Below are 57,671 nucleotides of genomic sequence, written 5' to 3' on the forward strand. Positions count from 1 at the left end.
TCCGCTGGTCATTTTCGGCAGCACGCTGATGATCAAGCTGATGGAGCGCTTTCCCGTCATCATTTTGCTGGGTGCGGGCTTGATCGGCTGGGTGGGCGGTGAAACCATCGCCAACGATGCCGCGCTGCACGGCTACGCCATCGCGCACCCGTGGCTGCATTACGTTGCGGCTGCGCTGGGTGCCTTGCTGGTGGTGGGGGGCGGCAAATTCATGCAGGCGCGTGCCCAACGCCGTGGTGCTGTCTCGGTTTGATTGCAAAAGCGGCGCCTTTTTTGCGCCGGCTGATCGCTCGGCTCTCAGTGCTGGCCTAACTGGCTGATCCACCCGGTTGGAGGCGATGCCGGGCCAACCTGTACAGGCTTTCACTATGGGGTGTGCCACGGTGCACCCCCTCGTCTATGATGCGTGCGCGACCCAACAAGGCACGATATGGCGGATTTTCACAACCTTTCAGCGGAACCGATCTGGTGTTCGCGCGCAACTCTTCTTTTGATCATTCGTGATGCGGCAGCCTGTGTGGAGCGGCGTTGCGCATGAGGCCTTTTCCCGCCGCCCGTTTGAGCTACGAGTTCTGTGCACTGTCAGATCGCGGGCGGGTACGCAGCAACAACGAAGACGCTGTGTCCGTGCTGGAAGACGCCCAGATTGTGGTGTTGGCCGACGGCATGGGTGGCTACAACGCGGGCGAGGTAGCCAGCAGCATGGCCACCGAATTCATCGGCACTGAAATGGCTCGCTGGCTGAGCGAAGTCGGCCCGGCCGCATCGGCCTCTGACGTGCGCCGGGCGCTAGAGATATGTGTCACCAACGCTAACTACGCCATTTTGAGCGCTGCACTCGCGCACTCTGAATATGCCGGAATGGGCACCACCCTGGTCGTAGGCGTGTTTCAGCAAGAGCGGCTCATTCTGGGCCACATCGGCGATTCGCGATGCTACCGCCTGCGCGATGGCGCATTGCAGCAAATCACCCGTGACCATTCCTGGCTGCAAGAGCAGATCGATGCTGGCTTGCTGTCGCCTGAAGAGGCCGCCGCATCGGGCTATCGGAACCTGGTCACCCGTGCTTTGGGCGTAGATGCTGCGGTACAGGTCGAGATCAACGAGTTTCCGGTGCAAGCCGGTGATCTGTTCATTCTGTGTTCAGACGGCCTGACCGACATGGTGGAAGACGATGCCCTGGCCGAGATGGCGTGCATGCCCCTTGCTTTACCCGACAAGGCTTCGCGGCTGGTCGAACTGGCGAACAACCTGGGTGGGCGAGACAACATCAGCGTGCTGCTGGTTCACAGCCATGCCGCTGCGGGCGGTTTGACCAGACGGCGGGGCCTGATGTCCCGCCTGCTGGGCGCTGCTGGTGCAGATTGAAAGAAGCGCCGGCAATGACCATGAATAACGACGACAACAACGACAGACCAATGAGGAGTAGTGGCCCATGCCCAAAATGATCGTCTCTATCGACGGCGTGGTGATCAAGGAGGTCCCGCTCACTAAGGACCGCACCACGATTGGCCGCCGCCCCTACAACGACGTGGTGATCGACAACCTGGCTATCAGTGGTGAACATGCGGTGCTGCACATGCCTGTGCCGGGTGGCGTGGTTGAGATCGAAGATCTCCAAAGCACCAACGGCACCTATATCAACGCCACGCCGGTCAAGCGCCAACCCTTGCGCAACGGGGACACGGTTGAGCTGGGCAAATACAAAATTCGCTTCGTGCACGAGGCAGAGCCTGCTGATAATTTTGAGCGGACGATGGTGTTCAAGCCGGGCATGGCTCCGCCGCGTCCGGCGGTGTCTCGTCCCGCGCCACTGTCCGGGTCAATGCCGCTGACGGCCACGCCACAAACCGCGTCGATACGCGTGCTGACGGGTCCGGCTGCCGGCCGTGAGGTGGTGCTGACGAAGGTGGTGACCACCATTGGTAAGCCTGGGGCGGCCGTTGCCTCCATCAATAAGCGGCACAACGAATTTGTGCTGGTACATGTGGAGGGGGAAGGTACGGCCCGAGTGAATGGAGTTGCTACCAGTTCACAAGCCACTGCTTTAAAAACAGGAGACCGAATCGAATTGGCTGGAACTGAAATGGAGTTCGTATTAACTTGATCTGCGTGACGGATCGTCTGACATGACAGAGTAGGGCTACAAATTTGTCACCAGACGCCCTCCGGACCCGTTGGTGTAACTTTTTGGTGACAATTGCCGACTTGAGTACCCTCGAGAAGACGTCAGCACGCTGGCATGCAACCTGCTGTAACCATGCCGAACCTGAAGAATCCTTCGGCAGGTTTCTTTTGAAATTGACTCTTTGGAGAATCTTATGAAACGCAATCTGCAAAAGGGTTTTACCCTGATCGAATTGATGATCGTAGTGGCGATTATCGGTATTTTGGCTGCTGTCGCCTTGCCAGCTTATCAAGACTACACAGTACGTGCTAAGGTATCTGAAGCGGTCATTGCGGCCAGCTCTCCAAAAAGTGCTTTGTCTGAAGCATTCCAGACAGATTCAATTAACGGCTTGACTGCTGCCGCTATCGCTATCAACTCGGCCTCTGCAAATACTAAGAGCTCTAAATATGTTTCGGGCTACACCATTGCTGAATCTACACCTTGGGCAATCACGGTGACTATCGCTGCAACTTCCGGTAATGGCATGCCAACTGGATTGAACGGAAACACCCTGGTGTTTTCTCCAAACGTGAATAGCGCAGCTCCTACGGCGTCCGCTCAAGGCGCTATCGACTGGGCCTGCGGCTCACAAACTAACAAATCGGCGGAAAATCGTAATTTGGGTAGCAGAACAGCCGGAACTTTGCCTGCAAAGTACGCGCCTTCTGAATGCCGTTAATACTGTGAGATCTAAAAGCGAGGCCTAGGCCTCGCTTTTTTTTACCTCAAATCTATGAAAATAAAAAATCTCAGCATTGTCCCGTATATTTTATTGCTGACGTTTGTCGTATGTATATACGGCCAATCCATTTTTTTTGGTTACGTTTGGGATGACAATACGCTCTTTGTTGAAAATACGCTCTTAAGAGAAGGCATATTTTCATGGCAGGCAGTTGCACGTCCTATATTGCCGGACTCTTCGTATTTTCGGCCACTGGTGCTATTTACGTGGCTTCTCGAGATGCGTTGGTTTGGCTTGAATCCAATATACTCACACGCAATAAATACTTTAATTCATGCGTGCAGTGTTTGCCTAATTTTTCATCTGACCATTCAGGTTTTCAATGGTGCTGCATATGTTAAAAGTCGTGGAATAATCGCGGCTTTTTTATATGCTGCGCATCCTTGCTTGGTGGAAAGTGTGGCATGGGTTTCCGGTCGGTTCGATCTAATGGCTACCATGTTAACTTTGTCAGCATGCGTAGTTGTCATGGCTTCAAAAGACCAAGTCACCAAAATCATCTCTGTACGCGTATTGGCAGTATTCATATTAACAATGCTTGCCATGGCATCGAAGGAAACAGGCATACTTTTTCCAGGGCTATGTCTATTGCTTGTTATGGCTAGTAATTCAACGAAGCCGGCGTTTTTCAAAGGAATTAAAAATTCAATTAATAAAACAAGCCCTTTTTTGGCGGCTTACCTCTGTGCGGCTGTAGTTTATTTCATAACAAGAAAAATAGCATTGGGATTCGCTTCTTACTCAGAATTTGGTGGACCAAATCTGCTGGAAATTTTCAATGATTCCATCAAGTGGGCTCGCACTCTTTCGTTTTATACTTTTTTGAGCGTTTTCCCCTTTGGATCAATTACGCCACGGCATGACTGGTCTTTAGAAATCAATTCTTGGCGACAAAATAGTTTTGTCGTAGTTACATCGATTCTAGTTTTTTTAGGTGTAATTTGGCAGGCATTTAAAGGTCAGTCGTGGGCCAAGCTGCTGTTGGGCTTTTATCTTGGATTACTTCCTGTTATGGGATTTGTTCCCATTATGAATGGGGAAACGATTGGTTCAGAAAGATTTTTGTCACTTCCTTTGGCGCCATTTAGTATTGCGGTGGCGACGTTGTTGATGGAGGGATGGGGGAAATTTAGTTCGCGGATGCGTTCTTCAGAAAAATTTTTGTGTGGAGCGTTGGCCGTTATTTGTCTCTCCGTTATGTCATTTGTGACTTACACGATAGCGTCGATGTGGGAAAGTAGCCTAAGGCTGTGGAGCTGGCAATACTCCATAAATCCAGACAACAACATTATCAGAACAAATTATCTGTATTCTTTGTCAAAGGAAAGTAATCCAGTCGCCAAACAGAAGTTTACCGCCGAAATTGAAGCTATACGTAGTAGATATGGGGGTCAATTACCGTTGGATGTACAAACCGTTTACGCTATATATCTGTTGCTGGAGCACGATCCCGAAGCATTGAAATATTATGAAGGGCTTGAGAAACATGCTGGGCAGATTTGGAAAAAGATTCATGGAGACGACCTTCGCTCAACATTTGCCTATACACATGTTGGTACATTAATGAATTATTCGCAGGCACTAATAATATTCAATGGAGACTTGGTCCAAGCGAGAAAAAAACTTGACGAGGCACAGTCCATCGCCCCGAAAGGTTCTGAATTTAATATAGCGCATCAAATGGTGGCATTGTTGTATCTTGAAGGTGATACTTATGCAGCAAGAAAGTATTACGTCGAATCTCGTCAACAGTTGAAGGCGTTCAATTTGGCTAAGTTACATGCATCTATGAAAACCTTGGTAGGTCAGTATTGTGTCGTAAAAAAACTTGGTCATTGCGAGAGCTATGTTGACGAGTTCGAAAACTTGGTGCTTCAGCCGTAAGGGACTAAGCCATGTCGATTTGTCTTGGTGATTAAAATGCGCCCAAAATGTATGTTCAGATTGATTGCACTGGCAATTTTGGCCTTCATACTCTATGCGCTGATTTTTTTCAAAATAGATTATAAAAGCACTTTAATTGCGCTAGGACGAGTTGATTTGACAAGTTGGCTGTTGATATTGGGCTTGTCCTTCGGAAATTATTTTCTGAGATATTTCCGGTGGAGTCGTACCATTGCGATAATGTCTGTTGAAGTTCCGTTCAAGATACATTTCCCAATTTATTTGGCAGGTTTTGCTATGACGGTTACGCCTGGGAAGGCCGGAGAATGGCTTAGAGCAGTTTTTTTGAAGCCTTTCGGTGTTGGATATGGAGTGTCAACCTGGGTATTCTTGTATGAGCACGTTTTAGATCTCTTTGTTATAACTATTTTTGCTTCGCTCATTCTTGTTAACTTTCCCACCTACATTCCGTGGGTTGCGATACTGGTTTTAGGAATGTTTTTAGCAGTAGTATTTCTTCGCACCAAACATATCAGGCAGTTGATAATTGATTTTGTAGAAGGGGCGGGTTGGAAACGGGCCCTTGCCGCGTTGCAGAAAATAGACCTGCAATTGCTCAAGGCAGAACCTATTTTCAGTATGAAAAGTTTGGCTTTTGGCGCAGGATTAGGAGTGACTGCTTGGGGTCTGGAGGTCATAGGTTTAACCCTTGTATTGGGGATAATGGACTTTTCCCAACCCCTTATCAATGTGGCAGGAATATATGGTGCAGCAATGTTGTTTGGTGCATTGTCTTTCGTACCAGGGGGAGTAGGAACTGCTGAAGCAGTAATGATTATCGGTCTAACCGCGTTAGGCTGTGATATGAGCACTGCCGTCGCCGCAACGCTGATCTGTAGAGCGTCGACTTTGTGGTTTGCCGTCGTTACAGGGGCGGTTTCTCTAGTAGTCCTGAGCGTTATGGGCTATCGAACTAAAAAGATTTAGTTTATGCCCTGGGCTCGAAAAGAAATTTATTACGACTGTAAAAATGAATATTAATTGGAAATCGCATGCCAATAAATGCATATTCTATTTTCTAAAGTCGGCTGTTGCGTATGCGTCCATATTCATTATTTTCGCTTGTTTAATGTATTCGTGGCCCCTGGCGCATATGTTAGGGATATTTGATTTTGTAGGATTGTTGATTGCTACCAGCTCTGTGATTAGCTGCTTGTTATACGGGGTTCTTATAAATCCGTCTAAGTCACGCACCGCATTGCGAATTGATTACACTCTTCTGTGGGGGGGGCAGATTTTTTTTGCGTTGTTTGGAGCGTCATCCCTAGCCGAAATGCGACCATTGGCAATAGTATTTGAGGTTGATCGTTTTCGAGTGGTCACTTACAACGATATTTATTTCCAAAAAGGAGAAGAAATTCCTAAATGGGTAAAGAAATGGGGACTTTATCAGGAGCGAATGTTGGCCGCAGAGCTTCATCCGCCGCCAGGCCAAAGCACGGATAGGATAGCGATGGTGCTGAGTGGTGTCGAGATTGGGCAAATGCCAAGTCGTTGGATAAACTATTCAATGGCGTCTAACGGTGTTAGGCAGAAGGCAAAAGATATCAGATCGCTGATGTTTAAATATCCCAAAGAATTTGTCTCCTGTAATACGGCGGGATATTTTTGTATGCGAAATAGTTTCGGCAAAGATCTCTCGCTAAAAGAAGATACCCTTTGGTTGCCGATCGTAAGTCGACACTCTTTAGAGTGGATCGCATTTATAGAACCTAAAGCTTATAAGATCACGGGATATATGAATGTGGATGGATTCTTTGATACTGAACTGCCATGAAAATCCTCCGCCTAAACTTAAGTTCTGCTTTTTTAGTTATTCTGGCTATTGCTTTTGCTTGTGCATTTTATCGGACGGCGTGGGTTGCGGAGGATGCGTTTATAACTTTTAGGGTTATAAATAACTGGATAGAGGGGTATGGACTTCGCTGGAATGTCAACGAGCGTGTACAAGCTTACACGCATCCTCTCTGGTTATTCCTATTGACTCCACTGGTAGTTGTGTTCGCTGATCCATATTGGTCGGCAATCATATTGAGCTTTGCACTTTTACTTATTTTATTAATATTGATGGTCGTGGCTATGGGCGGCCCGCATCCCGTGGCCCTAATTGCCATAGCTTCGCTCTTGTGGTGTCAGGCATTCGTTGATTACTCATCTTCTGGCTTGGAAAATCCACTTACTCATGTGCTTCTTGCGGCTTTTGTTATTGGTGCAACGAAGGCTGGAAGGCGCAGTGTTTTTATTTTAAGCCTTTTGCTATCGCTGGTTTATTTAACACGGCCGGATGCTGTGCTTATTTTGATACCTGCATTAATTGTCTCTATGTTGCAGTCGGAATCTCGGCTCTCGCGGAAGATTTTTGATTTGATAAACGGTTTCCTTCCGATCATCATTTGGTCAGTGTTTTCAATGTTTTATTATGGGGCGTTTGTTCCTAACACCGCGCTTGCAAAGCTGCAGAATGGATTGGGCATTGAACAATCTATTCTCCAAGGTTGGAATCTTATAGAATATTCTGTTGAAAATGATTTACCCACTGCATTAGTTATCTTGGCGGGATTGGCTGCTGGACTGGTTCGAAATGGCACCAGACCGATTGTATTTGGCTTGTTGTTTTGGTTTGCTTATTTATTCTATTCTGGCGGTGATTATATGGCGGGTCGGTTTCTTTCCGGCCCTTTAGTGGTTTGCGCAATTATTTTGGGTATATGTCTGTCGGGGCGTTTGATTGTTGGGGTAATTGTATTTATTTTGTCTTTAAATATTTATAGCCTAAATAAATCCATACTATCTCCAGTGTCGTATTTTAGCCCTGTGATAGGGTTGAATGGTATTGCTGATGAGCGCGCATTCTACTATCCATATCTTGGGGTTCGACCGGCTATTCAGTATGGTTGGAAGCGCCACCCCTGGCTAATCGAGGGCTATGCGTTAAACGGATCGGCAGGGGGGTACATCAAGTGTGTGATTGGTATGGTTGGTTATGGAGCCGGAGCTACAGTGAGAATTTTGGATCCGTTTGCACTGGCGGATCCATTTTTGGCAAGATTGCCTGCTCGGTCGCATGCACGAGTGGGACATTATGAAAGAGCGTTTCCAGAAGGGTTTTTGGAGAGTTACATTACTGGCGTCAACCACTTGAAAGATGAAAAGCTCGCTCGTCTTTGGAGAGACGTTGATTTAGTCACAACTGCGCCGCTTTTATCTGAAGGTCGACTAGAGGCTATTATGCGACTGAACTTTCAGCGGCATATTTATCGACCTATGCTCTTTGATAAAGAATCAGTCGGTCTTCCTGGGACCAAGAGAGAAAATAGAGCTGAGCATTCTTGTTTAGGCGTGCCCTATGGGGGATTGTATTTGTGGCGATTGTTCTGAAAACTTTACTTAAAACTCTAGGCTTTAGAAAAACTTCCGGAGATGCCCCCACGTTTTTCTTCGATCTGTATGGAGTTAATTGTCATCTCTCTGTCTACTGCCTTGCACATATCGTATATTGTTAATAGCGATATCTGCACTGCTGTTAATGCTTCAATCTCAACTCCGGTGAACCCGATCGTTTCTGCAGTAGCCGTGCATTTTATTGCCGTCAATTCGCCAGGCCGAATTAAGAAATCGATTGTTAGGCGACTTAATGTTAGCGAGTGGCACAGCGGAATCAAATCACTCGTCTTTTTCGCTGCCATAATTCCCGCGATGCGTGCAATTCCCAGCACATCCCCTTTTCTAGCAGTACCAGACTCAATCAACGCCAGAGTCTCCGGCTTCATCTCAATACGCCCACTGGCCACTGCAACGCGATGAGTAGCAGGCTTGCGGCCCACATCTACCATATGCGCCTGTCCATGGGCGTCGAAGTGGGTAAGGGGAGGGGTGTCTTTTTCGCTCATAAGGTAGAGGCGGCAAACGGGTAGTCCGCCTGCACGAAACATTCAAGGGATCAGGGCATCATACGGCGATGTGTAGCAGCCAAGGCAGGTGTGATCTTGGCTGGATCAGTGCAGGAGACACCGCGTGCCTTTTGATGGAAAACGGCCTTGGGCGCTTACACGACAAGCGCTGGCAGCTACTGTATTCATAGCATTTGGGTTGCTGGGCTCTTCTGGAGCCCATGCCCAGCGCGGCTTGCCCGCCATGGGCGACGGCGCCGACATGACCACCAGCGAAGAGCGCCGTCTGGGCGACCGCATCATTCGCGAGTTGTACCGCGACCCGGACTACATCGACGACGCCATCCTGAACGAGTACGTCCAGACCCTGTTCCAGCACTTGCTGAAAGCGGCTCGTGAGCGGGGCGAGTTGTCGCAGGAACTGGAAGAGCGTTTCGCCTGGGAGGTGTTGCTGGGCAGAGACCGCACGGTCAATGCCTTCGCTTTGCCGGGCGGCTACTTCGGTGTGCATCTGGGATTGGTGGGTGTGGTCAACACCCGCGACGAATTGGCTTCCGTCCTGGCGCACGAACTCAGCCACGTCACGCAGCGCCACATCTCCCGGCTGATGGCGCAGCAGAGCAAGCAGACACCGCTGATGCTGGGCGCGCTGGTGCTCGGCGCGCTGGCCGCCAGCAAGAACCCCGAGGCGGCGCAGGCGATGATGGTCGGCGGGCAGGCGCTGGCGGTGCAGAACCAATTGAATTTCTCGCGCGACATGGAGCGAGAGGCGGACCGGGTGGGTTACGGCCTGATGGCACCTGCGGGTTTTGCGCCGCAGGGCTTCGTCAGCATGTTCGACAAGCTGCAGCAGGCCAACCGCATCAACGACAACGGCAGCTGGCCCTATTTGCGCAGCCATCCACTCAGCAGCCAGCGCATGGCCGACATGCAGTCGCGCCTGCCGCAGGGCGCGCCGCCCGCACCGCCGCCCACACTGGAGCACGCCATGATGGCGGCCCGTGCCCGTGTGCTGATGCGCCCCGGGGTGGATGCCTGGCGGCAGTGGGAGGTCGAGCCGCGCGGCACGGGCTTTGCGGCACGACCTGCCGTCCAGCGGGCCGCCGGGTGGTACGCCTCGGTGTTGAGCGCGGTCCAACTGCAGGATGTGGCTCAGGCGAAGGAAGGGCTGAAGGGGCTGGACGCCGTGGTGCAGGGCGACATTGCGGCCATGCGGCAGGCGCGTTTGCTGGCTGCGGAAGTGGACTTGGCGGCCGGCGATGCGCGGGCGGCTGCTGCCCGGCTGGCCCCTGCAAGCGACGCGGCCAAGGGTTCGCGTACAGCGCTGACGGCCGCCGACCTGGGCCTTGTCCCTGCTCCAACTAACAGCACCGGCGCCAGTACCAATGCCATTGCTAGCACCGAGCCGCGCAGCGTAATGGGCACCGGCGCCGGCCGGCCGGAGCTGGTGTTGCGTACCCAGGCACTGCTGCGCACCGGTTCATCGGTAGAGATGACCGGGCCGCTGCAGAACTGGGTGGCGACCTACCCGCGCGATGCCGGTGCATGGCAGCTGCTGGCCGGCGTCTGGCAACAACAAGGACAACCGCTGCGCGCGGTGCGGGCCGAGGCGGAAGCCCAAGCGGCGCGCTATGACTACGCAGCGGCGGTGGACCGCTTCAAGGCCGGGCAGGATCTGTCGCGCAAGACAGGCGCCGCGTCGGATTACATCGAGGCATCGATCATCGACACACGCCTGCGTGCGATGCAGTCACTTTTGAAGGAACAGGCCGCCGAGCGCTGAGTGGCTGAGCGAGGGGACGTGGCTTACTGACGAGCCGGCACGGGCTCTGCGGGAGCCGCCCGCATATGGGGCATCATTTCATCCACCAACTGAGTCACCACCTGCGCCTGCAATGCGTCGCGTGATTTTTTCAGCGGATCGCGCGTGGGACTGCGTGTCAGCGCATCCTTGAGCTGACTGAAGGTGACTGGGTGCAGCGTCGTCATCATGGCCATATGCCCTGACGCTGACACCACCATTTGAGAGAAACGCGCAGCAGATGCCATTTGTTCAACATTGCCCACCTGCACCACCCAAAAGTCCCGCTCCGCCGCGGTGACGCGCACGGGGTGCGCATCGTTGCCTTTGACCATGCGGCGTATCACGTCCACCTCGAACCCTCTGGAATTGACGGCGGTGTAGAGCTGGTCGTCGCGCAGATCGAACGTGGAATCCACCTTTTGCAGGGTCGATAGCAGGGATTCGTTCTGTTGCTCCAGTGTCGAGGCCAGCTGCAGGTGCTTTTGCGTGTCCATCAGCAGGTCGATGTCCTGGGTCGTCGTGGCCTCATCTGCGAATCGGACTCCACAGGCGCTTTCATAAGCGAACAGGGCGTGCGTGCCTACGGTGATGAAGTGGTCCTCGATGCCTGATTTGCGCAGTTGGTTGAGCACCTGCACCACGATCTCGGGTGTGCGCCCTACCCGGTGTGCTCGATTGAGCTTCTGATGGAGTTGCAGTGCTTGCCGTAACCCCGCCAGTCGCTCGGCGGACTGCTTCTTGCGGGCCATGAACTTGGCGTAGACCAACTCGGTCTCGGCAGTGCGTGGCCCTAGCGACTTTTGCGAATTGTCTATGTGGGTTCGTATGAGGTAAGTTTTGCCGCGCACTTCCCGCCATAGCATCGACCCCTGCACGGATTGGGCGGCGCGTTCCGCGTCTCGCAGCGCCATAAACACCGACTCTGCATCAATGTATTGTTTTTTCTGGAGATCGCTAAGTTCGTACCAATGCATGTTTTCAGTATAAAAGCGTGCTTTAGATCTTCATACTGAAATACCTGAGGGTTAGTTGGTAGCTGCCGGGCGCCGGTGAGTGATCGTGATGAAGCACGCAGGGCCATCAAGACGCGCCTGCGTGCGATGCAGTCACTTCTTAAGGAACAGGCCGCCGAGCGCTGACTCGATGAGCAGGCCCAGCACCGAGTAGATCAGCGAGCCGATCAGCGCGGCCGTGAACCCGCGCACCTGAAAGCCGTCGCCCAGCACGCTGGCGGCGGCCCAGAACATCAGGGCGTTGATGACGAAGAGGAACAGCCCGACGGTGACGATGGTGACCGGCAGGGTCAGCACCACCAACACCGGCCGCAGTACCACGTTGAAGAGCCCGATGACGAAGGCCGCCAGCAGCGCCGCGGGAAAGCTGCGCACTTCCACGCCGCTATAGATGTAGGCCACGCACAGTAGAGCGACTGCGCTCAGCAGCCATTTGAGAAGCAGTTTCATGCGCGAAAGGATAGCAGCAGCGCAGCGGGCCGGGCAGTCCAAAAAGAAAGGCTGCCGGGCCGTTTGCACAGCCGGGCAGCCCGACAAGGTAAGCGTGACAGTCAGAAGCGATGCACTGTGTGGCACAGCGTGCGCTCCTACAGGTTTTTCACCTGGCTCACTTCAAGACTGCGCGCGCCGTGAACTCCGGTCACTCATTCCGTCACAAGGAACAGCATGGCGACCACGCTGGCCAGCGAACCTGGCAGCGACCAGCTGCGCGGAGGCTTCTTGGTGACGACGACTGTGGGCGCGGATGGCGCAGGCGCAGCGACTGCAGGCACCATCGCTTCCTGCTTGGGCCGGCGGGCGTCCATTACCTGAACGCTGGCGCCGTGTTCGGCGTGCAGCTGCGCCAGCAACTCGGGCAGTGGCCCTTTGGCCAGCACGGTGGACACCTGCGCACCCTCGGACCTCAGCCAGGGCACCACTTGCGCGAACAGCTTTTCAGCCCATTTCGCGCGCCAATTTTCACGGGCACTGTGGCTGACCCACTTGCTGATGCGGTGCGTCATGCGCGGTGCGCAGGCGACCAGAATCCAGTGGGTCGACGAGTGCGCGCTGTTCGCATCTTCGGTCTGCCGAGCCGACAGGGGCCCGAGGATCTGCTGCGCATGCGCCGCATCGTCCACGTACACGATGACCTTGTTCATGGGGTTTCCTCAAAAGGCAGACAGGAAGGTAGCAGGCGGAGTGGATCGCTGCACGACGCTCGGGGTTCCCCGCGCGCCGTGCATTCGTTCACGCCAGACTCAATGGCCGTGGCTTGTAGGCACGCCGGTTTTGGCGCGGCGCATCACGATCAGCTTGCCGACGATCAGCACCAGCGCCGCGCCGGCGATGTGCGCCGTCCAGTACAGCGTGTCGGAGATCACAGCCATGCCTTGCGCATCGACCGTGCCCCACTTGGGCGCCCAGGTCCAGCGGTCAGGGTTGACGAAAGCAGGGTCGGTCACCAGCATGCCACCGGCGATCCAGCCCAGCAGCATGCCGCCGACGGTGATGATCATCGGGAAGCGTTCCATCAGCTTGATGACCAGCTGGCTGCCCCAGACGATGATCGGGATGGAGATCAGCAGGCCCAGCACCACCAGCAGCAGAGAGTGTTCACCCGCGTTTTGCGCGGCGCCGGCAATGGCGATCACGTTGTCCACGCTCATCACCAGGTCGGCCACGATGATGGTCTTGATGGCGGCGAACAGCTTGTCGCTCTCGGCGACGTTGCCGTGGCCTTCTTCATCGGGCGCCAATAGCTTCACACCGATCCAGATCAGCAAGATGGCACCGACGAACTTCAGGAAGGGCAGGTTCAGCAGCGTCATCGCAAAGGCGATGAGCACCACGCGCAGGATGATGGCGCCAGCGGTGCCCCAGATGATGCCCTTGGTGCGCTGCGCAGGAGGCAGCTTGCGGCAGGCCAGTGCGATCACCACCGCGTTGTCGCCACCCAGCAGGATGTCGATGATGATGATCTGACCGAGCGCCACCCAGAACTCGGGCGAAGTCAAGAAGTCCATAAATTCCTCAAACGTCGTATAGCCAAAAACGAAAAGGAAGGACTCGCTGCCTTGCAGCGCCGAGCCCTTCCGGAGATCAAGAAAGCCTTGCGGCATTCCTAGGGCAACGGGGACTTCGATCAGGCAGCCCGCCCGCGGTGTCGCGGTGCGTCAAAAAGGGAAGGCCGGCCTTGATCAGCCCCGTGGGGCCCATCAAAGGTCTTGCTCGGCCCGGCGCGCGCATGTGGATGAGAACAACCACATGAACACGCCGAACCCGGACTGCCGGAAGCAAAGTGCTTCGTACTGACGACAGGACCGATAACCTGGCCTGCTCCGGGCCGCGCTGGCCAGAAGACGGATGGGTTGGGAGCTACTCCCCTTCGAAGCCCGCATTGGAACACAGCCTTTTACACAGCGGCAAGCAGCGAACGCTGCGCGGCGCAATAGGCTTAGATCAAAATGAGGCTGCAGCGCTTGTTATATCAGCGCAGGCTGCTATGAAAACAGAAGCGATGGCGCGCGCAAGGGCGCTACAGCCGCTGCCGGGAACGTAAGCCGGCGCGACGTATGATCGGCCCCCTTCGCGCTGCCATGGTTTGTTCTCCTTCCTCCCCGTCCCCCGCACCCGCCCGCATCCACATCACCGACGTGGAGGCCGCCATCAACCATTGGCGTGCACGTCGGCCGCCCGCCCATGCCGAGGGCGCGGCGCTGTGCCCTGAATTGCTGGCCCTGGCCGAGCTGTATGCGCTGATGGTCTACCGGCATGAAGACGAGGTGGATGACACCGCCCTGACGCCCGTTGCCCTGCAGGCCTGGCTGGCTTGGTACGACACCACGCCCGACACCCCCTGCATCGCGATCTGCTCGACCAGCCAGGGCGATGAGCAATGCAAGGGCTGCGGACGCAGCTTTGCCGAGGTGCAGCACTGGCTGGGCATGACGCCGCCGGAAAAGCGCGTCGTCTGGCGGCGTATCACGCTGGAAGGCTCGGCCTGGCGCTTCAACCGCTATGCGGAGCGCGCTGCGGAAGGCCGGCCAGGAAAGTCCTAGCCTGTGGGGCCGATCGCCGGCTTTTGCCGCTTTACTCTGGGGCGGCCGAAGGCTATGGTGGGCTGATCCACTTCGAGAAAGACGCCCCCGCCATGCAGCGCCTCACCCAGGCACCGAACATTGCCATCGCCATGCTGTGGAGCGACCTGCTGCGCGAGGCCGGCATGCCGGCGTCAGTACAGAGGCAGTACCTGGGCGCGGCAGCCGGCCATTTGCCGCCCAGCGAATGCCTGCCCGAGATCTGGCTGGAACACGAGGAACATGCCGAGCGCGCCCACCAGTTGCTGCACGAGTTGCAGAACCTGCCCCAGCGGCGCTGGCTCTGCACGTGTGGCGAAGAGGTGGAAGGCGGGTTCGAGCAGTGCTGGCAATGCGGTGCGCTGATGACGCAGGCCTAGTGACCCGGGCCGAAGCCCGTGCCCATCGCGCGTGCAGCGCCTCCCACGAGCCCGGCTCGTTCAGCGAAAGCCCTTCTTGCGCACGCGCGGGCCATTGTCGATGCGTCGGAGTGCCCGCTGGCACTCGTCCACCAGCGGCTTGCGCCGGGCAATGAGCCAGCCCACACCGAACCAGGCCTTCGGATCGTCCTCGGCGATAGTCCGATAGACGTCTTCGGCCACCTGTTCGTCATTGAGCGTTCCCAGAGACTTCTGCGCCGGCTTCAGCCGCTTTAGAAAGCGGGCGCCACCGCCTTGCAGCGCCGGCGCGAGAAACTCTGTTACGTACCGCAGGCGCTTGAGCCTTTTGCGCAGCCGATGCTGCTCGTTGGGCGGCAGATCGTGGAAGACGCGGCTGCCTTGTCGCATCTGCCGCACCCGCTTGCGCAACCGGCGGCGCAGCGCACGCCGCGTCGCTTCGGCGTCGAGTGATTCCGCATGCGGAGCGGCGTCTGTCGGGCCGCCCGCCGCAAAGCCCAGCAGGCTCACCAGCGTCGCCTGAAAGGCCAGATCTCGCACGATCTGTTCTGCAGACGCATCTGCGCGCTTGAGCCGCCCGATTCGCGGCCCCCCGGCGCGGTTCAGGCGGGAGCCCACCGTTTCCAATACCGCCTCCTGGTCGCGCAGGTTCCCCAGCCGCCGGAATGTGTGCGTCAGCGGCGCCTGCCAGGCGGCGTCGAAGGCGCCGGGCGCGAGCATGTCTAACTCGCGCAGCGCCGTGCGCAGCCGGCGCAGGCCCACGCGCAGCTGGTGCACATGTTCCTGGTCGCCATCACCTTCCGCGATCTCGCTGGCGTTGGCCATTACCTGCTCCATCACATTGGCCACCACGCGTTGCTGCAGCGCCTGGCCGGCCGGCAAGGCGCTCGACGCGGACATGGCACTGGCCTTGGTCGCCGGGCGCGCCGGGTGTTCGGCCATCAGCCGCTCGCCGCGTTCTGCCTTTGAAATGGTGCTGAGGTAGAGCCCGTGCTCGCGAACCCACTTCGACGCCTCCTGCACCAGCGCGGCCGGCGCACCGGATTTGAGCTCCAGTTCCAGCTCGCACACGCGGGCCTGCCGGCACTGCGGTGTGCCCGGGTATGCGACGACCTGGCCGGTATCGAGTGCGAGTTCGGCCACGCCGCCCTCCACAACGACATCCCGTAACAGGCGTGATATGCGGGTTTCGTAGGTTCGGACCACGCCGTGCGACGCCGCCCCGAGCGCTTCGATCAGCCGGTCTCCTGCGACCGTGCCCCGGTGCAGGTCCGGGTCTGGCAGCCCGTTCCCCGCGGAGAAGTCCGCCAGCGCCACGTTGTGTTCCTCGCGCTCCAGCGGGCTGCGGCCCGGGGCCTTCACGGTCTGCACCCAAAGGTCTCCTTCGCGGCGCACACGCCATGCCACCTCGGCCGTGGCCAAGCTGCTGTCGGGCGTGTCGAAGTAGTACGCCTGCAGCGGTGTGACGACGCAAGGCGCTGAGTGCAGGGCCGCTTCGACGGCTGCCAGGCGTTCGGCCGGGACGATGAACTTGAACTCGATTTCCATGGATGCTTTCGGCGGGGTGAAGGGGGTCTCGGCCATCGCGCCAAAACCCTGGCCCAGGCTAACGCGGCGCTCCCGCGAGCGGGGTAGGAAGGGGGCGTGCGTGGCCGCCGTGTTGTCACACGATGGTCATGAAATGGACACGCGCGGTGCGTAACATTTGTTCACACCCACCCTCCGCACCGCGTCATGCATGACACCACCGAGTACCTGAGCGACTTTCGGCCGCGCTACCGCCAGCCCAGCGCGGCCGATCTGTGTACAGGGGTACCGTGCCTGACCACCGACGACACCAATGAAAAGGTGCTCGAAGTCTTCAGCCGCCACCGCGACCTGGTCAGCCTGCCCGTGGTGGAGGGCAGGCAACCCATCGGCCTCATCAACCGCAACATCTTCCTGTCGCAGATGAGCAAGCAGTTCCGGCACGAGCTGTACGGCCGCAAGAGCTGCATCGCCTTCATGGACAAGGAACCGCTCATCGTCGATGCAGGGCTGGACATCGAGGCGCTGACGTTCAAGACCGTGGAGTACGGGGAAAAGGCGCTGTCCGACGGCTTCATCATCACCCGCGACGGCGACTTCGCAGGGGTGTCCAACGGGCTGCAGCTCATGCGCGTGGTGGCCGACATGCAGGCGTCGCGCAACCGCCAGGTCATGCACAGCATCGAATACGCCAGCGTGATCCAGCGCTCCACGCTGCGCAGCTCGCTCGACACCCTGGCGCGGGCTTGCCCAGGCGCGCACCTGGTCTGGCAGCCGCGCGACATCGTGGGCGGCGACTTCTACCAGTTCAGCACCGACGCGGGCGGCTGGTTCGCGGCGGTCGCCGACTGCACAGGCCACGGCGTGCCTGGTGCCTTCATGACGCTGATCGCTTCCACCAGCTTGAACCAGGCCATCGAGCAGGGCGGCCCGCGCGACCCGGCGCGCCTGCTGGGCCACGTCAACCGCAGCATCAAGCAGATGCTGGGGCAGATGGACGGCCAGGACGGCACGCCCGGCTCCGATGACGGCATGGACGCCGCCTGCTTCTGGTTCGAGCCTGCAAACGGGCGGCTGGTGTTCGCGGGCGCGCGCCTGTCGATGTTTCTGCTGCGGCCCGGTGCTGCCGACGTGGAAGTGCTCGAGGGCCAGCGCAAGGGCGTGGGCTACGTCGACAGCGAATTCGACTACGCCTGGCGCAACCAGGAAGCCGTGCTCGAGGCCGGCACCCTGGTCTTCGTCAGCACCGACGGGCTGATCGACCAGATCGGCGGCCCCCGCGGTATTGCGCTGGGCAAGCGGCGCGTGCGCGAGCTGCTGCTCGAGCACCGGGCCAAGCCCGCCCACGACATCGACGGCGCGGTGCTGGAAGCATTGCGCGTGTGGCAGGGCGAGCACCACCGCCGCGACGACGTCACCTTCCTTTGCTTTCGCACCTGAACCGAAACCCGACATGCCCTCCCCGCTGATGGCCGACAAGTACGGCTCCTTCTTTCAGCTGGCGCGCCAGCACCAGGTCATCTTCTATTACGTCGGGTACTTCTCGCAGCACATCGTGGCGGCCATGGCCGACGCGGTGAAGCTGCAGCTGGAAGTGGCGGGCGTTCCCGCCCCCACGCGGCGCAAGCTGTTCTCGTCGTTCGTCGAAATGGCGCAGAACATCATTCACTACTCGGCCGACTCGCTGACCCCGGCGAGCCAGACCGACGGCGAACTGCGCCATGGCTCGGTGTGCATTCGCCGCGAAAGCGACGGACGCTTTTTGCTGCTGTGCTCCAACCCGGTCGAGCCACCCATGGCCGAGGAACTGCGCGTCAAGCTCAGCGCGCTGCGCAGCATGACGCTGGACGAAATCAAGCAAGCCTATCGCCAGAGCCTGCGCGAGGAAACGCCCCAGGGCAGCAAGGGCGCCGGCCTGGGCTTTCTGACCGTGGCGCGCGACGCCAGCGAACCCCTGGAATTCGACTTCGACTTCACCGCCGACGACCTGCCCGGCCATGCGCCCGTCTTCTATCTGAAGGCGGCCATCTAGGCGCCCGGCGCCCGCCCATGAATCGAGATCACTGATGGAAAACCTCTACATCGCACCCACACCCAGCTCGCCCGAAGTGGACTTCCAATTCGACACCGGCACGCTCAGCCTGCGCGGCGAGTCGTACCCCGAAAACGCGGCCGCCTTCTACGGCGACGTGATCGGCCAGCTCAAGGCTTTTCTCGCCACCCAGGGCGACGCCACGCTGCAAGTACACATCGCGCTGGCCTACTTCAACAGTTCCAGCACCAAGATGCTGTTCAACCTGATCGAAGCGCTGGACAGCGCTGTCGAAGCCGGCAATCGCGTGGTGCTGCACTGGTACCACGACGAGGAAGACGACACGATCCTGGAGTTCGGCCAGGAACTGAGCGAGGACTTCCCCGCCATCGAGTTCATCAACCACTCGGTCGGCGCTGCCTGATGCCTACCTCCGACACCGGGGCCGCGACCGACCTTTTCCACGCGGAACACCAGACGCTGCTGGCCGCACAGGCAGCGCGGGCGGCGTGCGTGGCGACGAATACCACTGGCGCCGCTGCGCCGATCGACTGTGCGCAGGCGCTGGACGAGCTGATCCTCGGCTACGAGCGCCTGCTGCGCGAAACGCGCCGGCTGGTGCGCCGCAGCGACCGGGCGGAGCTGGAGATGAACCAGATGAACGCCCGGCTGCAGGAGCTGGCCGCCGAGCTGGAACACCGCGCCAACCACGACCCTCTGACGGGCGTGCTCAACCGCGCGGCCGTCATCGAGCTTGTCAACCGGCAATTCGCGCGCGCGGACCTCGCCTTGATCGTGCTCGACATCGACCACTTCAAGCGCGTGAACGACAGCTTCGGCCACCCGGTGGGCGACCGCGTCATCCTCGGCGTAGTGGCGTGTCTGAAGTCGGTGGTGCCAGCTGCGGCGCAGATCGGCCGCGTAGGCGGCGAGGAGTTCACCGTGGTACTGCCAGGCCAGGGTGTCGACGCCTCCGAGCGCGTCGCGCAGTCGCTGCGCCAGGCCATCGAATCGCATGCCTTCGACCTGCCCGACGGCAGCGGCGTGACGGCCAGCTTCGGCGTCAGCTGGGCAGCGCAGGGTGGCGATTTCGACAGTGCCTACGGCCTGGCTGACGAGGCGCTGTATGTGGCCAAGCGCGGCGGCCGCAACCAGGTGCGCGTGGCCGCCGTGACGTCGCCTCAGCCCGCCGAACATGCGGCCTGAGCGGGCGCTGGCATGGACCGGGCCGATGCGGCCCGCTGCCGGCGCCGGCGGGGCCAACCCGCCGGGCCGCCGACTCGATGCTGGGCCGATGCCTCGACGCTGACATGGAGCACGAGACCGAACCCTACGTCCGCCCCGATCCGCTAGGCGTCGGCGCGCACTGGCGCATCCTGGTCGTCGGCGACGACCCCGGCGTGCATGCGGCAATGCGCGCCGCAGTGCAGGGCCGCACTCTGTTTAACCGGCCGCTGACACTCCTGCAGCCGGTTTCCGGCGACGAGGCCCGGGCGCTGCTGATGGATCAGACCGACCTGGCGCTGGTCATCCTCGATCTGGCAACGGAGGGGGCCGTGGCCGGTTGCGAGGCCGCAGTGCTTGAATGGGTCGAGTTCATCCGCCGCGGCGCCGGGCTCGCCCACACCCGCATCGTCGTGCGCGCGGCCAGCGGTTCCGCGCCGAACCTGCAGACCCGGCTGCGCGACGACATCAGCGACCGTCTCACCGAAGCCGATATCCATCCCGACCGGCTGCTGACCACTGTGGTCACCACCGTGCGCTCGTATCGGCAACTGTGCGCGGCGCAGGCCAGCCGAGAGGGGCTGGAGCTGATCGTGCGGTCCACCGCGGCACTGCTGGACGCCGGTGACGCCCCCGCATTCGCCGCGGCGGTGCTGGCCTTGCTGGCCCGCTTGCTCCAGGTCGATGCGAACGGCCTGGTGTGCGCCCAGAGCCAGGACGGCCACGGCAGCTATCAGGTGATCGCCGCCGCCGGTCGGCTGGCTGGCCGGGCGGGCCTGCCGGTCCACCGGTTGCCGCCCGGCGCAGAGCGCGAGCTGCTGGCGGCCGCGCTGGACCAGCGGTGTGTCGTCCATGGCGCTGGCGGTGGGCTGGCCCTGCACATCGGCGGGCATGACGCGCAGGCCCGTCATGGCGAGCGCAACGGCCAGGACATGGCCGTCTTCATCGACGTGCCGCAAGGCCATGGACAGCTCGATGCGCAGTTGCTGGACGTACTGGGGGCTCACCTCGGCACGCTGCTGCGCAGCCGTCGCCAACTGGGGCGTCTGCACGAGAGCGCCTATCACGACCCCTTGGTGAATCTGCCCAACCGCGCGCATTTCGTGCAGGCGGTGAACGCCTGTGGCGGCGGCGGTGGTGGTTGTGACTGTGGCGATTTCATCCTGGCGCTGGTCGACATCGACGACTTCAGCGCCACCAACGAAGTGATGGGCCACCGCTTCGGCGACCGGCTGCTGGAGAAGGTCGCCCGCTGCCTGGAAGCGGCGGTGCCCGCAGGGGTGCTGCTGGCCCGGCTGGGCGCGGACACATTCGGCGTGCTGGGCCCCGCGCACCAGGTGCAGCCCCGGCGGCTGCTCGACTGCGTGCGGCCGCCGCTGGCCGTCGATGGCGTGCCGCACAAGGTGTCGCTCACCTGCGGCTACGTGCGGCTGCCGCAGCAGGCCCAGGCCGGCGCGGATCTGGTCAAGGACGCCACCATCGCGCTCAAGCGCGCCAAGCGCGATCACCGTGGGCAAGACCTGCAGTACGCCGACCAGATGGGCGCGGAGGCCCGTGCCCGCGCATTGCTGCTGTCCGAGCTGCGCGACGCCATCGAAAAACGGCAGCTCTTTCTTGTCTACCAGCCGCAGCTGAACCTGCGCACCCGCAGCCTCGTCGGGCTGGAGGCGCTGCTGCGCTGGCGCACCGCCGACGGCCGGTTCGTGCCACCCGACCAGTTCATTCCGGTGGCCGAGCACTCCGGAATCATCGTCGCGCTGGGCCAATGGGTGTTGAAGACGGCATGCGCGACGATGCGCGAACTGATCGACCTGGGCCTTGCACCGCAGCGCATGGCCGTCAACGTATCGACAGTACAGCTGCAGGACGCCGGGTTTCTGGGGCTGGTTCGCACGGCGCTGGCCGCCAGCGGCCTGCAGGGGCGGCAGCTGGAGTTGGAGATCACCGAGTCGGTGGCGGCGCTGCCGACGCAACTGCTGGAAGCCACCCTGTCGGCCCTGCGCGCGGAGGGCGTGTCCATCGCCATCGACGACTTCGGCACCGGTTACTCGTCGCTGAGCTATCTGGAGCGGCTGCCGCTCGACCGCATCAAGATCGACCGTTCGTTCGTGCAGCAACTGGGCGAGCCGCAGGGCGCCCGCATCGCCGAGATGGTGACCCAGTTGGGGCGCAACCTGGGGCTGAGCGTGCTGGCCGAAGGCATTGAGGACGCCGCTGTCTGGCAAGCCCTGCAGCACATGGGCTGCCAGGAAGGGCAGGGTTACCACATCGCCCGGCCCATGGACCGCGATGCGCTGCTGGCCTGGCTGCCGCAGCAGCAGATTCAGCAACAGGGGCAGGGATAGGAGCAGCCGACCGGGCACCGGCGCGCAGCGGTAGCCGCTTTTTTTGCAGCGCGCCCCAGCGGTTTGCTCATCTATTAATAGCTAGAAGCGCTTGCTGTACGGGCGCTAAAGCCTGTTTTGGCTTAAAAACTGACTGCTGAATGGGAACTGCGGGATTTGCGGCACTCCTGCCGGAGGTTGCACGATAGCGGCTGGCTCACTTCCAGCGCACCGGCTCCACATGCACGCTGCCCTTGGTGCTGCTGAGCGTCAGGGCGCCTTCCTGCACGGTCGCCTGCAGCTGCATGCTGCGTTCGGCCAATGCGGCCATCTCTTGCGACGCGTCGGCGGGAATGCGCCAGACCTGCAGCTTTTCCTGCCGCGTCAGCTTGGTCTGAATGCCCTTCCACCAGACCTCGGCCGCATGGTGAAAGCAGTACACCAGCACCGCATCGGCCTTGGACGACGCCTTGGCCAGCGGCTTGTCTTCCGGCTGGCCGACTTCGATCCACAGGCGCTTGCGGCCGGTGAAGTCGGTGATCGACACGTCCGGATCTTCCGGGTCGGACAGTCCCGCGCCGAAAGCCAGCGTGCCGTCGCCCTGGCACACCGCCTGCAGCTGCCAGGCGTTGAGCGCCAGCGCGGCCAGGCGCACCATCATGCGTTCGTCGGTTTCGCTGGGGTGGCGGGCCAGCGTCAGCGCGTGGTCGGCGTAGTAGCTGTGGTCGATGTCGGCGATGGCGAGACTCGCCTTGAAGATGGTGGACTTGATGGCCATGGGGCGAATGCTCACTCACAAAAAGATAGCTGCCAGCGCTTGTACACCAAGCGCTGGCAGCCTATTTGACTAAAACCCGGTGGCTGAATGCCGAAGCGTCAGACCCGGCGCGCCAGCTCGGCCGCCTTGCCGATGTAGCTGCCGGGCGTCATCGCCAGCAGGCGGTCCTTGTCGGGCTGGGGAATCTCCAGGCCCTGGATCAGCGCGTGCAGCGCCTCGGCCGTCACCACCTGGCCGCGCGTGACTTCCTTGAGCTTTTCGTACGCGCCCTGCACGCCATAGCGGCGCATGACGGTCTGGATCGGCTCGGCCAGCACTTCCCAACTGGCGTCCAGGTCGGCAGCCAGGGCCTCTTCGTTCAGCTCCAGCTTGTTCAGGCCGGCCAAAAGCGAGGTGTAGGCCAGCGCGGCATAGCCCATCGCCACGCCGATGTTGCGCAGCACGGTGCTGTCGGTCAGGTCGCGCTGCCAGCGGCTGATGGGCAGCTTTTCGGACAAATGGCGCAACAGCGCGTTGGCCAGGCCCAGGTTGCCTTCGGCATTCTCGAAGTCGATCGGGTTGACCTTGTGCGGCATGGTGCTGGAGCCGATTTCGCCGGCCTTCAGGCGCTGCTTGAAGTAGCCCAGGCTCACGTAGCCCCAGATGTCGCGCGACAGATCAATCAGGATGGTGTTGGCGCGCGCGATGGCGTCGAACAGCTCGGCCATGTAGTCGTGCGGCTCGATCTGGATGGAATAAGGCTGGAAGGTCAGGCCCAGGCCCAGCGGCTCGGGCGTCTCGACGACCTTCTTGCTGAAGGCTTCCCAGTCGAAGTCGGGCCAGGCGGACAGGTGGGCGTTGTAGTTGCCCACGGCGCCGTTCATCTTGGCCAGGATCTTCACGCTGGCGATGCGCTCGGCGGCGCCCTGCAGGCGCACCACCACATTGGCGAGTTCCTTGCCCACCGTCGTCGGGCTGGCGGTCTGGCCGTGGGTGCGGCTGAGCATCGGCACGTCGGCGAAGGCATGGGCCATTTCGCGCAGCTTGAGCACCACGCGGTCCAGGCCCGGCAAGATGACCTGATCGCGCCCCGAGCGCAGTTGCAGCCCGTGGCTGGTGTTGTTGATGTCTTCGCTGGTGCAGGCGAAGTGCACGAACTCGGCGGCCTTTTCCAGCTCGGGCCGCGCCTCGAACTTCGACTTGATCCAGTACTCGACCGCCTTCACGTCGTGGTTGGTGGTCTTCTCGATGTCCTTGATGGCCTGTGAATCGGCCTCGGAAAAGTTCTTCACCAGCCCCAGCAGGTAGGCGCGCGCGCCGGTGGTCAGCGGCTTGAATTGATCGAACCCTGCGTCCGACAGCGAGATGAACCACGCCACCTCGACCTGCACGCGGCGGTGCATGTAGCCGTGCTCGCTCATGATCGGGCGCAGCAGGCTGAGTTTGGCGGCGTAGCGGCCGTCGAGCGGCGAAAGGGCAGTGATGGTGGACAGGCTCATGGCGCGTGATTGTAGGGGCCGCCTGTACGACAGCCCTGTTTGGGCTGCAGCCCCTAGAATCGGCGGCCCGCCTTTGCCGCCCCCTTTGTCGCCACCCGTTCCCGCCCCGGACCTGCACCCATGAAACTCATCGGATCCCTCTCCAGCCCTTACGTGCGCAAGGTGCGCGTGGTGATGGCTGAAAAGAAGCTCGACTACCGCTTCGTCGAGGAAAACGTGTGGGCGCCAGGCACCACCATCGGCGACTCGAACCCGCTGGGCAAGGTGCCCTGCCTAGTCATGGACGGCGGCGAGGCCGTGTTCGATTCGCGCGTGATCGTGGAGTACGTGGACACCCTCTCGCCCGTGGGCCGGCTGATCCCCACCCAGGGCCGCGAGCGCGCCGAGGTCAAGACCTGGGAGGCACTGGCCGACGGTGTGATGGACGCGGCCATCCTGGCGCGGCTCGAGTCCATCTGGGACGGCCGCGCCGAAGGCGAGCGCAGCACCGCCTGGATCGACTACCAGCTCGCCAAGGTGCGCACCGGCCTGCAGGCCATGGCGCATGGGCTGGGCGACAAGCCTTACTGCAGCGGCATTCACCTGAGCCTGTCCGACATCGCCGTCGGCTGTGCGCTGGGTTGGCTGGAGTTTCGCTGTCCGCAGATCGACTGGCGTGCCGACCACGCGAACCTGGCCCGCCTGTTCGACAAGCTCGCGCAGCGCCCGAGCTTTGCCGACACCGTGCCTCGCTGAACTGGGCTGAACTGAACCTACGTCACTGTTGCAGGCCCAAGAAAAAAGCGCCGCCTGGGTTGCCAGGAGGCGCTTTTTTTGCGGCATAAAAAAGTTGCGAAGCGTCCCGAAACGAATTAAGAGAGGGAGGGAGGAGAAGCGCTCCAGGATTTCAGTCGGGCCACAGGGCCCGAAAGGCTTCGCAACAGTAAACAGTGAGGTGGCTTTTTTGCAACCAGTGCTTCATAGAGTGGGGTGCTGTTTTGGAAGTTCCAGCCCCCTGGCTGACAAAAATACTAAATTTTGTAAATTTGCCGTAAGGTTCAAATGATATAGGCAAACGCCAGAGGTTTGAAGGCTTCGGACTGCCGCCGTTCAGGGCTTTGCGGCCAGTTGCTGTTCCACCAAGTCCAACACCTGCTTGCTCTGCGGGTCGACCGAACTGCCAAAACTGCCCACCACCGCGCCGGATCGGCTCACCACATATTTGTGGAAGTTCCAGCGCGGGGCCTGTCCCCCCTGCTCGGCCAGCTGGCGATAGAAGGGCGATGCGTCGCTGCCCCGCACGGCCGTTTTGCCGAACATCGGAAATTTCACCCCGAAAGTGTTTTCGCAGAAGTCGGCAATCTGCGCATTGCTGCCGCCCTCCTGCGCAAAGTCGTTCGACGGAAAGCCCAGCACCACCAGGCCCCGGTCGCGGTATTTGGAATACAGCGCCTCCAGCCCCTTGTACTGGCCGGTGAAGCCGCAGTAGCTGGCGGTGTTGACGACCAGCACCACCTTGCCGGCGTACTGGCACAGCGACTGCGGTGCTTCGTCCTGCAGACGGTCGAAACGGTGGTTCAGCAAGGCCGGGCAGGCTGCAACAGCCCCAGGCGTGGCAGCGTTGGCGGGCTTGCTGGAGGCTGCGGGGGCGTCGGCGGCAAATGCTGCAGACGATGCGAGAGCCAGGGCGACGCAGCAGCCATGAAAGGCGGAAAAGGGCAGGACGGGTCGGCGCATGGCAAGGTTCCTCGGTGATCGATTGGACCGGAAGCTCGGCTCTTTCTACGGGGCCAGCCGGATTTTGGATTGCATGAAGCGGTCCATCGTGGCACGACGCAAGGCCGGCCGCAACGATTCCATGACGAGGAATCGAGTCTTGCGAAAGGCTCAGACGCGCTCGGCCAGTGCCAGCAGTCGTTCCAGCCGCACCTGCACGCGCACGTCGTGGCGGGCCACCGGGGCGGCGATCTTCCAGGCCTGCTGCGAGGTGTCGCGTGGAATGAGCTCACCCGTCGGCATGCCGGTCTGGTTCAGCACCACAGCCACGCGCGGGGTGGTGGCGCTGGCACCGCGGCGCAGCACCACGGCCACCTCTTGAGACGCCAGCCGCACATAGGCGCCCGGCGGATACACGCCCAGCGTGCGCACCATCGCGGCGCCGGCTTCGTCCACTTGCTGGTTTTCGTCGTGGTAGCTGCCCTGCAAGGCGGCCGTCACCGGCATCGGGTTGCGTGTGGCGCGCGGCGCAATGCGGGCGCTGAAGACGTCGGCCCGCTGAATCAGCCGGGCCATCTGCTGGCCCTCGGTCTTGCTGGCCAGAGGGCCGGGCGCGCGGCGATGGTGTTCGGCCACCGCTTCCAGCCAGATAGGGTCGCTCACCCCCAGCTGGCGCAGCTGAGCCACCGAACGCTCGACATGGGTTTCGATGGCGTGCATCTGCTCTGCGGTCAGCGCCTCGGGCTGCACGGCCAACTGATCCTGCAAGGCCGTCATGGCCACGTTCATCGACAGCGCCGCCTGGCCCAGCGTGTGGACGCGGGCGTCGGGCCAGTGCAGGGTCTCGCGGGCCACCAGCATGGTGATGCAGGCCACCAGCATGGCGTGGGTGGCGCTGTACATGCGCATTTCCCGGGCCGCCAGATGCATCAGAGCCAGCAAGGTGGAGTCGGGCGAATGCGTCACGCGGCGCGCCAGCTCGTCGTGCAACGCCTGAAAACGCTCCGGGAAGTCGACGGCAGACGGTGCCCGCAGCAGTTGGGTCGCGCGCAGTTGCATCTCGCCCCAGTCCGGCAGGCCGCTCGCTGGCGCGGCGCGGTCTGCCTTGCTGGCGGTCGCGCTGATCTTCATCGCGGCGATCTGCCCCAGCGACTGGTCGGAATTGAGCATGCGCTGCAGCTGGGCCAGGTAGGCGCGGTGGCTATCGCCCGACTCGTTGGTGTCCACGCACAGCTGCAGGCCCCGGGCGACCATCGTGTCCAGCTCGGCCCGGTTGCGAATGACATACCCCTTTTGCGCCAGCAGCACGCCGTCGGAGCCGCGCAGCACGAAGGGCAGCGGCTGACCCAGCTGGATGCTGTCGATGTTCAGGGAAACGAGGTTCATGGAGCGCTGGATTATCCCGTGCGGCCCCATCAAGCGATGGCGCGCGGACTTGGGGCAAACCCCGCTATTTCGGTGGATCGGGCAGGGCGCCTGCCTGGTCAGGCCATCGGGCGCAGCAACTCTGCCACGTCATTCTCGGTGAACAGCGGCTCGCGCCTGGCGGCGGCGCCCTCGTAGAGGCTCTCGGCCAGCCCGGCCTTGCGCGCCTGCAGTGCCAGGATGCGCTCCTCGATGGTGCCCTCGGCCACCAGCTTGTAGACGAACACCGTGTTCTTCTGCCCGATGCGGTGGGCACGGCCCGTGGCTTGGTCTTCCACGGCGGGGTTCCACCACGGGTCGTAGTGGATCACGGTGTCGGCCTGCGGCAGGTTCAGGCCCGTGCCGCCGGCCTTCAGGCTGATGAGAAAGAGCGGCACTTCACCCTCGGTGAAGCGCGCAATGGCTTTCTCGCGCTGCTGCGTCTGGCCGGTGAGCTTCGTCCATGCCAGGCCACGCTCTTTCAGCCCGGCTTCGATCAGCGTGAGCATGCTGGTGAACTGCGAAAAGAGCAGCACGCGCCGGCCTTCGGCCAGCATCTCGGGCAGTTGCTCCATCAGCCATTCCAGCTTGGCCGACGGCGCGCCGTTGCGTGCGGACGGAACCTTGTCGCCCAGCAGGCGCGGGTCGCAGCACACCTGGCGCAGCTTGAGCAGCGCATCGAGAATGTGGATCTGCGAGCGCGCCAGGCCCTTGTCCGCCAGCGCGTCGCGCACCGCCTTCTCGGTGGCCAGGCGCACGGTTTCATACAGGTCGGCCTGCGCGCCGGCCAGGGCGATGGTGGTCAGGTTGTCCACCTTTTCCGGCAGATCCTTGGCCACTTCGGACTTGGAGCGGCGCAGCAGGAAGGGCGTGACGCGGCGGCGCAGCTGATCGAGCCGATCGGGGTCGCCATGCTTTTCGATGGGCGTGCGAAAGTGCTTGGCAAACCCTGCCTGGCTGCCCAGAAAACCCGGCATCAGGAAGTGGAACAGGCTCCATAGCTCGCCCAGGTGGTTTTCCAGCGGCGTGCCCGACAGGCACAGCCGGTGGCGCGCATCCAGCTGCGCCACCGCCCGCGCGGCATGGGTGCTGGCGTTCTTGATGTTCTGCGCCTCGTCCAGCACCACCACATGCCAGGGCTGCTCCAGCCACAGCGCGCGGTCGCGCTGCAGCAGCGAATAGGGGGCGATGACGAGGTCGCTGCGGGCGATGTCCTGCGCGGCGTCATGGCGGGCCAGGCCATGCCAGACGACGGTGCGCAGCGTGGGCGCAAAGCGCGCGGCTTCGCGTTGCCAGTTGCCCAGCAGGCTGACCGGGGCGATCACCAGCGCCGGCCGGTCCAGGCGGCCGGCTTCCTGTTCGGCCAGGACATGGGCGAGCGTCTGCAGCGTCTTGCCCAGGCCCATGTCGTCGGCCAGGATGCCGCCCAGGCCCTGCGCGCGCAAAAACTGCAGCCAGCTCAGGCCGTGGCGCTGGTAGGGGCGCAGCTCGGCCACCAGGCTCTGCGGCACAGGCGCCTCGGGCAATTGCGCGCGGCCCGCCAACTGGCGCAGCAGTTCGCGCAGCTGCGCGGCGCCGGCCCATTCCACGCCGTCGCCCAGCGCAGCGCCCAGGCGCAGGGTTTCCAGGCGCGACAAGCGCAGCCCTTCGCCGTCCAGCGCGTGGTCGCCCACCAAGTCCAGCAGCGCCTGCAGCCAGGGTTTGAGCGGCGCTGATGGCAGGCGCACGTAGCCGCCGTCCTCGCGCTGGCGCCAGACCCAGTCGGGCAGCGCGGAGCCTTCGGGCGTGGCCTGCAATTGCGCGAGCAGGTCGGGCAGCCACGGCAGCACGTTCTGGCGCACGCCGTCGATCTCGATGCCCAGTGACAGGTCGAACCAGGGGCTGGCAGCGCCACCCGCGCCGCCCTGCATATCGCTCGTATCGCTCGTATCGCCCATGCCGCCGTGCGGCTGCCAGGGCTGGCCGTCGGCACCAGTCAGGCGCACGTCCAGCGCGCCGCTTTGCTGGATGAAGCCGTGCAGGGCGTCGTCCTGCGTGATCGCAAAGCCGTCCTCGCGCAGCTGCGCGAAGTCTTGCACTGCCCAGTCCAGCCACGGCGATGTCACGCCGGCCTGGGCTGGCGGCAGGTAATGCAGGCCGGCGCCGTCGTCCAGCAACCCCAGGCGCAGCAGTGCAGCGCGCGCGGCCAGCTCGGCGGTCAGGTCGCGCTGCAGCAGCACGCGGCGACCGTCGCGGTCTGCGAGCATGCAGCCTTGCTGGTGCGCCCAGTAGCAGCGCAGGCCTGCGTAGTCGAAGGTGAGCGTGGCGCACAGCGGCCCCAGCGTGGCGCGCTGCGGCGCGGGCACGGGGGCGATGTGCAGGTGGGCGGTAGGCACGACGCCCTGCAGCGGCTCGGCGGGCACCACCGTGGGCGGCAGTGGCAGGCCCGCCAGCCGGGTCAGCAGCGCGGCGGGCTGCCGGTCGAATACGGATTGCGCAATGGGGGGTGCGGCCAGCAGCAGCGCCAGGTTGCGCTCGGGAATGCCAGCCGCCAGGGCCGGCCCGCACTGGTTGGCAGCGCGATCCAGATACCAGGGCGGCGGCCCGGGCAGGATCTGGCCGTCACCCTCGGCCAGGCGGGCGGACAGCGTCCAGGCGGCCTCGGGCTGGCCGCTGCGCGCGGGTGCTTGCGTCCAGCTCCAGGCCAGCGCGCGCTCCGGCCCCCAGCGCAGCGGTGCACCGTCTATGTCGCCCTGCTCGTCGGCCACGAACAGCCGCCCCGTCTGCGCGGCCAGGCGCAAGGCCAGCAGGCCTGACTGGCCCTGCAGCGTGCCCTGGGTGCTGGAAGATGGGTAGCCGAGCGCGCGGATGAGGTGCACGCATTCGTGCGTGGCGCTGTGTTCGCCAGTGGGCGGCAGCGGCAGGAAGTTGACCGTTTTGACTTGCGTCCAGCCGTTGCCGCGCTTGAGCGGCCGCGACATGCCCCACGACAGCAAGGGAGCCGGGCGCCCCAGCTGCAGCAGGAAGACGATCAGATCCACCGAATGGGAAGAGGCGGGCGGCGGTGACAGGGCTGCAGCCTGCGGTGCGGCCAGCTCGAAGCGGGCCAGCCATTGCTCCACGGCACGGGCCTGCGGGGCCTGCAGAGCCTGCAGAACCTGCGTGTGGGGCGCGGGCGCCTTGGCGGTGCCGGGCCTGGAGCGCGCCGTGCTTTCGGCGAGCGCCACTCGCCGGGCCTGCAAGGCCAGCGCCACCGAGTGCTTGCAGTCCACGCCGACGGGGCAGGAGCAGTCGCCGTCGAAGCGCAGCACCCGCCCCGTGGTGTCGACCTCCAGCACCACGCGGGTGGAGTACGGCGCGCCGGCCGAGCCCTCGACCTCGCCTTCAATCACCCACGCATCGCCCTGGCTCGTGGCGGCTTGGTGCCCGACCCGGCAGTCGCGCACCAGGCGGTGGCTGAACACCGCAGTGCCGCGCGCGTAGCTACCTGGTGAGGTCTGCCGCGACAAGGAGATCGGATCGAACTGCAGGTCGGGAAAGGTCGGCACGAAGGATGTTTCACCCGGCGCCAAACCGGAAGTAATTGCTATTGAAATGATAGCTGCCAGCGCTTATTGCATAAGCGCTAGAGGCCGATTTGGCTTCAATCCCGAGCGGGTTCGGGCTCCAGGTCGGCGAACAGCTCCGATGCGGGCAGCTGCAGCGCCACGCTGGCCAGCTGCACCGCCTGATCGCCCGTGAACGGGTGCAGCACCCACAGGCCGTCTTCGCCCTTGCGGTAGACATCGGTGGCACGCCGCTCGATGTCTACCAGCACGTACTCGGCCAGCCGCGCGATATGGCGGTAGTGGGCGAACTTGGCGCCCCGGTCGTAGCTTCCGGTGCTGGAAGACAGCACCTCGGCGATCAGCGTGGGCTCGGACTTGGACAGCCGGCTCGCGTGGTCGCCTGCGTCGCAGGTCACCAGCACGTCGGGGTAGAAATACGCGTTCGATGCCGCCACGTGCAGGCGCATGTCGCTCATGTACGTCTTGCACGGGCTGCCGCGCAGATGGTTGCGCAGGGCCATGTAGAGATTGCCCGACACCGTCACGTGCCGGTCTTCCGCGCCCGCCATCGCGAACACCTCGCCATCGAGGTATTCGTGGCGTTCTGCCTGCGTGGCCTCCCAGGCCAGGTAGTCGGCTGCCGTCAGATGCGGCTGGTGCTGTGGTCGGGCCATGGCATGCCTTGCGCGAATGGGGTTGGAGATGGCCGCATTATCCCTGCGCGCCCTCGCGCGGCGCATGCGGTTCACGTGGTTCATGCGGTTCACGCGGCCCACTCGTCTTGTGCGGCTCAGGCGCCTTGCGCCGCATCACCACGCGCTGGAACCACTGCGCGAAGTCGTCCACGTAGGTGAACACGGCCGGCACCACCAGCAGGCTCAGGATGGTGGAGGTGATCAGCCCCCCGATCACCGCCACTGCCATCGGCGAGCGGAAGCTCATGTCCGCGCTGCCCAGCGCCAGGGCGATGGGCATCATGCCGGCGCCCATGGCCAGCGTGGTCATGATGATCGGGCGCGCGCGCTTGTGGCAGGCGTCCAGCAGCGCGTCCAGGCGGCTCATGGGCGCGACCACGGGGTGGCCGTTGCTGCCGTCGTTACCGCGGCGCGCGACGATGGCGTATTCCACCAGCAGGATGGAATTCTTCGTCGCGATGCCCATCAGCATGATCAGCCCGATGAGGGACGGCATCGAGAAGCTCTTGCCCGCGATCAGCAGCCCCACGAAGGCGCCGCCCAGCGACAGCGGCAGCGCCATCAGAATGGTCACCGGCTGCAAGAAGTCCTTGAACAGCAGCACCAGCACGATGTAGATGCAGACCACGCCGGTCAGCATGGCCAGGCCGAAGCTGGCGAACAGCTCGCCCATCATCTCGGCGTCGCCCACGTCGATCAGGCGCACGCTGCCGGGCAGGCCCTTGACGGCCGGCAGGTTCTTCACGGCCTCGGTCACCTCGCCCAGGCCGCGCGCGCCCAGCTCGATCTCGAAGTTGACGTTGCGTGCGCGGTCGTAGCGGCTGATGACGGCCGGCCCGCCGGCCACCTCCAGCGTGGCGACCTCGCCCAGCCGCACCGGCCCGCGCGCGCCGGGCACCGTCAGGCGTTCCAGCACCGACAGGTCCTGCCGCGCCGCGTCATCCAGCCGCACGACGATGGGCACCTGCCGCTGCGCCAGGTTCAGCTTGGGCAAATACTGGTCGTAGTCGCCCACGGTGGCCACGCGCAGCGTGTCGGCAATGGCTTGCGATGTCACGCCCAGGTCGGCCGCGCGGGCGAAGTCGGGGCGCACGGCGATCTCGGGGCGCACCAGGCTGGCGGTGGAACTTACCCCGCCAATGCCCGCGATGGTGCGGATGTCGCGCTCCACCGCCTGCGCGGCCGTGCCCAGCGCCTGCGGGTCTTCGCTGGCCAGCGCCAGCACGTATTTGTCGTTCGATCCGCCCAGGCCGATCTTCACGCGCACGCCGGGCAGGTCTGCCAGCGCGGCGCGCAGCTGCTGCTCGATGGCCTGCTTGAGCGGGCGCTCGCCGCGGGGCGCCAGGCGCAGGGTCAGCGTCGCCTTGCGGGGGTCGCCCGCGCTGGCACCGGCAAACGGGTCGGCCCCGGACGAGCCGCCGCCGATGGCCGTGTAGATGCTCTCGATGTGCCCCACGCGGCCCAGCCGCTCGGAGGCCTGCGCCACCGCCGCCTGCGTGTCGGCCAGGCGGCTGCCGGGCGGTAGCTCCAGGCTGACCTGGGTCTGCTCGTTGTCGTCCGCCGGAATGAAGCCCGAGGGCAGCAGCGGAATCAGCGCCAGCGAGGCGATAAAGAACACGAAGGCGCCGGCCAGCGTGATGATGCGGTGCTTCAGGCACCAGGCCGACGCGCGCATGTACGCCGACAGCCAGCGCGGCTCTTTCTCCTGCCCCACCAGCGGCTTCATCAGGTAGGCGGCCATCATGGGCGTGAGCAGCCGCGCCACCACCAGCGAGGCGAACACCGCCAGCGCCGCCGTCCAGCCGAACTGCTTGAAGAAACGCCCGGCCACGCCGCTCATGAACGCGGTCGGCAAGAACACGGCGATCAGCGTGAAGGTGGTGGCGATGACGGCCAGCCCGATCTCGTCGGCCGCCTCCATCGCCGCCTGGTACGGGCTCTTGCCCATGCGCAGGTGGCGCACGATGTTCTCCACCTCCACGATGGCATCGTCCACCAGAATGCCCACCACCAGCGACAGCGCCAGCAGCGTGATGATGTTGATGGAAAAGCCCAGCATCTGCATGCCGATGAAGGCCGGAATGACCGACAGCGGCAGCGCCACCGCCGACACTATTGTTGCCCGCCAGTTGCGCAAGAAGAGCCACACCACCACCACGGCCAGGATGGCGCCTTCGTACAGAAGGCGCATGGAGCTGTCGTATTCGTCCTGCGCGATGCGCACGAAGTCGAAAGTGCGCGTGAGCTTCATGTCCGGGTGCTCGGCCAGCAGCGCATCAAGCGCGCGCTGCACGCCTTCGCCCACCTCCACCTCGCTCGCGCCCCGGCTGCGCGACACCTCGAAGCCGATCACCGGCTGGCCGTTCAGCAGCGCGGCCGTGCGCTGCTCGGCGACCGTATCGGTCACCGTGGCGACCTGGTCCAGGCGAATGTGCCCGCCGCCCGTCAGCGGGACCTGCAGCGCGCCGATCTCCGCTGCCGTCTGTACCGTGGCGATGGTGCGCAGTGGTTGTTCGGCGTTGCCCAGGTCGGCCCGCCCGCCCGCGCTTTCCACCTGCACCGCGCGCAACTGGCGCGACACGTCGGCAGCGGTGGCGCCCAGCGCCTGCAGCTGCAGCGCGTCCAGCGCCACGCGCACTTCGCGCGTTACCCCGCCCACGCGGCCGACGGCGCCCACGCCCGGCACGGCCAGCAGCCGGCGCGTGAGTGTGTCGTCGACGAACCACGACAGCGCCTCGGTGTCGAGCCGGTCGGAGGCGATGGCGAACGCCAGGATGGGCTGCGACGACAGCTCCAGCTTGGCGATGATGGGGTCGCGCAGGTCCGCCGGCAGGTCGGCACGCACGCGGCTGACGGCCGAGCGCACGTCGTCCACGGCTTCCTGTACCGGCTTTTCCAGCTGGAATTCGGCCGCGATGGTGGCGGTGCCATCGACCAGCGTGGTGGTGATGTGCTTGAGGCCCTGCGTGGTGGCGATGGCGTTTTCGATCTTGCGCGCCACGTCCGACTCAAGCTGCCCGGGCGCCGCGCCCGGCAGCGCGGCGGTGACCATCACCACCGGCAGGTCCATGTCGGGAAAGTTCTGCACCTTCATCGACCGGAAGGCGAGCAGCCCGGCCAGCGTGAGCAGCACGAACAGCATCGCCGAGGGAATGGGGTTGCGAATGGACCAGGCGGACAGGTTCATGGCTGCGGCCTCCGGGTGGGCGCAAAGCGGGCAGAAGTGCGGTGGGCAAGCGTCGGCATCGTTTGCTCCTTATTTGATAGCTGACTGCGCTGGTGCAGCGGGCGCTGTCGCCTGTTTTGATGCTGAATTGGCTGCGGGCGCGGCGGCCGCCGCCTCCACCCGCACCAGGTCGCCGTCGTTCAAGAACGCGCCACCGCGCTCGACGATGCGGGCGCCCGCCCCAAGGCCCGAGGCGATCTCCACGCGGTCGCCCACGCGCTGGCCGGTCTGCACGCGGCGCATGGCCACGCGGCCATCCGGCGCCACCTCGAACACGCTGGCGAAGCCGTCGCGCACCACCACGGCCGACTGCGGCACGGTGAGCGCGTCGCGCGCGCCCAGCGCAAATTCGCCCCGCGCGAACATGCCGGCGCGCAAAGCAGATGCCCCCACGCTCCCCGCTGCGCGTGGTTCGCTGCCCCCCGAGGGGGCGCTCGCCGCCTTGGGGCGGCCCGGCGGCGACTCGGCCGGGTGGGCGGGCAAGTCCACGTAGACCAGGCCGTTGCGCGTCTGCGCGTCCACCGTGGGCGCCACCATGCGCACGGTGCCCTCCACCTGCGCGCCGCTGGCGGCGGTGACGGTGACTTTCTGCCCGGGGCGAATGCGCGGCAGCTCGGACGACGTGACCTCGGCACGCCATTCCAGCCGGCCCCGGCGGACCATGCGAAACAGCTCCGCGCCGCCGTTCACCACCGCGCCCACGGTCGCCGTGCGCGACGAGATCACGCCGCTGTCCGGCGCCAGCACCTGGGCGTTGCGCAGCCGCACCTGCTGGGCATTCAGCGCCGCCTGCGCCGCCTCGACCCGCGCCTGCGCGGTTTCGCTGGCGGTGGCGTATTGCTGGATCTGCTGGCCGCTCAACGCGCCCGACTGGGTCAGCGTGCGTGCGCGGTCGGCGTTGGCGGCTGCCTCGGCCGCGTTGGCGCGCGCTTCCAGCACGCTGGCGCGGGCTTGCGCGACGTCGGCCTGCACGGTCTCGGCCGCGAAGGTGGCCAGCACCTGGCCCTTCTTGACCACGTCGCCCACGTTCACGCGCACCTCGGTCAGGCGCAGGCCGTTGCTTTCGGCGCCCACCACCGCCTCTTGCCACGCGGCCACGTTGCCGTTGGCCGGCAGCCGCAGGCCGACGGACGAGCGCACGGGCTGGGTGGTGGTCACGGCCAGTGCCGGGCGGGGCGCGTGCGCCGGGGCTGCCGCATCGCCCGCAGCGCGGGTCGGCAGGGCGGCGAACAGGGCGCCGCCAGCGGCCAGTACGGCCAGCAGGGCCAGGGCGATGACGGAAGGGGTGAAGGGTTTGCGCGGCATGGAAGAAGGTCCGTTCGTGCGGTCAGAAGAAATAAAGAGGGGCAGGTGAAGGGGAGGGCCAGGCCAGTTGGTGAATAAAAGTTCGTTCGGGCTGAGCTTGTCGAAGCCAGGGCACGCTTGAAGCCCAACGACCAAGCTCAGGGCGAACGGGTTTCACGAACAGACGCGATACCAGGCGTGGCGGGCGGGCTGTCCGCCACGCCGTCCCAGCCGCCGCCGGCGGCGCGGTAGAGCGCGATCCACGCAGCCATGCGCTCTTGCTCCAGCGCGACCAGGGCCGTGTCGGACGCCAGCGCGGTGCGGCGGGCGTCCTCCAGCTCCACCAGGCTGGCCAGGCCCGCGCGCCAGCGCGCTTCGGTGCCGTCGAAAGAGCGGCGGTAGCCGTCGGCCGCGCGCCGCGCATCAGTGCTGCGCGCGGCAGTGCTGTCCAGCCGCACCAGGGCCTGTTCGACCTCGCTGACCGCCTGGCGCACGGCGCCGCGGTACGCGGCCACCGCCTCTTCATAGCGGGCGCTGGCCGCATCCACCTGGGCGGCGCGCTGACCGGCGTCGAAGATCGGCACCGTCAGCGCCAGCGGGCCGATCGACCAGGTGTTGCTGCTCACATCGGTGCCGCCGGTGCGCACCGTGCCGCGGCCGATGGAGCCCCCCAGCGTGATGCGCGGGTAGCGCTGGGCGCGGGCGTTGCCCACTTCGGCGCTGGCCGCGGCCACCTCGCGCTCGGCCGCATACACGTCGGGCCGCTGGGCGATGGTCTGCGCGGGCAGGCTGGGAATGTTGAAGAGCGCGTCGGGCGCGCGCTGTGCCGGCGCGGCGGCCAGCCGGGTGCGCAGCGCGGGCTCCGGCTGGCCGGTCAGCGCCACCAGCGTCTTCACGTCGATCTCGCACTGCATGCGCTGCTGCGCGGCACGCACGCGTGCTTCGGCAAAGCTGGCGTCGGCCAGCGCGGCGGTGGCCGGCGCGGTGAAGCCGGCGCGTTCGCTCTCGCCCGACAGGCGCGCCGTCTCGCCGCGTGACCGTGCGTCCGATTCGGCCACCGCCAGCTGGCGCGTGCACTGGCGCCAGCTGCTCAGCTGCAACGCCACCTCGGCCGCGACCGACACCCGCGCCTCGTGCCACTGGGCGCCGGCACCGGCCAGGCGTTCGCGCGCCGCGTCGCGGGCGGCCGCGTTGCCGCCGAACAGGTCGATCTCCCAGCCCGCCTGCAGGGTGGCCTGGGCCGTGGTGGCAATGCCGCCCACCGTCTGGTTGAAGCCCCGGCTGGCGTTGGCCTGCCCTTCCAGCGACGGCAGCAGCGCGGCGCGCGCAGCGGTCTGCGTGGCGCGGGCCTGCTCGATGCGCGAGCGCGCCTGCGCCACCGTGGGGCTGATGCCCTGCGCGGCGGTGATCAGTTCGACCAGCAACGGGTCGTCCTGCCGCTCCCACCACCGGGCCAGATCGGCCACGTTGCCCTGGTGCGGCAGCGGCGCCTGCCAGCCGGGCGGTGCCGGTGCGTCCACCTGTGCGGCGGGGCGCTGCAGGGCGCACGCGCCCAGCCACAGCGGCAGGGTGAGCGCCAGCAGGGCGCGGGCGGTGGAATGCGTGAAGTGTGCGTTCATGGTGTTCAAGCGGCGGCAGGTGCGCCGGAGTCATTGCCTTGCGCGCGGCGCAGCGCGGCTTCTGCGGCCACCAGGGCCAGGGCGTATTCGGTCAGGCGGGCCGTCCAGGCCGGCACGGCGCCAGGCGCGGCCAGCAACTGCGGCCGCAGGGCGTCCACCACGTCCTGTTGGCACCAGACCTGGAAAGCCAGCCCGGTGATGGCGAAGGTGAGCCGGTGCAGGCCGTCGTCGGGCCCGTCTGCGCCCAGGTGCCGCGCCAGCAGCCGCACCATGGCCTCGTGCGGCTGGCGCACGTCGCGCTCCATCTCCACCTCCCACTGGCTGGTGGGCTCGAGCATTTCGCGAATGTGCAGGCGCACGTACTGTCGCGCCATGGTGCCGTGCTGCAACGGCTCCAGCACGCCCTGAAAGTAGCCCTGCAACGCCTCGCGCAGGCTGATGCCCTCGCGCGAAAAGGCGTCGATCAACGGCCGCATCTCGCCGAACGGCTCTGAAAAAAGCGCCGCATACAGCGCCGCCTTGTCGCCAAAGTAATAGCTGACGGCCGCCACGTTGGCCTGCGCGGCCTGGGCGATGGCGCGAATGGACGTCTTGGCATAGCCGCGTTCGGCAAACAACTGCAGCGCTGCGTGCAGCAGGCGCTCACGTGCGGGCGAGGCGTCGGGCGCTCGCGTGGCTGGATTGGACGGGGGCGTGGAAGGCATCGGGCGCAATTACATCACATTGAATCAAACGTTTGTTTGAATCGATATGACCACGCTTGCGGGGTTGGAAAGGACGCTGCACGTAACAGCGATGCCGCTTGAGGCTGCATGCGCGCTTTTTCTGGCACACTTTTTTGCAATTGGAAACAGAGGTGATGGTTCGTCCCGAACCGGCTCTATCAAGGGGTAGACAGACATGTTGAGGAATCTTTCCATCCGGCTGGCATTGATGCTGGTCTTGCTGTTCTTTACTGGCGCGCTGCTGGTGTCGGTGGGATTGGGCTGGATGGGCACCCGTGCAGGCGTGGCGGCCGGTGAAATCCAGGACCGCACCGCCCGCGACATGCTGGCGCTCAAGCAGGCCGAAATCCGCATGTGGGACAACCGCGTGGCCTTGGCCGTGGGCCACCGCAACGTGCTGCGCGGCGACGCGCCCGACGGCATCCGTTCGCAGACCACGCGCGCCGAAAAATCGATGGTGGACGCCCGCACCACGCTGCAGGCCGTGGCGCAGGGCCTGCCCGCCGACTGGACGCAGGAGCGTCAGCTGGCCACGCAGATGCTCACTGCCTTCGAGGCCTACGACGTGCTGGTCAAGCGCGGCAGCGTGGGCCTGGCCAGCGGCAATGCGGACGAATACAGCGGCAAGGAGATCGTCACCCAGCGCAACAAGCTGCTGGCGGACATGGAAGGGCTGATGAAGCAGCTTTTCGACGCGGAGGACAACCGCGCCAACGTGCTGCAGGCGCAGTCGGTGCGCCTGCTCTACGCCGCCGAGATTGCCGCCATCGTGCTGGTGATCCTGGGCCTTTTGCTGGCCATCGGCTGCTGGCTGTTCATCAGCCGCAACGTGCTGGCGCCGTTGGACGAAGCCGGCGCGCTGCTGGAAAAGGTGGCCCAGGGCGACCTGACCACGCGCATCGAGGTGCGTTCGTCCAACGAGATCGGCCGCCTGATGGGCGCCGCGCGCGCCATGCAGGACGGCCTGGCGCGCATGGTCACGCAGGTGCGCCAGGGCGTGGAAGAAATCCACACCGGCTCGCGCGAGATCGCGCTGGGCAACGGCGACTTGAGCGGACGCACCGAGCAGCAGGCCGCGTCGCTGGAAGAAACCGCCGCCAGCATGGAGCAGCTGTCGTCCACCGTGAAGCAGAACGCCGACAACGCGCGCCAGGCCAACCAGCTGGCCGCCAGCAGCGTCGAGGTCGCCCAGCGCGGTGGCTCGGCCGTGGGCGAGGTGGTGGCGACGATGCAGGCCATCTCGGACAGCTCGCGCCGCATTGCGGACATCGTCTCGGTGATCGACGGCATCGCGTTCCAAACCAACATATTGGCGCTGAACGCCGCAGTGGAAGCCGCCCGCGCGGGCGAGCAGGGCCGGGGCTTTGCGGTGGTGGCCAGCGAGGTGCGGGCGCTGGCCCAGCGCAGCGCCACCGCGGCCAAGGAAATCAAGGGCCTGATCGACGAGTCGGTGGGCAAGGTGGGCGCGGGCTCTGCGCAGGTGGAGCGCGCGGGCGCGACCATGCAGGAGATCGTGGCCTCGGTGCAGCGCGTGACGGACATCATGGGCGAGATCTCGGCCGCGTCCATCGAGCAATCCTCGGGCATTGACCAGGTGAACCAGGCCGTGGTGCAGATGGACCAGGCCACGCAGCAGAATGCAGCGCTGGTGGAAGAGTCGGCAGCGGCCGCCTCGTCGCTGGAAGAGCAGGCCAAGCGCCTGCGCGAAGCCGTGTCGCAGTTCCGCGTGGATGCGAGCGGGGTGCCGTTCGCGGCGCCAGCACCTGCGAGCCGCCCCCTGCCCGCCGCGCCACGCAGCGCGGCCCCGGTGGCGGCACCTGCCCGCGTAGCGGCCCGCCCAGCGCCTGCGCGCCCGGCGGTATCAGCTTCGTCGGCTTCGCCCGCTGCGGCATCGGCAGCGCCGAAGCCCGCCGCGCAACCTGCTGCGAAAGCGCCCGCGCTGTCCGCCCCGGCTGCCAAGCCCAAGGCGCCTGCTGCGCCCAAGGCCGCATCTACCGCATCGACCGCGCCACGGGCCGCAGCACCACGCCCGGCCGCCGCGCCGTCATCGCGCTCGGACGACGACTGGGAAACCTTCTGACGCCCGATCGGCAAATGCTATTAAAATAATAGCTACTAACGATTGATGGATAAGCGCTAGAGGCCGATTTGATGCTTAAACTTGGGCCGCATGGGCCGGCGTGCGTCTGACGCCCAGCCGCCGCGCCGCATTGCCGTACAGCGCGCGGTCGATGACGCTCTCGCGCAGGCCCAGCGCCAGGGCGTCGTCGATGGACTGGCCGATGGGCCGGAAGGGGTACGAGGAGCCGAACAGCAGCTGGTCGCGCAGAAAGCCGTTGGCGGCCTCCACATAGGCCTGGCTGCCGGGCTGGCTTTCGCGTGGGGGTATTGGTGGATGACACGCCCCACACGTTGTCCTAGCGAAAGGCTCCGCCGATGGCCTGCTGCAGGGTGGGCCACCAGCCGTGGTACGCCACGATGCGCAGCCGAGGAAACGCCTGCGCCACGCGCGCGACCGGGGCCGGGTCGTTGAAGCGCAAATCGATGCCCGCCAGGCCCAGCGTTTTCACGGCGCGCTCCCCTTCGGCCAGCGCGGCGGCCTCGCCCTGCAGCGCCGTGTCCACCGCGCCGATGCCGATCAGCTCCGGCTGGCCGGCGACGGTGGCATGGATGGTGTCGTTGGGCAGGTGCTGGCCGGGCGTGCGCCGGCCCACCACCACGGCGTGCGAAAGGCCCGCATCGCGCACCTCGATGAAGTCAGCCGCCAAACACCGCTTGCCAAAGTGCCAGCACGGCGTCGCGCTCGGCCTGCAAGGCCGCCGGGTCCACGCGCGTGGGCTGCTCGTTCAGGCGTGCGCGATGCTGCACCTGGCGCAGGGTGCGGTAGGCCGTGGCCGCAGCGGTGCCCACGCCATCGGGCAGAAATCCGGCGGCCTCGGCGCGCTGCAGCAGGGTGATGTTGCCCCGGTTTTCGCGCAGGCTGGGGTGGGTGGCGGATTGCGACAGCACCAGGTACTGCAGGGCGAATTCGACATCCACCATGCCGCCCACGCTGTGCTTGACGTCGAACTGCCCGGCCGGCACCGGGTGGGCTGCGCGCACGCGCTCGCGCATGGTGACCACTTCTTCGCGCAGTGCGGCGGGGTCGCGCGCAGCGGTGATGACGGCCTCGCGCACGGCGTCGAAGCGCTCGCGCAGGTGCCGGCCGCTGCCGATCAGTGCCTCATCGTTGCCTTCGGGCACAGGCGCCAGCGTGCCGGGCGGCGCCATGTCTTCGGTGCCCAGCAGAAAGCGCGCACGCGTCATGGCCTGGTGTTCCCAGGTCCAGGCGGTGTTGCTGCCTCGCCGTTGCTGGTAGTTGGCATACGCGGTGAAGCTGGTCACCAGCAGGCCGGAGCTGCCGTTGGGCCTGAGGGCCGTGTCGATTTCGAAGAGGTCGCCCTCGGCCGTCTTCACCGTCAGCCAGTTGATCAGCTTGCGCACGAAGGCGGAATAGACCTCGGGCGCGCGCTCGTCGTCGTCATCGAAGACGAAGACGATGTCCAGGTCGCTGCCGTAGCCGAGTTCTTTGCCGCCCAGCTTGCCGTAGCCAATGATGGCGAACTGCGGCACGTCGCGGTGGCGGTTCTTCAGGCGGCTCCAGCACCATTGCGCCGTCACACGCAGCACGCTGTCGGCCAGGGCCGAGAGGTCGTCTGCCACCTGTTCCACAGTGATGCGGCGCTCCACGTCGCGCGCCAGGGTGCGGAAGGTCTCGGCGTGCTGTGCGCGGCGCAGCAGGTTCAGCAGGTTCTCGTCGTCGTCCTCGCCGGTGGTCTGCAGCGAGGCGATGCGCAGCGCCAGTTCGCGCTCGAAGTCTTGCGGCACGAAGCGCTCGGCCAGCAGCGCGTCGCCCGCCAGCTCGTCGATCACGCCAGGGTGCTGCAGCATGTAGCGCGCCGGCCATTGCGCTGCGCCCAGCAGGTGCAGCAGGTGTTCGTGCACCGAGGGGCGCTCCAGCAGCAACGCCAGGTAGATGTCGCGGCGCAGCAGCGACTCGAGCCAGCCGATCAGCCGCACCACGGCATCTTCGTTGACCTGGCCGTCGGCCAGCCAGCGCGCGGTGCGCTGCACCAGCCGCAGCAGCCGGTCGCGCGATTCGTCGCTCAAGGATTGCACGCGCGGATGCGTGCGCCATTCGGCCACGCGCTCGCGCACGGTGGGTGGCAATTGCTCCAGCACCGCTTCCAGTTCGGGCGCCGCGGGCGCGCCGGCGCGCGGGCCGCCGCAGCCGCCGCTGGTGCATTGCTTCTTTCCGGCACCGCCCAGCAGCGTGTCGAACTCCTGCGCCACCAGCTCCCGGTGAGCGTCCAGCTGGTGCAAAAAGGCGCAGCTGCCCAGGCCCAGCGTCTGCGCGATCCAGGCCAGGTCGTCGTCGCGCGTGGGCAGCACGTGGGTCTGCTGGTCGTCCAGGTACTGGATGCGGTGCTCCACCTGGCGCAGGAAGGTGTAGGCAGCGGCCAGCGCATCGGCGGTTTCTTGCGGCATGAGACCGGCGCGGGCCAGGCGCTGCAACGCTTCCAGCGTGGGGCGGCAGCGCAGCTCGGGGAACTGCCCGCCGCGCACCACCTGCAGCAGCTGCACGATGAATTCAATCTCGCGGATGCCACCGCGCGATAGCTTCACGTCGTTGGCACGCTCGGGGTGGCCGGCGCTGCGCTTGGCGGCATGGTCACGGATCTGCCGGTGCAGCGAACGCAGTGCGTCGAACACGCTGTAGTCCAGATAGCGGCGGAAGACGAAGGGCAGCACCACGCTGCGCAGCGCCTGCACCGGCTCGCCAATGACGGCCTCGCGCGGTGCGATCACGCGGCTCTTGAGCCAGGCGAAGCGCTCCCATTCGCGGCCCTGCACCTGCAGGTATTCCTCCAGCGCGGCCAGCGACACGGCGGCCGGGCCGGAGTTGCCGTTGGGCCGCAACGCCAGGTCCACCCGGAAGACAAAGCCGTGCTCGGTGGTGTCGCCCACCAGGCCGTAGATGGCCTTGACCGCCTGGCCGAAGTATTCGTGGTTGGAGATGCGCGCGCGCCCTTCGGCATTGCCTGCGGTTTCACCGTCGTGCTCGTACACGTAGATCAGGTCGATGTCGCTGGACACATTCAGCTCGCGCGCACCCAGCTTGCCCATGCCGACGATCCACAGCTCCACCGGCTGGCCTTCGGGGCCGCGCGGGGCGCCATGGCGGGCGTCCAGTTCAACGCGGGCTTGCTGGCATGCACGGTCCAGCGCCAGCTCGGCCAGCCAGGTCATGGTGCGGGTGACGTCTTGCAGAGGTGCCTGTTGTTCACAGTCCAGCCGTATCAGCCGCTCCAGCACCAGCTGGCGCAGGATGCGCAGCGCCGCGCCGGTGTCGTGGCCACGGGACGACAAGGCATCGAGCGCCTCGACCATCGTCTCGCGCGTGGGAAGGCCCGGCGCAAGCAAAGGGAATTCGTCGGCATAGCGGCGGTGCAACCTCTGCAGAAAGCGCGAATGTTCGGCAAGGCCGGTGCCGGCGGGGGACGAAGACAGCTGCATGGGAAGGAAAGCGTCAGGGAGCGGAGCAGGGGTGCGTGAGACCAGGCCGCACGGTCGTGAAGTCATACATAACGACACGGTTTGGCGGTGAACCCGACGGGTAGGCGCGGGTCATAATTCCTGACACCGACAACACCCGCCATGAACGCCGAGACACCACCACGCCCCACACGCCTTTTGACATGCGTGGCGGTGTTCGCTAAGTGGTCTCTGGGGCTGCTGCTGGCCTTCGGTTTGCTGCTGGCAGCCGCATGGGCAGGGCTTCATGGCTGGATTGTGCCGCGAATCGGCGATTACCGTCCGCAGCTCGAAGCCCATGCCGCACGCGCGTTGGGGGTTCCTGTGCGCATCGATTCGCTCACCGCCCGCTCGGACGGCTTGCTGCCCGCCATCGAATTGGGCGGTGTCGCCCTGCTGGATGCCCAGGGCCGCGAGGCGCTGCGGTTGCCGCGCGTGGTGGTGGCCGTGTCGCCGCGCTCGTTGCTGAGGCTGGGGTTCGAGCAACTCTATATAGAAGGGCCCGAGCTGGACGTGCGCCGCGAGCGCGACGGCCGCATCTTCATCGCCGGCCTGACGTTCGTCGACAGCGCGGGCGCCGATGGCAGCAATAGCGACGGCGCCGACTGGCTGTTCTCGCAAAAGGAAGTGGCGATCCGCGGCGGCACGGTGCGCTGGACCGACGAGCTGCGCGGCGCTCCGCCGCTGGCGCTCAGCCAGGTCGACCTGGTGTTGCGCAACGGCCGTTGGCGCCATGCCCTGCGGGTGGACGCCACGCCCCCGCCTGAATGGGGCGAGCGGTTCACGCTGCGCGGGCAGTTCCGCGAGCCGCTGCTGTCTGCCCACAGCGGCGCCTGGCAGCAGTGGAGCGGGCAGCTCTATGCCGACTTTTCCCGGGTGGACGTGTCACGCCTGAACCAGCATGTGGACTTGGGCGCGCGCGTGGCGGGCGGGCACGGAGCCGTGCGCGCCTGGGCCGATGTTCAGCGCGGCCAACTCGTCGGCGGCACGGCCGACCTCGCACTGGCGGGCGTCAACACCACACTGGGCGAGCAACTGCAGCCGCTGGCCCTGCGCACTGTCGCCGGCCGTATCGGCGGGCGCCGGTTCGCCGATGGGTTCGAGGTATCCACCAACGGCTTGCAGTTCCTCACCGACGACGGGCTGCGCTGGCCGGGCGGCAACCTGACGCTGCGGCACACCCATGGCAGCGCTGCCGAGCAGGACCATGGCGAGCTGCAGGCCGACCGGCTGGACCTGGCCGCGCTGACGGACATCGCCAGCCGCCTGCCGTTGGGCGATGCAGCCCACCGCGCACTGGCCACGTATTCGCCCGAAGGCATGGTCGATGCCGTGCAGGCCAGCTGGCGCGGCCCGCTGACGGCGCCGCAGCAGTACCAGGCCCGCGGCAAGGTTTCTGGCCTGGCGCTGGCAGCACCTGCCGCAGCAGGCGCGGTGGCGGCTGCACGTGTGCCCGGCGTGCGCGGGGCAACGGTCGAATTCGATCTCAACCAGGCTGGCGGCAACGCCACGCTGGCGCTGGCCGATGGCGCGTTGTTGCTGCCCGGTGTATTTGAGGATCCGCTGGTGCCCGTGCAGCAGCTGGGCGCCGCGGTGCGCTGGCAGCGTGAAGGCAAGCGCCTGGCGGTGCAGGCCAGCGACGTGCGCTTTGCCAATGCCGATGCGGCGGGGCAGGCCCGACTGAGCTGGAGCACCGACGACCTTGGCCGCTCCCCGGGGGTGCTGGACCTGACGGGCACGCTGCAGCGTGCCGACGGCACGCGCGTGCACCGCTACCTGCCGCTGGTCATTCCAGAGGCCACGCGGCATTACGTGCGCGATGCCGTCACCGCCGGCTCGGCCACTCAGGTGCAGTTCCGCGTCAAGGGCGACCTGCACCACATGCCGTTCAACCAGCCGGGCCAAGGCGAATTCCGCATCGCCGCCCGGGTGCGCGGTGCGACCTATGCCTACGTGCCGCCGTCCCTGCAGCACGGCCAGCAGCTGCCCTGGCCGGCACTGACCGGCCTGGACGGCGAGCTGATCTTCGAGCGTTCCAGCATGAGCGTGAAGGACGCCAGCAGCAGCTTCGTCGGTGCGCCACAGGTGCGGGCGCAGAAGGTGAACGTGCGCATTCCCAACCTGGCGCATACGGTGGTCGGCGTCTCGGGCGAGGTGCGTGGTCCGCTGGGCGACATGCTGGCGATGGTGCGCGGATCGCACATTGGCGAGCTGACCAGTGGCGCACTGGACAAGGCCACGGCCACCGGGCCGGGCGCGCTGCAGCTGGACCTGAGTCTGCCGGTGGAACACATCGACGCCTCGAAGGTGCGGGGCACCGTCACCCTGGCGGGCAACGATGTGCGCATCACGCCGGAAACCCCGCTGGTGGAACGCACGCAAGGTGCGGTGCAGTTCACCGAAACCGGTTTCACGCTGGCAGGTGTGCAGGGCCAGTCGCTGGGCGGCGATGTGCGCTTCGAGGGCGGCATGCACACCACGGCCGGCCAGGCCGCCAGAGGCGAGTCGGCCGTGCAAGTGCGTGCGCAGGGCGTTGCCACGGCGCAGGGGCTGCAGCAGGCCAAGGAGCTGGGGGGGCTGGCGCAGATCGCCCGCAGCGCGACCGGCAGCACGCCTTACGCAGTGACGGTGGGGGTGCGCCGGGGCGTGCCCGAGGTGCAGGTCACCACCAGCCTCCAAGGCATGGCGCTGTCCGTGCCGGCGCCGCTGGGCAAGGCGGCTGATACGGCCCTGCCGGTGCGGTTTGAGAACCGGCTGACGAACGAGTCGGCCACATCGGCCGGGCCGCTGCATGACGAGATGGTGGTGGACCTGGGTGGCGTGGGCTCTGCCCGCTATGTGCGCGATGTGAGCGGACCGCAGCCGCGTGTACTGCGCGGCGCCATCGCTCTGGGGCTGGTGCCAAATGAGTCAGCACCGCTGCCCGCCGAAGGCGTTGCCGCGAACGTACATCTCAAGCATGTGGATGTGGACGCCTGGCAGGCCAAGCTGCTGGAGCCGGGCGAAGCGCCGCCAGCGGCAGCCGCGTTGCCGGTGGCTGCCGGAGCCGATCCGACTCCGCCAGCAGCGGCCACGCCGCCTTTCAGCCCTGCGGCGCCGATTTCCGTCGCATCGATGCCTGACTACCTGCCCACGCTGATTGCCGTACGTGCCGACACCATCACCCGGCAAGGGCGCACGCTGCACCGGGTGGTCGCTGGCGGATCGCGTGAGGGCACGACCTGGCGCGCCAATATCGACGCCAACGAGCTAAGCGGCTATTTCGAATACCGGCAGGGCGCCGCCACGGGCTCGGACGCGTCGCAGAGCCAGGTGTTCGCACGTCTTTCGCGTCTGACCATTCCCCAGGCGGCCGTCACGCAGGTAGACGACATGCTGCTCGGCGATACCGCACAGCCTGGCGCATTGCCATCGCTTGACATCGTGGTGCAGGACTTCGAGCTGCGCGGCAGGCGGCTGGGCCGCATCGAGATCGAGGCGCAGAACCGGGGCGCGGGCGGCGCGCGCGAATGGCTGCTGTCCAAGTTCAACCTGGTGGCGCCCGAGGCCACGTTCACGTCCAGCGGCAGTTGGGGGCGGGTGATCGGCGCGGGCACTGCAGAGCCGGTCAAGCGCACGGTCATGAACTTCCGCCTCGACATTCGCGACTCGGGCGAGCTGCTGGCGCGCTTCGGCATGGAGGGCGTGCTGCGCCGGGGCCAGGGCCGCATGGACGGCCAGGTGGCCTGGACGGGTGCGCCCATCAGCCCCGATTACCCTTCCATGACCGGGCTGGTGCACCTGGACATGGCGGCCGGCCAGTTCCTCAAGGCCGAGCCAGGCCTGGCCAAGCTGCTGAGCGTGCTCAGCCTGCAGTCGCTGCCGCGCCGGCTGACGCTCGATTTTCGCGACGTGTTCAGTGAGGGCTTCGCATTCGACTTCGTGCGCGGCGACGTGCGCATTGAGCAGGGCGTGGCCATCACCAACAACCTGCAGATGAAGGGCGTGAACGCCGCCGTGCTGATGGAAGGCCGCGCCGACATCGACCGCGAAACGCAGGATCTGCATGTGGTGGTGGTGCCTGAGATCAACGCCATGACCGCCTCGCTGGTCGCCACGGCCATCAACCCGGTCATCGGGCTGGGCAGCTTCCTGGCTCAGGTGTTTCTGCGCGGCCCGCTCATTCAGGCGGCCACGCAGCAGTTCCATATCGACGGGACCTGGGACGACCCCCGCATCGAACGCATCACCCGTCGCCGTCCTGCGGGCGGGCGCAGCGATACCTCCGACGCCCTGCCATTGAATTCGCCTTCGGGAGACGCCTCATGAAAGTCGCGGCCTTGCAGATGGTGTCGGGCCAAAGCCCTGACGAAAACATGGCCCATGCCCGCCGCCTGCTGGAGGCCGCCGCTGCCCAAGGGGCCGAGCTGGCCGTGCTGCCCGAATACTTCGGCTTCATGGGCGCGCGCGACACCGACAAGCTGGCGCTGCGCGAGCCGCTGGGCGACGGCCCGCTGCAGCGCTTTCTGTCCACCGCCGCGCGTGAACTCGGCCTCTGGGTCGTCGGCGGCACCTTGCCGCTGCAGTCGGGCAGCGCCACCCAGGTGCGCAACACCACGCTGGTGTTCGACCCCTCGGGCGAGCGCGTGGCGCGCTACGACAAGATCCACCTCTTTCGCTTCGACAACGGTCGCGAGCGTTTTGATGAAGCCCACGTGATCGAAGCCGGCGCCGACACCGCGCGCTTCGAGATGACGTCGCGCGACGGAGTCGTGTGGCGCGTAGGGCTTTCGGTCTGCTACGACCTGCGCTTTCCGGAGCTCTACCGCCAGCATGCGCGCGCCGGCACCGACCTGCTGCTGGTGCCCAGCGCCTTCACCCACACCACCGGCCAGGCGCACTGGGAGGTACTGCTGCGCGCGCGTGCCGTGGAGAACCTGGCCTATGTGCTGGCGCCCGCCCAGGGCGGCACGCACGAGACCGGCCGCCGCACCTGGGGCCACAGCATGCTGGTGGACCCGTGGGGCGCCGTGCTGGCGGTGCAGCCCGAAGGCGAGGGCGTGGTCTGCGGCGACATCGATGCGGCCTATCTGCGGCAAGTGCGCCGGCAACTGCCTGCGCTGGACCACTGCGTGTTGTGAGCTCTGCCTTTTCCGATTCACCCGCCACCGCGCAGCCCGCCCGGCCTCAGCCCTGGCGCCGCTGGCACAGCGCCTGGCGGCGCTGGTCGCTCTGGACGCTGCTGGTGGTGCTGGTCGCCGCCATGCTGGTCACGCTGGTCTGGCTGGCCGGTCGCTACGAGGCCAGCCAGGTGCAGAGCAAGCTCGAGCGCGACACGGCCGATGCGGTGGCCGACATCCGCGTGGCCTTCACCCACAACCTGCAAAGCCTGCAAGCGCTGCAGGCGGGAGATCCTGACCTGGCGTCCTGGGAGCACCGCGCCGCCGGGCTGCTGAGCCTGCGGCGCGAACTGGTTCGGGTGGAATGGCGCGACGCGCAGCTGCGCGTGCGCGCGCACGTTGAAACACCTTACCGCGCCATACATTGGGAGTCCGACACGCGGGCCGCCGTGCAGTCCGACATCGCGCTGGCCTGCGCCAATGCGCGGCGCATTGGCGCGGCGTCCTACTCGGGTAGCTACTTCCAGCCCCAGGGCGACGGCATGGGCTCCGAGATGATGGAGCTGTGCGTACCGTTGATGGAGAGCGGGCGCTTTCACGGGTTTCTCATCGCCACCTACGCGCTGCAGAACGTGCTGGTGGACCTGGTCGCCACCAGCCTGCAGCGCGGCCAGGAGGTGTCTTTTACCGAGCCCGACGGCACGCGGCTGGCTCTGGTGGGTGCCACCCGGCGCGGCTCGCGCATGTTCCAGGCGCAGCAACTGCTCGACCTGCCCGGCACCGCCATCATGCTGCGCATGGGCAGCTGGCACAGCGCGCCGAGCGTGTTTCCCAACGTGCTCACGGCGCTGGTGACGGCCATGTCGGTGGCGCTGGTGACGGTGCTGGTGGTGCTGGTGCGCGACAACCGCCGCCGGCTGCGCGCCGAGCGCGATCTGGGCGACGCACTGGCGTTTCGCAAGGCCATGGAGGATTCGCTGGTGACCGGCCTTCGCGCGCGCGACCTGCAGGGCCACATCACCTACGTCAACCCGGCTTTCTGCGACATGGTGGGCTTTTCCGCGCACGAACTGGTGGGCCAGGGCGCGCCGCTGCCGTACTGGCCGCCCGAGTTCGCCAAGGAATACGGCGCGCGGCAGGTGGTGCGCCTGTCGGGCCAGCAGATACCGCCACGCGAAGGCTACGAATCGGTCTTCATGCGGCATGACGGCACGCGCTTTCCGGTCATGATCTACGAGGCGCCCCTCATCAATGCGCAGGGCCTGCACACGGGCTGGATGGGCTCGTTCCTCGACGTGAGCGAGCAGCGCCGCGTGGAAGAGCTATCGCGCACCTCGCACGACCGGCTGCAGGCCACGGCGCGCCTGGCCACGGTGGGTGAGATGGCCTCGCTGCTGAGCCACGAATTAAACCAGCCGCTGGCAGCCATCTCCAGCTACGCCAGCGGCTCCCTCAACCTGCTGGCGCCGGTGGCCGACGGAGCGCCGCCCCAGCCCGCGCTGCCGGAGCCTCTGCGGGGCGACCTGCGCGAGGTACGCACCGCCATGCAGCGCATCGCCCAGCAGGCCGAGCGCGCGGGCCGGGTGATCAAGAGCGTGCACGACTTCGTGCGGCGGCGCGACCAGAGCCGCGAGTCGGTCACGGCGCAAGACCTGCTCGATGCCGTGATGCCGCTTGTCCGCTTGCAGGCCCGCAAGCTCGGGGTGCAGGTGCAGGTGACCATCGAGTCGGGCCTGCCCACGGCGCTGTGCGACCGCACGATGGTCGAGCAGGTGCTGCTCAACTTGGCACGCAACGCCATGCAGGCCATGGACGATGCGCATATTCACCCCCGCGTGCTGGAGCTGCGCGCGGGCCGCGCCGCGTCCAACGCCAGCCGTGCGTGGCTCGAATTCACCGTGGCTGACTGCGGGCTCGGCATTCCCGAAGACGTGGCTGCGCAGCTGTTCACGCCCTTCTTCACCACCCGCGCCGAGGGCATGGGCCTGGGGCTGTCGCTGTGCCGCACGGTGGTGGAACAGCACGGCGGCTTTCTGGGCTACGCGCGGCGGGATCCGCGTGGTACGGTATTCACCTTCACGCTGCCTGCGGCTTCCCACGAGCCGGACGCAGCGCAACCCTTCGCGCCACCCACCGCCCCCTGATCCTGATTCATGGAACCCGTCTCCAACGCCACCGTATACATCGTCGATGACGATGCGGGCGTGCGCGAAGCGCTGGCCTGGCTGCTGCGCTCGCGCCGCGTGCCCAGCGAGTCCTACGACAGTGCCGAATCGTTCGCCGTCATGCTGCAAAGCCGCCCCCCGCAGCGCCAGCCCTGCTGCCTGCTGCTGGACGTGCGCATGCCCGGCATGAGCGGCCTGGCCCTGTTCGACCAGTTGGTAGAGCGCGGCGACATCGCCGCCATGCCCGTGATCTTTCTCACCGGCCATGCCGACGTGCCCACCGCCGTGGCTACCGTCAAGCGCGGCGCGTTCGACTTCTGCGAAAAGCCGTTTTCCGACAACCTGCTGGTGGACCGCATTCAGGCGGCGCTGGCCCAGTCGACCAGCCACCTGCAGGAGCGGCGCGCGCAGCACGAACTGCAAGACCGCGTGGCCGAATTGACCGAGCGCGAGCGCGACGTGATGCGGCTGGTGGTCGAGGGCCTGCCCAACAAGCTGATCGCCGATCAGCTCGACATCAGCGTGCGCACGGTGGAAGTGCACCGCTCACGCGTGTTCGACAAGATGCAGGTGAAGTCGGCGGTGGAGCTGGCCAACCTGCTGCGCGCGCACCTGCCGGAGGGCAGCCTGCGCTAGATCTGCGTCGGAAGGCGCAAGGTCGCTGCGGGATTGCGCTCATCACAACGCATGAGCGAGTATGAAAAGAGGTAGCAGCGCAGCCCGATGCAGGTCAGTTAAGAACAGTCCGTTCGGGCTGAGCTTGTCGAAGCCAGGGCACGTACGGGCATCAGCCCTTCGACAGGCTCAGGGCGAACGGGCCAACTAACTGGTGGTACAGCGGGCGCAGTGCCCGTGCCGTCAACCGCGGGGGCGTTCGCCCACGAAGATTTCCACGCGGCGATTGCGGGCGCGGCCATCGCCCGTGTCGTTGGTGGCGATGGGCTGGTACGAACCCCGGCCTTCCACCTGAATGCGGTTGCCGTTCACGCCGCGCTGCGTCAGGTAGTTGCGGGCGCTGGCTGCACGGTCTTGCGACAGCGGGTTGTTGATGGCGTCAGAGCCGGTCGAGTCGGTGTGGCCGACGATGCGCACTTCGGTGTTCGGGTTGTTGCGCAGGCCTTCGGCGAAGCGGTCCAGCACGGGCGCGAAGTTGGGCTGGATGTCCGAGCGGTTCACGGCGAACGAGATGTCGCTCGGGATGTCGAGCTTCAGCTGGTTGTCCGGCGTCTGCGTGACCACCACGCCGGTGCCTTGCGTGACCTGTTGCATGTCCTGCTTCTGGCGCTCCATGTGCTGCGACCAGATATAGGTGCCCAGGGCGCCCACGCCCGCGCCGATCAGCGCACCGGTGCCGGCGTTGCCGCCCGTCACAGCGCCCAGCACGGCGCCGCCTGCAGCACCCACGCCCGCACCGGTGGCGGTGCGGCGCTGGGTGTCGGACATGTTCGCGCAGCCCGCCAGGAAAACGGCGGCGGTGGCGGCGATGAGAATGGGATGGCGCAAGCGCATGGCGGACTCCTTGGATGATCGTTTTTGGATTTCCGCCTGCGGGCACCAGGGGGCTTGCAAGGCGGAGTCACACCGTAGCAGCGTCTGGGAAACGCGGCTGTAGGAGCACGGCGCCAGTCATCCCGGTGAAGTCGATGCACTACGGCGCAGGTGGCGCAGGCGGTGGTGCAGAAGCAGGGGGCGGGGTGCCGTCATCGGTGGATGGCGCCTCCTGCTCTGGCGGGGGCGGCAATTCACCGCGCCGGCGGCCCGAGAACATGGTCCACCACACGATTGCCACCAGCACCACCAGTGCCAGCAAGGCTTCAAGCAAAATCAGTCCCATGAAATTCCGTCTCCTGCGCCTTGTGACCACGGCGCTGATTGTAGGAACGCTGGTGGCCTGCTCCACCCGGCCGCCCGCTCCCCCCGATGTGCCCTCGGCCGTTCCGGCCCCGCCGCCACCGCCTTTTGCCAGCGTGCCTGCTGCGCCGGCAGCCCCTGTGCCCGGCACCCTCGCCCAGCCCAAGAGCCGCTGGGTGCCCGTGTCGTGGGACGACCTGCCCGGCTTTGCCGACGACAGCACCAGCGAAGCCTGGAACGCCTGGATCAAAAGCTGCGAGCGGCCCGCACCGGCCTTCGTGCCTTTGTGCGGCGACGTGCGGCGCCTGTCCATCGGCACGCCCGACGAGCAGCGCGCCTGGATGCGCGCGCGCCTGCAGCCCTACCGCGTGGAAGCGCCGGGCGGCAATGCCGACGGCCTGCTGACCGCGTACTACGAGCCTTACCTGGACGCCTCGCGCCTGCCCGGCAACGGGTACGTGGTGCCCATCTACCGCGCGCCGGCCAGCCTGGGCGCCCGCAAGCCCTGGTACACGCGCCAGCAGATCGACACGTTGCCCGAAGCGCAGGCGCAGCTGGCCGGCCGTGCCATCGCGTGGGTGCGCGACCCGGTCGAGGCCATGGTGCTGCACATCCAGGGCTCGGGCCGCCTGCGGCTGCTGGAAGCCGACGGCACCACCACGCTGGTGCGCGTGGCCTATGCCGGCACCAACGACCAGCCGTACATGAGCGTGGGCCGCTGGCTGCTCGACCAGGGCCTGGTACGCGACGCCACCTGGCCCGGCATTCGCGCCTGGACGCTGCAGAACCCCGCCCGCGTCAACGAGATGCTGTGGGCCAACCCGCGCTACGTGTTCTTCCGCGAAGAGCCGCTGGACGCCATGGACGCCGGCTTCGGGCCCAAGGGCGCGCAGGGCGTGGCGCTCACGCCCGGCCGCTCCATCGCGGTGGACCGACAGAGCATTCCGTATGGCACGCCCGTGTGGCTGGCTTCCACCGGCCCCACCACGCAGCTGCAGCGGCTGGTGCTGGCGCAAGACACGGGCAGCGCCATTCTGGGCGCCGTGCGGGCCGACTACTTCACCGGCTGGGGCCAGGAGGCGGGCGACATCGCCGGGCGGCTCAAGCAGAACCTGCGGCTGTGGGTGCTGTGGCCAAGATGAGTGTGGAAATAGGGGTCAAATCGGCCTCTAGCGCTTATCCATCAAGCGCTAATAGCTATGAATAAAGGAGCAAATCCACCTTTGGCAGCGCCTTCCGACGTGCCTTCCCGCCTGCCGGTCACCGAGCCCGAACTGCGCACCCTGCTGCTCGCCCAGTCCATCGAACAGGCCGGCGCCGTGAGTCCGCCAGAGTTGGACGCCGCCCTGCGGCAGGCCATCGCTGCCGCCCGCCAGCGCGGCGTGGCGCGCGTGGAGGTGGGCGATGTGGTGCAGGCGCGCGCCCAGGCGATCGTCGAGCGCGCCGGCACGCGCGATGCCGCCATCGCCGCCCTGGCCCAGCCCAGCGCGGGCCTGCGCTGGCTGGCCCGCGCCCTGCCCATCGGCGCGCTGCTGCTGGGGCTGGCGGTCGACCGCATCGCCAACGCCCACCGCGTGGATTTGCTCTCGCCCCCGCTGCTGCTGGTGCTGGCCTGGAACCTGGGCCTGTACGCGCTGCTGGCCTGGCGCGCCTGGCGCCACCGGGGCGCGGCGCCGGAGCTGCCGCTGGCGCTGCGCCGCTGGGCCCAGCCCGCGTCGACACGCGCGCGGCGAGGCCTGGCCGCGCGCGTGGCGGCGGACTTTCACGCACGCTGGTTCGCCGCCACGGCCGGGCCCTTCGCGCAGCGCCTGGCGCGCGTGCTGCACCTGTGCGCGGCGGCCTGGGGCGCGGGCATCGCGCTGTCGCTGCTGCTGCGCGGCCTGGTCGTGCGCTATCAGTTCGGCTGGGAAAGCACCTTCCTCGACGCGGGTCAGGTGCATACCATCACCACCGTGCTGTTCTGGCCGCTCACCGCGCTGTTCGGCCTCGCGCCCTTCACGCTGCAAGACATCGCCGCCACGCAGAACTTTGCCGGCCAGGGTGCCGCCGGCAGCCGCTGGGTGTGGATGTACGTGGGCCTGCTGCTGCTGGCCGTCGTGCTGCCCCGCCTGGCCCTGGCCGCCTGGGCGCGCTGGCGCGAGACCCGGTTGCTGCGCGGGCTGCACATCGACCTGCACGGCGGCGCCTTCGACGCGCTGCGTGCGGCCCTGCCCGCCAACCTGGTGCTGGGCGTGCTCGGCACCAGCCCCGCGCAGGCCCAGGCGCTGCACGCCATGGCCGCAGGGCATGCGGGCCGGGGCGCAGAGGAATCGTTGCGCTTCACCGACGCGCAGGACGAGCCGGTGGACGCCGTCATCGCACTGGCCGACGCGCCCGTGCCCCTGGTTTGGCAAGCCGCACCCCGGGCCACGCTGCCATGGTCGCAGTGGGGCGAGAGCTGGGTGCTGGAGCCCGCGCTGTTCGAACAGCTGGCCACCTTGCTGCCCCAGCGGAGCGCCGCGCTGGAGCGGCTGCGCCTGGCCTGGCAGGCGCATAACGAAGATCATTTCGATCAATCGATGCAGGCGTTGGCGCGCCACCTGCGCGCCTGCTCCGCGCTGGAATCCGGCGCTGACTCTGCCGCGTCCTACGCCCAGCACCTGCACACGCTGGACGCCACACTGCGCACGCTGCATGGCCAGCCGCCTGCGCCGCCCGATCGGTCTGCCGAACCCGCCGCGCGGCCGATCGCACCGCGCGGGGACCGAATGGTGCGGGCGGTCGGCACATCGGCCGGCGTGGCCGCGGGGGCCGCCGCGGGCGCCAAGGCGGGCGCGATGATCGACATCGGCACGGGCGGCCTGACCCTGGGCGCGGGTACGGCACTGGGTGCGCTGCTGGCAGGCACCACGGCCTGGGCGGTGCGCACGGTGCAAAAGAAAAACGCGGTAGACGACGTGCTGCGACACACCATCGAGGCGGCCTGTACGCACTATCTGGTGATCGCGCACCAGGCCCGCGTGCCCCCCGAGGATTCCCCCCGCCTGGCCACCCGCTGGCGGGCCGAGGTCACGGGCACGGTGGCCGTGCACTGGCAGGCTCTGGCTGATGCCCTGCAAGCCGGCGCACCGCCCGAGGCGCTGGCACTGCTGCTGCGCAAGGTGCTGCTGGGCGTGCTGCGGCGCAGCTTTTCGCCAAGCGGCGGTTTATAACCAAATTGGCCTCTAGCGCTTATCCATCAAGCGTTAGCAGCTATCAATAGGTGAGCAATCAGTCGCCCTCGACCACGTAGCGCGACACCACCGGCGGGTTCTCCCCCGTGTGAAATGCGAACTTGCGGTCGCGCAGTGCCACGTCCGACGCGGTGGCGCGGCCGAAGCGGCGCAGGTGCTCGGTCCACGATTCGTCCACCACCCGTTCCACATAGCGGCGCGGGTCGCTGATGTCGTGCTGCAGCGCCCAGCTCAGCGCGCCCTGGCGCAGGCGCGCGCGGCGGCTTTCCTGCATCACCGCGCGAAATTCCGCCGCCCGCGTCGGGTCGATGAAGTATTCGATGGCCACCACCAATCGCAACCCGGCCTGCGGCGTGGTCGGCGCCTGCGGGGTCTTGAAGGCGGTGGACGGACTCAGGTCTTCTTCCAGGCTGCGGTCGGTCACCACACGCTGCACCACCAGCATAGCGACCGCGCCGGTCACCGAAGCAGCCAGCAGGCTGATGTGCACGCTGGTCATCGACGCCACCTGGCCCCACAGCGCCGCACCGGCCGCCGTGGCGCCCATCAGCGCCATCTGGTAGATCGACATGCCGCGCGCGCGCACCCAGTTGGGCAGCGCCATCTGGGCCGATACGGTGAGGGTGTTGGCGGTGGTGATCCAGGCGGCGCCGCCCACCACCATGGCCGGCACGGCGACGTATATGTTGGGTGCCACGGCCACCACGGCGGTGGCCGCCGCCTGCAGCAAGGCACCCCGGCTGACCAGCTTTTCGTGCGCCATGGCCTGGCGCAGGCGCGGCAAGCAGAGCGCCGCCACAATGGCGCCCGTGCCCATCGACGCCAGCAGCAGCGTGAAGGTGCCGGCGCCGCCGCCGTCCAGGTCGCGCGCCACCAGCGGCAGCAGCGCCAGCAGCGCCGTGGCATGCAAAAAGAACACGGCGATGCGCCAGAGCACGGCGCGCATGCGGGGCGATTCGCGCACGAACTGCATGCCCACGCGCATGGCGCTGGACAGGCGCTCGCGCCCCAATGGGTTGGGTGAGGGCGCCCGCTTCCAGCGCATGATGGTGAAGCCCGCAATCACCGACAGCACCGCGTTCAGCACGAACACCCAGGCGCTGCCCGCGCTGGCGATGATGGCGCCGGCCAGCAGCGGCCCGATGATGCGCGACGCATTCATCGCCACGCCGTTGAGCGCCAGCGCCGCGGGCAACTGCTCGCGGCTGACCA

The 57,671-nt window shown here is 65.4% G+C and carries 46 protein-coding genes (2 of these 46 only partly in view); 24 read left to right on the top strand and 22 right to left on the bottom strand.

The genetic code is table 11. The features are described 5' to 3' along the window. The 8 genes from RQI28_RS12545 to RQI28_RS12580 all read left to right on the top strand — a co-directional run. Window positions 1–253 carry the end of a TerC family protein gene (locus tag RQI28_RS12545; RefSeq protein WP_311222232.1) on the top strand. It extends 440 nt beyond the left edge of the window, so 253 of the gene's 693 nt are visible here — the last part of the coding sequence; the start codon falls outside the window, past its left edge; it ends in the stop codon at window positions 251–253. 281 nt (window positions 254–534) lie between these two features. Next, the gene (locus tag RQI28_RS12550; protein WP_311222233.1) at window positions 535–1,368 is read left to right on the top strand and encodes a Stp1/IreP family PP2C-type Ser/Thr phosphatase; all 834 of its coding nucleotides are present in this window, start codon (window positions 535–537) and stop codon (window positions 1,366–1,368) included. A 67-nt stretch (window positions 1,369–1,435) separates the two neighbouring features. Further along, a complete protein-coding gene (locus RQI28_RS12555) occupies window positions 1,436–2,107 on the top strand; it encodes an FHA domain-containing protein (RefSeq protein ID WP_311222234.1) in 672 nt (223 codons plus the stop codon). Window positions 2,108–2,321: 214 nt separating this feature from the next. Then, on the top strand, window positions 2,322–2,849 hold the full coding sequence (locus tag RQI28_RS12560; protein ID WP_311222235.1) for a pilin: 528 nt from the start codon (window positions 2,322–2,324) through the stop codon (window positions 2,847–2,849). A gap of 54 nt (window positions 2,850–2,903) precedes the next feature. Beyond that, window positions 2,904–4,796 (top strand): hypothetical protein, encoded by a 1,893-nt coding sequence (locus RQI28_RS12565; RefSeq protein WP_311222236.1) that lies wholly within the window; start codon window positions 2,904–2,906, stop codon window positions 4,794–4,796. A gap of 51 nt (window positions 4,797–4,847) precedes the next feature. Beyond that, window positions 4,848–5,783: a lysylphosphatidylglycerol synthase transmembrane domain-containing protein gene (locus tag RQI28_RS12570; protein ID WP_311222237.1), complete on the top strand. Its 936-nt coding sequence runs from the start codon at window positions 4,848–4,850 to the stop codon at window positions 5,781–5,783. Window positions 5,784–5,925: 142 nt separating this feature from the next. Continuing rightward, the gene (locus RQI28_RS12575; RefSeq protein WP_311222238.1) at window positions 5,926–6,633 is read left to right on the top strand and encodes a hypothetical protein; all 708 of its coding nucleotides are present in this window, start codon (window positions 5,926–5,928) and stop codon (window positions 6,631–6,633) included. After that, window positions 6,630–8,234, top strand: coding sequence for a hypothetical protein (locus RQI28_RS12580; protein ID WP_311222239.1), 1,605 nt, complete (start codon window positions 6,630–6,632; stop codon window positions 8,232–8,234). Before RQI28_RS12575 ends, RQI28_RS12580 begins: the two co-directional genes overlap by 4 nt. Before the next feature lie 17 nt (window positions 8,235–8,251). On the opposite strand, the gene moaC is transcribed toward RQI28_RS12580, so the two are convergent. Further along, window positions 8,252–8,746 carry a cyclic pyranopterin monophosphate synthase MoaC gene (moaC, locus tag RQI28_RS12585; RefSeq protein WP_311222240.1) on the bottom strand — a complete coding sequence of 165 codons (495 nt, stop codon included), beginning with the start codon at window positions 8,744–8,746 and terminating at the stop codon, window positions 8,252–8,254. Between the two features lie 244 nt (window positions 8,747–8,990). Between moaC and RQI28_RS12590 the strand changes: the two genes are divergently transcribed. Then, a complete protein-coding gene (locus RQI28_RS12590; RefSeq protein WP_311222381.1) occupies window positions 8,991–10,529 on the top strand; it encodes a M48 family metalloprotease in 1,539 nt (512 codons plus the stop codon). Window positions 10,530–10,552: 23 nt separating this feature from the next. Here RQI28_RS12590 and RQI28_RS12595 read toward each other — a convergent pair whose 3' ends face one another. The 4 genes from RQI28_RS12595 to RQI28_RS12610 all read right to left on the bottom strand — a co-directional run bounded on the left by RQI28_RS12595 (window position 10,553) and on the right by RQI28_RS12610 (window position 13,569). Then, a complete protein-coding gene (locus tag RQI28_RS12595; protein WP_311222241.1) occupies window positions 10,553–11,524 on the bottom strand; it encodes a GSU2403 family nucleotidyltransferase fold protein in 972 nt (323 codons plus the stop codon). Window positions 11,525–11,656: 132 nt separating this feature from the next. Continuing rightward, complete coding sequence (locus RQI28_RS12600) at window positions 11,657–12,013, bottom strand: phage holin family protein (RefSeq protein ID WP_311222242.1); 357 nt, start codon at window positions 12,011–12,013, stop codon at window positions 11,657–11,659. Between the two features lie 194 nt (window positions 12,014–12,207). After that, window positions 12,208–12,705 carry a hypothetical protein gene (locus RQI28_RS12605; protein WP_311222243.1) on the bottom strand — a complete coding sequence of 166 codons (498 nt, stop codon included), beginning with the start codon at window positions 12,703–12,705 and terminating at the stop codon, window positions 12,208–12,210. Window positions 12,706–12,804: 99 nt separating this feature from the next. Continuing rightward, window positions 12,805–13,569, bottom strand: coding sequence for a TerC family protein (locus RQI28_RS12610; RefSeq protein ID WP_311222244.1), 765 nt, complete (start codon window positions 13,567–13,569; stop codon window positions 12,805–12,807). Window positions 13,570–14,142: 573 nt separating this feature from the next. Here RQI28_RS12610 and RQI28_RS12615 point away from each other — a divergent pair. Further along, complete coding sequence (locus tag RQI28_RS12615) at window positions 14,143–14,604, top strand: DUF3717 domain-containing protein (RefSeq protein WP_311222245.1); 462 nt, start codon at window positions 14,143–14,145, stop codon at window positions 14,602–14,604. Window positions 14,605–14,696: 92 nt separating this feature from the next. Next, a complete protein-coding gene (locus tag RQI28_RS12620; RefSeq protein ID WP_311222246.1) occupies window positions 14,697–15,002 on the top strand; it encodes a putative signal transducing protein in 306 nt (101 codons plus the stop codon). Between the two features lie 60 nt (window positions 15,003–15,062). Here the strand turns inward: RQI28_RS12620 and RQI28_RS12625 are convergent, their stop codons facing one another. Then, entirely contained in the window at window positions 15,063–16,568 is a 1,506-nt protein-coding gene (locus tag RQI28_RS12625) for a CYTH and CHAD domain-containing protein (RefSeq protein WP_311230419.1), read from the bottom strand. A gap of 186 nt (window positions 16,569–16,754) precedes the next feature. On the opposite strand from RQI28_RS12625, the gene RQI28_RS12630 reads away from it, so the two are divergent. The 5 genes from RQI28_RS12630 to RQI28_RS12650 all read left to right on the top strand — a co-directional run bounded on the left by RQI28_RS12630 (window position 16,755) and on the right by RQI28_RS12650 (window position 22,148). Then, window positions 16,755–17,987 carry a SpoIIE family protein phosphatase gene (locus RQI28_RS12630; RefSeq protein WP_311222248.1) on the top strand — a complete coding sequence of 411 codons (1,233 nt, stop codon included), beginning with the start codon at window positions 16,755–16,757 and terminating at the stop codon, window positions 17,985–17,987. 13 nt (window positions 17,988–18,000) lie between these two features. Then, entirely contained in the window at window positions 18,001–18,579 is a 579-nt protein-coding gene (locus tag RQI28_RS12635; protein ID WP_311222249.1) for a SiaB family protein kinase, read from the top strand. Between the two features lie 34 nt (window positions 18,580–18,613). Then, window positions 18,614–19,003, top strand: a complete 390-nt coding sequence (locus tag RQI28_RS12640) for a DUF1987 domain-containing protein (RefSeq protein ID WP_311222250.1) — start codon at window positions 18,614–18,616, stop codon at window positions 19,001–19,003. Further along, the gene (locus tag RQI28_RS12645; RefSeq protein ID WP_311222251.1) at window positions 19,003–19,785 is read left to right on the top strand and encodes a GGDEF domain-containing protein; all 783 of its coding nucleotides are present in this window, start codon (window positions 19,003–19,005) and stop codon (window positions 19,783–19,785) included. The genes RQI28_RS12640 and RQI28_RS12645 overlap by 1 nt, the downstream gene beginning before the upstream one ends. Window positions 19,786–19,889: 104 nt before the next feature. Beyond that, a complete protein-coding gene (locus RQI28_RS12650) occupies window positions 19,890–22,148 on the top strand; it encodes an EAL domain-containing protein (protein ID WP_311222252.1) in 2,259 nt (752 codons plus the stop codon). A 196-nt stretch (window positions 22,149–22,344) separates the two neighbouring features. Here the strand turns inward: RQI28_RS12650 and RQI28_RS12655 are convergent, their stop codons facing one another. Continuing rightward, the gene (locus RQI28_RS12655) at window positions 22,345–22,905 is read right to left on the bottom strand and encodes a YaeQ family protein (RefSeq protein ID WP_311222253.1); all 561 of its coding nucleotides are present in this window, start codon (window positions 22,903–22,905) and stop codon (window positions 22,345–22,347) included. A gap of 98 nt (window positions 22,906–23,003) precedes the next feature. Then, window positions 23,004–24,383 (bottom strand): adenylosuccinate lyase, encoded by a 1,380-nt coding sequence (purB, locus tag RQI28_RS12660; RefSeq protein WP_311222254.1) that lies wholly within the window; start codon window positions 24,381–24,383, stop codon window positions 23,004–23,006. A gap of 120 nt (window positions 24,384–24,503) precedes the next feature. Between purB and RQI28_RS12665 the strand changes: the two genes are divergently transcribed. Next, window positions 24,504–25,118, top strand: coding sequence for a glutathione S-transferase N-terminal domain-containing protein (locus RQI28_RS12665; RefSeq protein WP_311222255.1), 615 nt, complete (start codon window positions 24,504–24,506; stop codon window positions 25,116–25,118). Between the two features lie 354 nt (window positions 25,119–25,472). Here RQI28_RS12665 and RQI28_RS12670 read toward each other — a convergent pair whose 3' ends face one another. From RQI28_RS12670 to RQI28_RS12705, 8 genes are all read right to left on the bottom strand, one after another. Beyond that, on the bottom strand, window positions 25,473–26,099 hold the full coding sequence (locus tag RQI28_RS12670) for a glutathione peroxidase (RefSeq protein WP_311222256.1): 627 nt from the start codon (window positions 26,097–26,099) through the stop codon (window positions 25,473–25,475). Between the two features lie 150 nt (window positions 26,100–26,249). Then, the gene (locus tag RQI28_RS12675; protein ID WP_311222257.1) at window positions 26,250–27,464 is read right to left on the bottom strand and encodes an HD domain-containing phosphohydrolase; all 1,215 of its coding nucleotides are present in this window, start codon (window positions 27,462–27,464) and stop codon (window positions 26,250–26,252) included. Between the two features lie 98 nt (window positions 27,465–27,562). Further along, window positions 27,563–31,009 carry a DEAD/DEAH box helicase gene (locus RQI28_RS12680; RefSeq protein ID WP_311222258.1) on the bottom strand — a complete coding sequence of 1,149 codons (3,447 nt, stop codon included), beginning with the start codon at window positions 31,007–31,009 and terminating at the stop codon, window positions 27,563–27,565. Between the two features lie 95 nt (window positions 31,010–31,104). Further along, entirely contained in the window at window positions 31,105–31,683 is a 579-nt protein-coding gene (locus tag RQI28_RS12685) for a Uma2 family endonuclease (protein WP_311222259.1), read from the bottom strand. A gap of 37 nt (window positions 31,684–31,720) precedes the next feature. Next, entirely contained in the window at window positions 31,721–34,891 is a 3,171-nt protein-coding gene (locus RQI28_RS12690) for an efflux RND transporter permease subunit (RefSeq protein ID WP_311222260.1), read from the bottom strand. A 69-nt stretch (window positions 34,892–34,960) separates the two neighbouring features. Next, window positions 34,961–36,235 carry an efflux RND transporter periplasmic adaptor subunit gene (locus tag RQI28_RS12695; RefSeq protein ID WP_311222261.1) on the bottom strand — a complete coding sequence of 425 codons (1,275 nt, stop codon included), beginning with the start codon at window positions 36,233–36,235 and terminating at the stop codon, window positions 34,961–34,963. 137 nt (window positions 36,236–36,372) lie between these two features. Further along, a complete protein-coding gene (locus tag RQI28_RS12700; protein WP_311222262.1) occupies window positions 36,373–37,833 on the bottom strand; it encodes an efflux transporter outer membrane subunit in 1,461 nt (486 codons plus the stop codon). A gap of 5 nt (window positions 37,834–37,838) precedes the next feature. Continuing rightward, entirely contained in the window at window positions 37,839–38,537 is a 699-nt protein-coding gene (locus tag RQI28_RS12705; RefSeq protein ID WP_311222263.1) for a CerR family C-terminal domain-containing protein, read from the bottom strand. Between the two features lie 196 nt (window positions 38,538–38,733). Between RQI28_RS12705 and RQI28_RS12710 the strand changes: the two genes are divergently transcribed. After that, window positions 38,734–40,638, top strand: coding sequence for a methyl-accepting chemotaxis protein (locus RQI28_RS12710; RefSeq protein ID WP_311222264.1), 1,905 nt, complete (start codon window positions 38,734–38,736; stop codon window positions 40,636–40,638). 75 nt (window positions 40,639–40,713) lie between these two features. Here RQI28_RS12710 and RQI28_RS12715 read toward each other — a convergent pair whose 3' ends face one another. The 3 genes from RQI28_RS12715 to glnE all read right to left on the bottom strand — a co-directional run bounded on the left by RQI28_RS12715 (window position 40,714) and on the right by glnE (window position 44,114). Beyond that, window positions 40,714–40,908, bottom strand: a complete 195-nt coding sequence (locus RQI28_RS12715) for a hypothetical protein (RefSeq protein ID WP_311222265.1) — start codon at window positions 40,906–40,908, stop codon at window positions 40,714–40,716. 67 nt (window positions 40,909–40,975) lie between these two features. After that, entirely contained in the window at window positions 40,976–41,326 is a 351-nt protein-coding gene (locus RQI28_RS12720; protein WP_311222266.1) for a hypothetical protein, read from the bottom strand. Further along, the gene (glnE, locus tag RQI28_RS12725) at window positions 41,316–44,114 is read right to left on the bottom strand and encodes a bifunctional [glutamate--ammonia ligase]-adenylyl-L-tyrosine phosphorylase/[glutamate--ammonia-ligase] adenylyltransferase (protein ID WP_311222267.1); all 2,799 of its coding nucleotides are present in this window, start codon (window positions 44,112–44,114) and stop codon (window positions 41,316–41,318) included. Before glnE ends, RQI28_RS12720 begins: the two co-directional genes overlap by 11 nt. Window positions 44,115–44,255: 141 nt before the next feature. On the opposite strand from glnE, the gene RQI28_RS12730 reads away from it, so the two are divergent. The 4 genes from RQI28_RS12730 to RQI28_RS12745 are packed head-to-tail and all read left to right on the top strand — an operon-like array spanning window position 44,256 to window position 52,032. Then, entirely contained in the window at window positions 44,256–48,440 is a 4,185-nt protein-coding gene (locus RQI28_RS12730; protein ID WP_311222268.1) for a YhdP family protein, read from the top strand. After that, complete coding sequence (locus tag RQI28_RS12735) at window positions 48,437–49,252, top strand: carbon-nitrogen hydrolase family protein (protein ID WP_311222269.1); 816 nt, start codon at window positions 48,437–48,439, stop codon at window positions 49,250–49,252. The genes RQI28_RS12730 and RQI28_RS12735 overlap by 4 nt, the downstream gene beginning before the upstream one ends. Continuing rightward, window positions 49,249–51,375: an ATP-binding protein gene (locus tag RQI28_RS12740; RefSeq protein WP_311222270.1), complete on the top strand. Its 2,127-nt coding sequence runs from the start codon at window positions 49,249–49,251 to the stop codon at window positions 51,373–51,375. Before RQI28_RS12735 ends, RQI28_RS12740 begins: the two co-directional genes overlap by 4 nt. Window positions 51,376–51,384: 9 nt before the next feature. Beyond that, a complete protein-coding gene (locus RQI28_RS12745) occupies window positions 51,385–52,032 on the top strand; it encodes a response regulator (protein WP_311222271.1) in 648 nt (215 codons plus the stop codon). Between the two features lie 222 nt (window positions 52,033–52,254). Here RQI28_RS12745 and RQI28_RS12750 read toward each other — a convergent pair whose 3' ends face one another. After that, a complete protein-coding gene (locus RQI28_RS12750; protein WP_311222272.1) occupies window positions 52,255–52,905 on the bottom strand; it encodes an OmpA family protein in 651 nt (216 codons plus the stop codon). 139 nt (window positions 52,906–53,044) lie between these two features. Then, on the bottom strand, window positions 53,045–53,230 hold the full coding sequence (locus tag RQI28_RS12755) for a hypothetical protein (protein WP_311222273.1): 186 nt from the start codon (window positions 53,228–53,230) through the stop codon (window positions 53,045–53,047). Between RQI28_RS12755 and RQI28_RS12760 the strand changes: the two genes are divergently transcribed. Both RQI28_RS12760 and RQI28_RS12765 read left to right on the top strand, forming a co-directional pair. Then, window positions 53,163–54,389 (top strand): MltA domain-containing protein, encoded by a 1,227-nt coding sequence (locus tag RQI28_RS12760; RefSeq protein ID WP_311222274.1) that lies wholly within the window; start codon window positions 53,163–53,165, stop codon window positions 54,387–54,389. The two genes, RQI28_RS12755 and RQI28_RS12760, sit on opposite strands and share 68 nt — an antisense overlap. A gap of 81 nt (window positions 54,390–54,470) precedes the next feature. Next, window positions 54,471–56,438 carry a DUF2868 domain-containing protein gene (locus RQI28_RS12765; protein ID WP_311222275.1) on the top strand — a complete coding sequence of 656 codons (1,968 nt, stop codon included), beginning with the start codon at window positions 54,471–54,473 and terminating at the stop codon, window positions 56,436–56,438. Between the two features lie 58 nt (window positions 56,439–56,496). On the opposite strand, the gene RQI28_RS12770 is transcribed toward RQI28_RS12765, so the two are convergent. After that, window positions 56,497–57,671, bottom strand: the 3' portion of a protein-coding gene (locus RQI28_RS12770; RefSeq protein ID WP_311222276.1) for an MFS transporter. It continues 538 nt past the right edge of the window; only the last 1,175 of its 1,713 coding nucleotides appear in the window; the start codon falls outside the window, past its right edge — the gene reads right to left on this strand; it ends in the stop codon at window positions 56,497–56,499.

Source organism: Acidovorax sp. WCS2018Noco2-16 (assembly GCF_031843945.1).
Taxonomy (GTDB): Bacteria; Pseudomonadota; Gammaproteobacteria; order Burkholderiales; family Burkholderiaceae_C; genus Paracidovorax.

Coding starts and splice junctions, on each gene's coding strand:
- RQI28_RS12550 (WP_311222233.1), top strand. CDS start 535: ATGAGGCCTTTTCCCGCCGCCCGTTTGAGCTACGAGTTCTGTGCACTG.
- RQI28_RS12555 (WP_311222234.1), top strand. CDS start 1,436: ATGCCCAAAATGATCGTCTCTATCGACGGCGTGGTGATCAAGGAGGTC.
- RQI28_RS12560 (WP_311222235.1), top strand. CDS start 2,322: ATGAAACGCAATCTGCAAAAGGGTTTTACCCTGATCGAATTGATGATC.
- RQI28_RS12565 (WP_311222236.1), top strand. CDS start 2,904: ATGAAAATAAAAAATCTCAGCATTGTCCCGTATATTTTATTGCTGACG.
- RQI28_RS12570 (WP_311222237.1), top strand. CDS start 4,848: ATGTTCAGATTGATTGCACTGGCAATTTTGGCCTTCATACTCTATGCG.
- RQI28_RS12575 (WP_311222238.1), top strand. CDS start 5,926: ATGTATTCGTGGCCCCTGGCGCATATGTTAGGGATATTTGATTTTGTA.
- RQI28_RS12580 (WP_311222239.1), top strand. CDS start 6,630: ATGAAAATCCTCCGCCTAAACTTAAGTTCTGCTTTTTTAGTTATTCTG.
- moaC (WP_311222240.1), bottom strand. CDS start 8,746: ATGAGCGAAAAAGACACCCCTCCCCTTACCCACTTCGACGCCCATGGA.
- RQI28_RS12590 (WP_311222381.1), top strand. CDS start 8,991: ATGGGCGACGGCGCCGACATGACCACCAGCGAAGAGCGCCGTCTGGGC.
- RQI28_RS12595 (WP_311222241.1), bottom strand. CDS start 11,524: ATGCATTGGTACGAACTTAGCGATCTCCAGAAAAAACAATACATTGAT.
- RQI28_RS12600 (WP_311222242.1), bottom strand. CDS start 12,013: ATGAAACTGCTTCTCAAATGGCTGCTGAGCGCAGTCGCTCTACTGTGC.
- RQI28_RS12605 (WP_311222243.1), bottom strand. CDS start 12,705: ATGAACAAGGTCATCGTGTACGTGGACGATGCGGCGCATGCGCAGCAG.
- RQI28_RS12610 (WP_311222244.1), bottom strand. CDS start 13,569: ATGGACTTCTTGACTTCGCCCGAGTTCTGGGTGGCGCTCGGTCAGATC.
- RQI28_RS12615 (WP_311222245.1), top strand. CDS start 14,143: ATGGTTTGTTCTCCTTCCTCCCCGTCCCCCGCACCCGCCCGCATCCAC.
- RQI28_RS12620 (WP_311222246.1), top strand. CDS start 14,697: ATGCAGCGCCTCACCCAGGCACCGAACATTGCCATCGCCATGCTGTGG.
- RQI28_RS12625 (WP_311230419.1), bottom strand. CDS start 16,568: ATGGAAATCGAGTTCAAGTTCATCGTCCCGGCCGAACGCCTGGCAGCC.
- RQI28_RS12630 (WP_311222248.1), top strand. CDS start 16,755: ATGCATGACACCACCGAGTACCTGAGCGACTTTCGGCCGCGCTACCGC.
- RQI28_RS12635 (WP_311222249.1), top strand. CDS start 18,001: ATGCCCTCCCCGCTGATGGCCGACAAGTACGGCTCCTTCTTTCAGCTG.
- RQI28_RS12640 (WP_311222250.1), top strand. CDS start 18,614: ATGGAAAACCTCTACATCGCACCCACACCCAGCTCGCCCGAAGTGGAC.
- RQI28_RS12645 (WP_311222251.1), top strand. CDS start 19,003: ATGCCTACCTCCGACACCGGGGCCGCGACCGACCTTTTCCACGCGGAA.
- RQI28_RS12650 (WP_311222252.1), top strand. CDS start 19,890: ATGGAGCACGAGACCGAACCCTACGTCCGCCCCGATCCGCTAGGCGTC.
- RQI28_RS12655 (WP_311222253.1), bottom strand. CDS start 22,905: ATGGCCATCAAGTCCACCATCTTCAAGGCGAGTCTCGCCATCGCCGAC.
- purB (WP_311222254.1), bottom strand. CDS start 24,383: ATGAGCCTGTCCACCATCACTGCCCTTTCGCCGCTCGACGGCCGCTAC.
- RQI28_RS12665 (WP_311222255.1), top strand. CDS start 24,504: ATGAAACTCATCGGATCCCTCTCCAGCCCTTACGTGCGCAAGGTGCGC.
- RQI28_RS12670 (WP_311222256.1), bottom strand. CDS start 26,099: ATGCGCCGACCCGTCCTGCCCTTTTCCGCCTTTCATGGCTGCTGCGTC.
- RQI28_RS12675 (WP_311222257.1), bottom strand. CDS start 27,464: ATGAACCTCGTTTCCCTGAACATCGACAGCATCCAGCTGGGTCAGCCG.
- RQI28_RS12685 (WP_311222259.1), bottom strand. CDS start 31,683: ATGGCCCGACCACAGCACCAGCCGCATCTGACGGCAGCCGACTACCTG.
- RQI28_RS12690 (WP_311222260.1), bottom strand. CDS start 34,891: ATGAACCTGTCCGCCTGGTCCATTCGCAACCCCATTCCCTCGGCGATG.
- RQI28_RS12695 (WP_311222261.1), bottom strand. CDS start 36,235: ATGCCGCGCAAACCCTTCACCCCTTCCGTCATCGCCCTGGCCCTGCTG.
- RQI28_RS12700 (WP_311222262.1), bottom strand. CDS start 37,833: ATGAACGCACACTTCACGCATTCCACCGCCCGCGCCCTGCTGGCGCTC.
- RQI28_RS12705 (WP_311222263.1), bottom strand. CDS start 38,537: ATGCCTTCCACGCCCCCGTCCAATCCAGCCACGCGAGCGCCCGACGCC.
- RQI28_RS12710 (WP_311222264.1), top strand. CDS start 38,734: ATGTTGAGGAATCTTTCCATCCGGCTGGCATTGATGCTGGTCTTGCTG.
- glnE (WP_311222267.1), bottom strand. CDS start 44,114: ATGCAGCTGTCTTCGTCCCCCGCCGGCACCGGCCTTGCCGAACATTCG.
- RQI28_RS12730 (WP_311222268.1), top strand. CDS start 44,256: ATGAACGCCGAGACACCACCACGCCCCACACGCCTTTTGACATGCGTG.
- RQI28_RS12735 (WP_311222269.1), top strand. CDS start 48,437: ATGAAAGTCGCGGCCTTGCAGATGGTGTCGGGCCAAAGCCCTGACGAA.
- RQI28_RS12745 (WP_311222271.1), top strand. CDS start 51,385: ATGGAACCCGTCTCCAACGCCACCGTATACATCGTCGATGACGATGCG.
- RQI28_RS12750 (WP_311222272.1), bottom strand. CDS start 52,905: ATGCGCTTGCGCCATCCCATTCTCATCGCCGCCACCGCCGCCGTTTTC.
- RQI28_RS12760 (WP_311222274.1), top strand. CDS start 53,163: ATGGTCCACCACACGATTGCCACCAGCACCACCAGTGCCAGCAAGGCT.
- RQI28_RS12755 (WP_311222273.1), bottom strand. CDS start 53,230: ATGGGACTGATTTTGCTTGAAGCCTTGCTGGCACTGGTGGTGCTGGTG.